Origin of the sequence: Leptospira licerasiae serovar Varillal str. VAR 010 (assembly GCF_000244755.1) — a bacterium.
Lineage (GTDB): Bacteria > Spirochaetota > Leptospiria > Leptospirales > Leptospiraceae > Leptospira_B > Leptospira_B licerasiae.
On sequence record NZ_AHOO02000009.1, the window covers coordinates 1 to 56323 of the forward strand.

64 protein-coding genes (1 of these 64 cut by a window edge) are annotated in these 56323 nt (G+C 39.8%); 44 read left to right on the forward strand and 20 right to left on the reverse strand.

Going from position 1 to position 56323, the window contains the following annotated elements; translation table 11 throughout:
• From LEP1GSC185_RS10940 to LEP1GSC185_RS11045, 23 genes are all read left to right on the forward strand, one after another.
• Positions 1-234, forward strand: a 234-nt coding sequence (locus tag LEP1GSC185_RS10940) for a type II toxin-antitoxin system PemK/MazF family toxin (protein WP_036027806.1), incomplete at its 5' end; no start/stop codon positions are given.
• A gap of 262 nt (positions 235-496) precedes the next feature.
• The gene (locus LEP1GSC185_RS10945; RefSeq protein ID WP_010514836.1) at positions 497-757 is read left to right on the forward strand and encodes a ribbon-helix-helix protein, CopG family; all 261 of its coding nucleotides are present in this window, start codon (positions 497-499) and stop codon (positions 755-757) included.
• A complete protein-coding gene (locus tag LEP1GSC185_RS10950) occupies positions 735-1151 on the forward strand; it encodes a type II toxin-antitoxin system VapC family toxin (protein ID WP_008589200.1) in 417 nt (138 codons plus the stop codon). The genes LEP1GSC185_RS10945 and LEP1GSC185_RS10950 overlap by 23 nt, the downstream gene beginning before the upstream one ends.
• A gap of 241 nt (positions 1152-1392) precedes the next feature.
• A complete protein-coding gene (locus LEP1GSC185_RS10955; protein WP_008588701.1) occupies positions 1393-1638 on the forward strand; it encodes a CopG family ribbon-helix-helix protein in 246 nt (81 codons plus the stop codon).
• Entirely contained in the window at positions 1638-2063 is a 426-nt protein-coding gene (locus LEP1GSC185_RS10960) for a putative toxin-antitoxin system toxin component, PIN family (RefSeq protein ID WP_008589133.1), read from the forward strand. Before LEP1GSC185_RS10955 ends, LEP1GSC185_RS10960 begins: the two co-directional genes overlap by 1 nt.
• 241 nt (positions 2064-2304) lie before the next feature.
• Positions 2305-2511 carry an AbrB/MazE/SpoVT family DNA-binding domain-containing protein gene (locus LEP1GSC185_RS10965; protein WP_008596793.1) on the forward strand — a complete coding sequence of 69 codons (207 nt, stop codon included), beginning with the start codon at positions 2305-2307 and terminating at the stop codon, positions 2509-2511.
• Positions 2508-2882, forward strand: a complete 375-nt coding sequence (locus LEP1GSC185_RS10970) for a type II toxin-antitoxin system VapC family toxin (protein WP_008596790.1) — start codon at positions 2508-2510, stop codon at positions 2880-2882. The genes LEP1GSC185_RS10965 and LEP1GSC185_RS10970 overlap by 4 nt, the downstream gene beginning before the upstream one ends.
• 332 nt (positions 2883-3214) lie before the next feature.
• Positions 3215-3493, forward strand: coding sequence for a DUF4258 domain-containing protein (locus LEP1GSC185_RS10975; RefSeq protein WP_008589198.1), 279 nt, complete (start codon positions 3215-3217; stop codon positions 3491-3493).
• On the forward strand, positions 3490-3762 hold the full coding sequence (locus LEP1GSC185_RS10980) for an antitoxin (RefSeq protein WP_008588733.1): 273 nt from the start codon (positions 3490-3492) through the stop codon (positions 3760-3762). The genes LEP1GSC185_RS10975 and LEP1GSC185_RS10980 overlap by 4 nt, the downstream gene beginning before the upstream one ends.
• A gap of 313 nt (positions 3763-4075) precedes the next feature.
• Positions 4076-4363 carry a BrnT family toxin gene (locus LEP1GSC185_RS10985; RefSeq protein WP_008589085.1) on the forward strand — a complete coding sequence of 96 codons (288 nt, stop codon included), beginning with the start codon at positions 4076-4078 and terminating at the stop codon, positions 4361-4363.
• A complete protein-coding gene (locus tag LEP1GSC185_RS10990; protein ID WP_008589098.1) occupies positions 4360-4668 on the forward strand; it encodes an antitoxin in 309 nt (102 codons plus the stop codon). Before LEP1GSC185_RS10985 ends, LEP1GSC185_RS10990 begins: the two co-directional genes overlap by 4 nt.
• Positions 4669-4977: 309 nt before the next feature.
• Positions 4978-5193 (forward strand): DUF2191 domain-containing protein, encoded by a 216-nt coding sequence (locus LEP1GSC185_RS10995; RefSeq protein WP_024864045.1) that lies wholly within the window; start codon positions 4978-4980, stop codon positions 5191-5193.
• Positions 5190-5585: a PIN domain-containing protein gene (locus tag LEP1GSC185_RS11000; protein WP_008588739.1), complete on the forward strand. Its 396-nt coding sequence runs from the start codon at positions 5190-5192 to the stop codon at positions 5583-5585. The genes LEP1GSC185_RS10995 and LEP1GSC185_RS11000 overlap by 4 nt, the downstream gene beginning before the upstream one ends.
• A 197-nt stretch (positions 5586-5782) precedes the next feature.
• Positions 5783-6271 carry a hypothetical protein gene (locus LEP1GSC185_RS11005; protein ID WP_008596841.1) on the forward strand — a complete coding sequence of 163 codons (489 nt, stop codon included), beginning with the start codon at positions 5783-5785 and terminating at the stop codon, positions 6269-6271.
• Positions 6272-6454: 183 nt separating this feature from the next.
• Positions 6455-6964, forward strand: coding sequence for a hypothetical protein (locus tag LEP1GSC185_RS11010; RefSeq protein WP_008588727.1), 510 nt, complete (start codon positions 6455-6457; stop codon positions 6962-6964).
• 314 nt (positions 6965-7278) lie between these two features.
• Positions 7279-7524 (forward strand): DUF4160 domain-containing protein, encoded by a 246-nt coding sequence (locus LEP1GSC185_RS11015; RefSeq protein WP_008588995.1) that lies wholly within the window; start codon positions 7279-7281, stop codon positions 7522-7524.
• Positions 7505-7771 (forward strand): DUF2442 domain-containing protein, encoded by a 267-nt coding sequence (locus tag LEP1GSC185_RS11020; protein ID WP_008588873.1) that lies wholly within the window; start codon positions 7505-7507, stop codon positions 7769-7771. The genes LEP1GSC185_RS11015 and LEP1GSC185_RS11020 overlap by 20 nt, the downstream gene beginning before the upstream one ends.
• A 301-nt stretch (positions 7772-8072) precedes the next feature.
• On the forward strand, positions 8073-8558 hold the full coding sequence (locus tag LEP1GSC185_RS11025) for a VOC family protein (protein ID WP_008596767.1): 486 nt from the start codon (positions 8073-8075) through the stop codon (positions 8556-8558).
• A 152-nt stretch (positions 8559-8710) separates the two neighbouring features.
• Complete coding sequence (locus LEP1GSC185_RS11030; protein WP_008589164.1) at positions 8711-9277, forward strand: dihydrofolate reductase family protein; 567 nt, start codon at positions 8711-8713, stop codon at positions 9275-9277.
• 289 nt (positions 9278-9566) lie between these two features.
• Complete coding sequence (locus LEP1GSC185_RS11035; protein ID WP_010514419.1) at positions 9567-9869, forward strand: RNA recognition motif domain-containing protein; 303 nt, start codon at positions 9567-9569, stop codon at positions 9867-9869.
• Between the two features lie 238 nt (positions 9870-10107).
• Positions 10108-10257: a hypothetical protein gene (locus LEP1GSC185_RS20035; protein WP_008589048.1), complete on the forward strand. Its 150-nt coding sequence runs from the start codon at positions 10108-10110 to the stop codon at positions 10255-10257.
• Between the two features lie 253 nt (positions 10258-10510).
• On the forward strand, positions 10511-11326 hold the full coding sequence (locus tag LEP1GSC185_RS11040) for a CPBP family intramembrane glutamic endopeptidase (protein ID WP_008588919.1): 816 nt from the start codon (positions 10511-10513) through the stop codon (positions 11324-11326).
• Positions 11327-11532: 206 nt separating this feature from the next.
• Complete coding sequence (locus tag LEP1GSC185_RS11045) at positions 11533-12402, forward strand: alpha/beta hydrolase (RefSeq protein ID WP_008588950.1); 870 nt, start codon at positions 11533-11535, stop codon at positions 12400-12402.
• A gap of 82 nt (positions 12403-12484) precedes the next feature.
• Here the strand turns inward: LEP1GSC185_RS11045 and LEP1GSC185_RS11050 are convergent, their stop codons facing one another.
• Together LEP1GSC185_RS11050 and LEP1GSC185_RS11055 are read right to left on the reverse strand one after the other, a co-directional pair.
• Positions 12485-13249 carry a hypothetical protein gene (locus LEP1GSC185_RS11050; protein ID WP_008588754.1) on the reverse strand — a complete coding sequence of 255 codons (765 nt, stop codon included), beginning with the start codon at positions 13247-13249 and terminating at the stop codon, positions 12485-12487.
• Positions 13246-14049: a methyltransferase family protein gene (locus tag LEP1GSC185_RS11055; RefSeq protein WP_008589107.1), complete on the reverse strand. Its 804-nt coding sequence runs from the start codon at positions 14047-14049 to the stop codon at positions 13246-13248. The genes LEP1GSC185_RS11050 and LEP1GSC185_RS11055 overlap by 4 nt, the downstream gene beginning before the upstream one ends.
• 166 nt (positions 14050-14215) lie before the next feature.
• Between LEP1GSC185_RS11055 and LEP1GSC185_RS11060 the strand changes: the two genes are divergently transcribed.
• Entirely contained in the window at positions 14216-14632 is a 417-nt protein-coding gene (locus LEP1GSC185_RS11060; RefSeq protein WP_008589254.1) for a MarR family winged helix-turn-helix transcriptional regulator, read from the forward strand.
• Between the two features lie 48 nt (positions 14633-14680).
• Here LEP1GSC185_RS11060 and LEP1GSC185_RS11065 read toward each other — a convergent pair whose 3' ends face one another.
• Positions 14681-15277, reverse strand: a complete 597-nt coding sequence (locus LEP1GSC185_RS11065; protein WP_008588750.1) for a dihydrofolate reductase family protein — start codon at positions 15275-15277, stop codon at positions 14681-14683.
• 196 nt (positions 15278-15473) lie between these two features.
• On the opposite strand from LEP1GSC185_RS11065, the gene LEP1GSC185_RS11070 reads away from it, so the two are divergent.
• On the forward strand, positions 15474-15854 hold the full coding sequence (locus tag LEP1GSC185_RS11070; protein WP_008589081.1) for a VOC family protein: 381 nt from the start codon (positions 15474-15476) through the stop codon (positions 15852-15854).
• A gap of 87 nt (positions 15855-15941) precedes the next feature.
• Here LEP1GSC185_RS11070 and LEP1GSC185_RS11075 read toward each other — a convergent pair whose 3' ends face one another.
• Positions 15942-16358 carry an SRPBCC family protein gene (locus LEP1GSC185_RS11075; protein WP_008596850.1) on the reverse strand — a complete coding sequence of 139 codons (417 nt, stop codon included), beginning with the start codon at positions 16356-16358 and terminating at the stop codon, positions 15942-15944.
• Between the two features lie 117 nt (positions 16359-16475).
• On the opposite strand from LEP1GSC185_RS11075, the gene LEP1GSC185_RS11080 reads away from it, so the two are divergent.
• The gene (locus LEP1GSC185_RS11080; protein WP_008588766.1) at positions 16476-16838 is read left to right on the forward strand and encodes an MmcQ/YjbR family DNA-binding protein; all 363 of its coding nucleotides are present in this window, start codon (positions 16476-16478) and stop codon (positions 16836-16838) included.
• Between the two features lie 96 nt (positions 16839-16934).
• Entirely contained in the window at positions 16935-17129 is a 195-nt protein-coding gene (locus LEP1GSC185_RS20325) for a GNAT family N-acetyltransferase (protein WP_010514436.1), read from the forward strand.
• On the opposite strand, the gene LEP1GSC185_RS11090 is transcribed toward LEP1GSC185_RS20325, so the two are convergent.
• From LEP1GSC185_RS11090 to LEP1GSC185_RS11100, 3 genes are all read right to left on the reverse strand, one after another.
• Positions 17126-17593: an SRPBCC family protein gene (locus LEP1GSC185_RS11090; protein WP_008589027.1), complete on the reverse strand. Its 468-nt coding sequence runs from the start codon at positions 17591-17593 to the stop codon at positions 17126-17128. The two genes, LEP1GSC185_RS20325 and LEP1GSC185_RS11090, sit on opposite strands and share 4 nt — an antisense overlap.
• Positions 17594-17656: 63 nt before the next feature.
• Positions 17657-18118, reverse strand: coding sequence for an SRPBCC family protein (locus LEP1GSC185_RS11095; RefSeq protein WP_008589228.1), 462 nt, complete (start codon positions 18116-18118; stop codon positions 17657-17659).
• Positions 18081-18386, reverse strand: coding sequence for an ArsR/SmtB family transcription factor (locus LEP1GSC185_RS11100; protein WP_008588795.1), 306 nt, complete (start codon positions 18384-18386; stop codon positions 18081-18083). Before LEP1GSC185_RS11100 ends, LEP1GSC185_RS11095 begins: the two co-directional genes overlap by 38 nt.
• Before the next feature lie 240 nt (positions 18387-18626).
• On the opposite strand from LEP1GSC185_RS11100, the gene LEP1GSC185_RS11105 reads away from it, so the two are divergent.
• The 5 genes from LEP1GSC185_RS11105 to LEP1GSC185_RS11125 all read left to right on the forward strand — a co-directional run bounded on the left by LEP1GSC185_RS11105 (position 18627) and on the right by LEP1GSC185_RS11125 (position 21715).
• Complete coding sequence (locus LEP1GSC185_RS11105; protein WP_008589065.1) at positions 18627-18818, forward strand: hypothetical protein; 192 nt, start codon at positions 18627-18629, stop codon at positions 18816-18818.
• Between the two features lie 31 nt (positions 18819-18849).
• Complete coding sequence (locus LEP1GSC185_RS11110) at positions 18850-20004, forward strand: hypothetical protein (protein WP_008588929.1); 1155 nt, start codon at positions 18850-18852, stop codon at positions 20002-20004.
• Positions 20005-20024: 20 nt separating this feature from the next.
• On the forward strand, positions 20025-20411 hold the full coding sequence (locus tag LEP1GSC185_RS11115) for an iron chaperone (protein ID WP_008589089.1): 387 nt from the start codon (positions 20025-20027) through the stop codon (positions 20409-20411).
• A gap of 142 nt (positions 20412-20553) precedes the next feature.
• Positions 20554-20958 (forward strand): DoxX family protein, encoded by a 405-nt coding sequence (locus tag LEP1GSC185_RS11120; protein WP_008588844.1) that lies wholly within the window; start codon positions 20554-20556, stop codon positions 20956-20958.
• A 139-nt stretch (positions 20959-21097) separates the two neighbouring features.
• Positions 21098-21715, forward strand: coding sequence for a hypothetical protein (locus LEP1GSC185_RS11125; protein ID WP_232298391.1), 618 nt, complete (start codon positions 21098-21100; stop codon positions 21713-21715).
• 3 nt (positions 21716-21718) lie between these two features.
• Here LEP1GSC185_RS11125 and LEP1GSC185_RS11130 read toward each other — a convergent pair whose 3' ends face one another.
• Positions 21719-21949 carry a helix-turn-helix domain-containing protein gene (locus LEP1GSC185_RS11130; RefSeq protein WP_008589125.1) on the reverse strand — a complete coding sequence of 77 codons (231 nt, stop codon included), beginning with the start codon at positions 21947-21949 and terminating at the stop codon, positions 21719-21721.
• A gap of 195 nt (positions 21950-22144) precedes the next feature.
• Between LEP1GSC185_RS11130 and LEP1GSC185_RS11135 the strand changes: the two genes are divergently transcribed.
• Entirely contained in the window at positions 22145-23698 is a 1554-nt protein-coding gene (locus tag LEP1GSC185_RS11135) for an NAD(P)/FAD-dependent oxidoreductase (RefSeq protein ID WP_008588803.1), read from the forward strand.
• Between the two features lie 26 nt (positions 23699-23724).
• Here LEP1GSC185_RS11135 and LEP1GSC185_RS11140 read toward each other — a convergent pair whose 3' ends face one another.
• The 10 genes from LEP1GSC185_RS11140 to LEP1GSC185_RS11185 form a co-directional block, all read right to left on the reverse strand.
• Entirely contained in the window at positions 23725-24153 is a 429-nt protein-coding gene (locus tag LEP1GSC185_RS11140) for an acyl-CoA thioesterase (protein ID WP_008589017.1), read from the reverse strand.
• 21 nt (positions 24154-24174) lie between these two features.
• Positions 24175-24894, reverse strand: coding sequence for a hypothetical protein (locus LEP1GSC185_RS11145; protein WP_008589270.1), 720 nt, complete (start codon positions 24892-24894; stop codon positions 24175-24177).
• Between the two features lie 53 nt (positions 24895-24947).
• On the reverse strand, positions 24948-26516 hold the full coding sequence (locus LEP1GSC185_RS11150) for an FMN-binding glutamate synthase family protein (RefSeq protein ID WP_008588809.1): 1569 nt from the start codon (positions 26514-26516) through the stop codon (positions 24948-24950).
• Positions 26517-26610: 94 nt separating this feature from the next.
• A complete protein-coding gene (locus LEP1GSC185_RS11155) occupies positions 26611-27408 on the reverse strand; it encodes a UDP-2,3-diacylglucosamine diphosphatase (RefSeq protein WP_008588861.1) in 798 nt (265 codons plus the stop codon).
• Between the two features lie 138 nt (positions 27409-27546).
• The gene (locus LEP1GSC185_RS11160; RefSeq protein ID WP_008588920.1) at positions 27547-28809 is read right to left on the reverse strand and encodes a porin; all 1263 of its coding nucleotides are present in this window, start codon (positions 28807-28809) and stop codon (positions 27547-27549) included.
• A 92-nt stretch (positions 28810-28901) separates the two neighbouring features.
• Positions 28902-29294, reverse strand: coding sequence for a DoxX family protein (locus LEP1GSC185_RS11165; RefSeq protein WP_024864044.1), 393 nt, complete (start codon positions 29292-29294; stop codon positions 28902-28904).
• 58 nt (positions 29295-29352) lie between these two features.
• Positions 29353-31287, reverse strand: a complete 1935-nt coding sequence (locus LEP1GSC185_RS11170; protein WP_008589118.1) for an AMP-dependent synthetase/ligase — start codon at positions 31285-31287, stop codon at positions 29353-29355.
• A 101-nt stretch (positions 31288-31388) separates the two neighbouring features.
• On the reverse strand, positions 31389-33185 hold the full coding sequence (locus LEP1GSC185_RS11175) for a sensor domain-containing diguanylate cyclase (protein ID WP_008588980.1): 1797 nt from the start codon (positions 33183-33185) through the stop codon (positions 31389-31391).
• Positions 33186-33315: 130 nt separating this feature from the next.
• Positions 33316-34737 carry a polysaccharide deacetylase family protein gene (locus tag LEP1GSC185_RS11180; protein ID WP_008588841.1) on the reverse strand — a complete coding sequence of 474 codons (1422 nt, stop codon included), beginning with the start codon at positions 34735-34737 and terminating at the stop codon, positions 33316-33318.
• A gap of 181 nt (positions 34738-34918) precedes the next feature.
• Positions 34919-35431 (reverse strand): LB099 family protein, encoded by a 513-nt coding sequence (locus tag LEP1GSC185_RS11185; RefSeq protein ID WP_008589274.1) that lies wholly within the window; start codon positions 35429-35431, stop codon positions 34919-34921.
• Between the two features lie 495 nt (positions 35432-35926).
• Between LEP1GSC185_RS11185 and LEP1GSC185_RS11190 the strand changes: the two genes are divergently transcribed.
• The 4 genes from LEP1GSC185_RS11190 (at position 35927) to recD (ending at position 45556) form a co-directional block, all read left to right on the forward strand.
• The gene (locus LEP1GSC185_RS11190; protein ID WP_008588956.1) at positions 35927-36322 is read left to right on the forward strand and encodes a hypothetical protein; all 396 of its coding nucleotides are present in this window, start codon (positions 35927-35929) and stop codon (positions 36320-36322) included.
• Positions 36323-36724: 402 nt separating this feature from the next.
• Complete coding sequence (locus tag LEP1GSC185_RS11195) at positions 36725-40126, forward strand: exodeoxyribonuclease V subunit gamma (RefSeq protein WP_008596854.1); 3402 nt, start codon at positions 36725-36727, stop codon at positions 40124-40126.
• Positions 40113-43772 carry a UvrD-helicase domain-containing protein gene (locus tag LEP1GSC185_RS11200; protein WP_008588857.1) on the forward strand — a complete coding sequence of 1220 codons (3660 nt, stop codon included), beginning with the start codon at positions 40113-40115 and terminating at the stop codon, positions 43770-43772. The genes LEP1GSC185_RS11195 and LEP1GSC185_RS11200 overlap by 14 nt, the downstream gene beginning before the upstream one ends.
• On the forward strand, positions 43769-45556 hold the full coding sequence (recD, locus tag LEP1GSC185_RS11205; protein ID WP_008589020.1) for an exodeoxyribonuclease V subunit alpha: 1788 nt from the start codon (positions 43769-43771) through the stop codon (positions 45554-45556). Before LEP1GSC185_RS11200 ends, recD begins: the two co-directional genes overlap by 4 nt.
• 1 nt (position 45557) lies before the next feature.
• Here the strand turns inward: recD and LEP1GSC185_RS11210 are convergent, their stop codons facing one another.
• Entirely contained in the window at positions 45558-48398 is a 2841-nt protein-coding gene (locus tag LEP1GSC185_RS11210; protein ID WP_008589194.1) for an adenylate/guanylate cyclase domain-containing protein, read from the reverse strand.
• A 72-nt stretch (positions 48399-48470) separates the two neighbouring features.
• The gene (locus tag LEP1GSC185_RS11215; protein WP_008588927.1) at positions 48471-48947 is read right to left on the reverse strand and encodes an STAS domain-containing protein; all 477 of its coding nucleotides are present in this window, start codon (positions 48945-48947) and stop codon (positions 48471-48473) included.
• Between the two features lie 105 nt (positions 48948-49052).
• Here LEP1GSC185_RS11215 and LEP1GSC185_RS11220 point away from each other — a divergent pair, with 105 nt between their 5' ends.
• The 7 genes from LEP1GSC185_RS11220 to LEP1GSC185_RS11250 all read left to right on the forward strand — a co-directional run.
• Positions 49053-50939, forward strand: coding sequence for a polysaccharide biosynthesis protein (locus LEP1GSC185_RS11220; protein ID WP_008596802.1), 1887 nt, complete (start codon positions 49053-49055; stop codon positions 50937-50939).
• Positions 50932-51411, forward strand: a complete 480-nt coding sequence (locus tag LEP1GSC185_RS11225; RefSeq protein ID WP_008589083.1) for a ClpXP protease specificity-enhancing factor SspB — start codon at positions 50932-50934, stop codon at positions 51409-51411. Before LEP1GSC185_RS11220 ends, LEP1GSC185_RS11225 begins: the two co-directional genes overlap by 8 nt.
• Positions 51408-53015 (forward strand): permease, encoded by a 1608-nt coding sequence (locus tag LEP1GSC185_RS11230; protein WP_008588906.1) that lies wholly within the window; start codon positions 51408-51410, stop codon positions 53013-53015. The genes LEP1GSC185_RS11225 and LEP1GSC185_RS11230 overlap by 4 nt, the downstream gene beginning before the upstream one ends.
• 80 nt (positions 53016-53095) lie before the next feature.
• Positions 53096-54007 carry a protease HtpX gene (htpX, locus tag LEP1GSC185_RS11235; protein ID WP_008588985.1) on the forward strand — a complete coding sequence of 304 codons (912 nt, stop codon included), beginning with the start codon at positions 53096-53098 and terminating at the stop codon, positions 54005-54007.
• Positions 54008-54104: 97 nt separating this feature from the next.
• Complete coding sequence (locus LEP1GSC185_RS11240; protein WP_010514444.1) at positions 54105-54638, forward strand: adenine phosphoribosyltransferase; 534 nt, start codon at positions 54105-54107, stop codon at positions 54636-54638.
• A gap of 7 nt (positions 54639-54645) precedes the next feature.
• Positions 54646-56106: a S1C family serine protease gene (locus LEP1GSC185_RS11245; RefSeq protein ID WP_008589276.1), complete on the forward strand. Its 1461-nt coding sequence runs from the start codon at positions 54646-54648 to the stop codon at positions 56104-56106.
• 3 nt (positions 56107-56109) lie between these two features.
• Positions 56110-56323, forward strand: the 5' portion of a protein-coding gene (locus LEP1GSC185_RS11250) for a S1C family serine protease (protein ID WP_008588716.1). 1313 nt of this gene lie beyond the right edge of the window; only the first 214 of its 1527 coding nucleotides appear in the window; its start codon is at positions 56110-56112; the stop codon falls past the right edge of the window.

Below are 56323 nucleotides of genomic sequence, written 5' to 3' on the forward strand. Positions count from 1 at the left end.
AACATTAATACAGTAATTGTAGTTTCAATTACATCAAATTTGAATTTAGCAGAAGCTCCTGGGAATGTAATTCTATCTAAAAAAGATTCTAATCTTTCAAAAGACTCAGTTGTAAATGTTTCTCAATTAGTAACTTTAGATAAGGAACGATTTCTTGATAAAGTTGGTAAATTGAAAGCAGGCAAGATGGCTGATGTTGAAGAAGGGTTGCGGTTAATTATTGGCCTAAATTAACGGGCACTGCGTATAACTAACAGCTTGCCACTACGCTTCGGGCTTGCTTCGCAACCCTCGCTTGGCCTTCGGCACATTGGCTTCTGTCACTCGTCTTGCAGGGCAAGTCTCGTGCCAGTCTCTAACGCCTCCTTCGGAGGCTCAGAGTCGCCAACGTCGGCAAGCATTGAACGTTATACGCAAGGCTGGCAAAAATTGATTTTTTAAGGAATATTTATATAAAAATTCTTGATGTAATACCAAAACGTGATACATTAAATTTGTGATAAGTTTAAGAATACCGCCTGAGTTAGAGAGAAAACTAGATTCGTTTGCGAAATCTAAAGGAAAAAGCCGTTCCGAGATTGTAAAAGAGTCAATTCTTGAATATATCAAGAATCATAGCTTGAGTAAAACACCTTTTGAATTGGGTGAAGATCTATTTGGTAAATATTCTGCAGATAATAAGCAGTTGTCTCAAGATCGAAAAAGTGTATTAAAAGAGATCTTAAAGGACAAGAATGAAAAACGTCGCTCTCGTTGATTCTGGTCCCATTATTGCTTTATTCAACTCTTCAGATAATTATCATAAATCAGTATTTAAGTTCTTAAAAAGTTTTAAAGGCTCATTGTTTACTACTTGGCCTGTAGTTACTGAGGTAATCTATTTACTTTCCTTTTCTATTGATGCTCAATCTGATTTTTTAGAATGGATAGAGCGGGGAAGTTTGCAGATTTTAGATATAACCTTAGATGATTTAAAATATATAAAGAGTAGAATGCAAAAGTATTCAGACTTACCAATGGATTTGGCAGATGCATCTTTAATGTGTATTGCTGAACGGGAAGGCATTTATAATATTATTAGTATAGATTCAGACTTTTCGATCTATAAGACTCTTAAAGGTAAATATCTTACAAATTTATATAAGAATTAAGCCAGCCCAGCGTATAACTGTCGGTGCTTCCGCTCCGCTCGCGGATCGCTTACGCGACCACTCGCTCGGGCTACGCCACATTTTGCTTTGTCACTCGTCTTGCAGTTGCAAGCCTCGCGCCAAGTGCTTCGCACGCGCAAAACGTCGGAACACCTTGGTCGTTATACGCAAGACGCCCAAATATTGCATTTTATAGAAGAATTCATTTGACTTATATACAAAGATTGTATATACTAAAGAAATGAACCAGACTGTTAATATTTCCTTTGAAAAGGGGCTTTTAAAAGAAATAGATAAAATTGCCAAAAGAGAACATAGATCAAGGTCAGAATTGATTCGTGAAGCGGCGAGAGCCTATATAGAAAAGAAATTTAAATGGGAAAAAATTTTCGAAATTGGCTCAGCAATTTCTAAGACAGCAAATATTACTGAGGAATCCATTATAGATGAGATAAAACTAATTAGGAAGCAGAAGAAAACTCCCTGATGCTTAAAGTTCTTATAGATACCAATGTTTACATATCAGCAATTCTATTTGGTGGCAAACCTAAAGTTATTTTAGAAGAGCTAATATCGGGAAAGATAATTGGCTACATTTCTGATTCCATCTTAAAAGAAATTGAAGAGACATTAAAAAAGCCAAAATTTAAGTTAAGTGAAGAATTTATCTCAATAGTTTTATCTGAAATTGAATCACTCACAGAGAAAATAGTAAATATATCTCTAAAAGACTATGCGGGTCTTCGAGACAGAGATGATTATCACATACTTGAGAGTGCGATTTCAGCAAAGGTCGATTATTTAATTACTGGCGATCAAGATTTACTGGTTTTAAAGAATTTGAAATCTCTCAAGATTATTTCTCCTGAACAATATTTAAGTTTGGATAGTAGTGGGGCGTCCAGCGTATAACTTTCGGTGCTTCCGCTACGCTTCGGGATTGCTAACGCAACCCTTGCTTGGCCTTCGGCACATTTCGCTTTGTCACTCGTCTTGCAGGGCAAGTCTCGCGCCAAGTGCTTGCACACTCGCGAAACGTCGGAACACCTTGGTCGTTAGGCGCAATATGGGCTAAAATTTCGCTTTAATAAAAAATGCTAAAAAGCAGGGAAATATCGATCGACAATTTGTCTTACGACATTAATATCGATGTATGAGCAGAGTTATTATTTCACCTAAATTTCAAGTAGTTATTCCTAAGGAAATACGTGAGAAAACAGGGATTAAGATCGGTAGCCATTTAGAGGTAATTTCTTATGGTAATAGAATAGAATTAATTCCAATTGAGCCAATTAAGAAGCTTAAAGGCTTTCTCAGCGGTATGGATACTAAAATTGAAAGAGAGAAGGACCGACTTTGAATATTGTCGATTCTTCAGGTTGGCTTGAGTATTTTGCTGGCACAAAACGTTCTGCTTTATTTTCAGAAGCAATTGAAAAGACGGACAAACTCTTTGTTCCTACTATATCGCTGTATGAAGTATTTAAAAAAATCTACCTAGAAAGAGATGAAGACAGTGCCTTGAGAGCGATTGCTCATATGCAACAAGGAACTGTAATAGACTTGGATGCTTCCATTTCAATATTTGCAGCGAAACTAAGCAAGGATCATAAAATACCAATGGCAGATAGTATTATTTTAGCAACGGCTCGTAAATATAATGCAATACTATGGACTCAAGACGATGATTTTATTGGTTTAGATGGGGTTAAATATTTCCCCAAGAAATAAGTTAGGATATTTCTGATCAAGTAGCCCATACTGCGCCTAACTAAAAAATTGTCGCTGCGCCGCGGGATTGCTTCGCAACCCTTGCTTGGGCTCCGCCACATTCCGCTTTGTCACTCGCCTTGCAGAGCAAGCCTCGTGCCAAGTCCTTCGGACTCGCGGAACGTCGACAATCATTGGTCGTTAAGCGAAATGCGGGGGTAAAATTATCCTCTTTTCAGGAATTTCTATTTGCAACGTTGGCTTTAATTTTAGAACTATTTTGGCAAAACTGTAGAATATTTTGATCAAAATCTTTGTATTGACATTAGGCACACGTCTAATATTGTAGATGTGTGATCTTCGATTGGGATAATGATAAGAACGAAACTTTAAAGGCTGAGCGAAATATTAGCTTTGAAAGGATAGTTGTTGAAATTGAATCTGGATCAGTTTTAGATATTTTAAAGCATCCGAATATGAGAAAATATCCGAATCAAATTTTGATACTTGTGGAAATCGATAATTATGTTTGGGTAGTTCCAACAATTGAGAATAAGAATACTTTCTTCTTTAAGACAGCTTATCCATCAAGGAAATACACTAGTGCTTATCTGCCGGAGGCAAATTTATGAAATATAAACTTAGCCAAGAAGAGAAAGATTTAGAATCTTCTATCGAACGAAATGAATGGAATCCGGTTGATAATAAAGCTCAGTATTTGAAGAAATTCAAATCTGCTGCCAAGAACACCCTATTAAAAGATAAGAGAATGAATATTAGAATTGCTGGGAAAGATATTCAATTGCTAAAAACTAAAGCATTGGAGATTGGAATACCTTATCAGACTTTGGTTTCAAGTATATTACATCAATATGTAACTGGTAAATTAATAGAACGGTAGACTAGGCCGAACCCCACACTTCGCTTAACTAACAACTCTGGCGCAGCGCTTCGGGATTGCTTTCGCAACTCTCGCTTGGGCTTCGCCACATTCCGCTTTGTCACTCGTCTTGCATTGGCAAGTCTCGCGCCAAGTCCTTACGGACTCGCGGAACGTCGCCAAGCGTTGGACGTTATACGCAATCGTGTTAAGGATCATACTTTAATAGAAATGGAGTTCTTTTTATATCTCATAGAAATTTGATTAAAAGCATAGAATTTGGTGAATTTAACTAGTTGACACAAGGCATACATTGTCATCAGAATTGATCTGAGTGAAAGAATATGCTTGGGATTCAGATAAGAATGAATGGCTTAGAGAGGAAAGAGGTATCTCTTTCGAGGACATCTTATTTCAAATTGAAAAAGGATTTCTCTTGGACATCTATGATCATCCAAATTCAAAGAAATATCCAGAACAGAAAATCTTTGTAATTGAACTTGATGGTTACGCGTATTTGGTTCCATTTGTTGAATCAAAGAGTGAAATATTTCTTAAAACAATAATCCCAAGTAGAAAAGCCACGAGAGATTATATTAAAGATAGAGTAGGTGAAGAATGAAAAAAAGGATGACCAATACTATTACTAAATCTCCCTCTATGTCCAAAGAAGAGCAGGACATACTTAATTCTTTCGAAGCAGGTGAGTGGGTCCCTATCTCATCTTCAGATAAAAAGAAGAAATTGGATTTATATCGTAAAGCTTCTTCCAAGACTTTGAGCAAGAATAAAAGAATTAATATAAGATTAAATCAAATTGATTTAGATTCTATTCAAAGAAAGGCGTTTGAAGAAGGCCTTCCTTATCAGACGTTAATATCTAGTTTAATCCATAAGTTTGTTACTGGTAAGCTGGTTGAAAAATAATTTAATCTAATCAGATACACGACTGCGTATAACTGTCGGCTCTGACGCTTCGCTTCGGGCTTGCTTACGCAACCCTCGCTCGGCCTCCGGCACATTGGCTCAGTCACTCGAATTGCAGAGCAATTCTCGTGCCTGTCTTCACTTCGTTCTGCTCGCCAACGTCGTCAAGCCTTGGTCGTTAGCCGAACATGCTTGCCCGAGAATTGCTTTATTATGAGGAATTAAGTAATAGGGAAGTGCGGATTCATTATTTTGAAAATTTTATATTAAAAGCTTGAAAATACGAATTTATATCGTATGTTGTATCGTATGAAAGTGACCGCGATACTACCAGATGATCTCATTGCAGAGGTTCAAAAGTATTCTGGAGGTAAAAACATAACTGATTCTCTCCAGAAAGCTCTCTCAGAGTGGCTAAAACAGGCCAAAATAAGGAATTTAAACGCGAAGCTACATAAATCCCCACTTTCGTTCCAGGAAGGCTTCTCTGGGGAAAATATCCGCAACTTGAATCGGAACAGATGATTCTTGTAGATACATCTGTTTGGATAGAGTTTTTCAGAGGAAATGATCCTCATTTCGGTGAGCTAAAAGAATTAATTGAATCATCGGAAGTAATAGTTCATGAAGTTGTCTTTGGAGAATTACTCCAAGGATGTAAGAATAAGACCGAAGTATCTTTTATCCTAGAATACTGGGAGAATTTAAATACTCTAACTTCAGATGGAAGTTTCTTATTAGCAGGTAAACTTTCTTTTGAGAATAAGCATATTGATAAAGGAATTGGATTGATTGATTCAGTTCTTATTAATGAAGTTAGAAGTAAGAAGCTTCAACTTTGGACATTAGATAAAAAGATCCTTAAAGTTTTAGATAAAAAAGAAATCTATTCAAGTAGGGGCAAGCACGTCGGCTAACTATCGGTGCCTCCGCTACGTTCGTGGATCGCTAACGCGACCACTCACTCGGGCTTCGCCACATTCGCTTCCGTCACTTCGTTTGCAGAGCAAACTCGCGCCGTTGCGAACGTCGGAGCACCTTGGTCGTTAGCCGCCATATGCAATAAATCTAATGAAATATATTGAAATTGGTCTGTGAAGATTAGGCAAAATTAGTGGCGAATTTTAAGTATCATTGGGACCAATTTCTGAGGCATCCGGAATGGATACAGTTTGTATTAGATTCAAAAGCTGTATTTAGGAATTTATTTAAACTTTTTTCTTTGCTATCTTTCTTGTTAGTAATAATACCGTCTCTGATTACTTCGATATTTTGGGTCGATTTTAGCAATTCTGGTTCCTCAGGTGATAAACCACTATTTGAGCTTATTATAACTTTGGTTATATATATTGGCTATGTTGCCTATGCTCATGTTGCGATTGTTTCTATTTTCAGATTTCGTAAATGGGCTATTACTATTCTAATCGGTTATAATTCATTTATTGCTGTTACCTATTTACTGCAGAAAATCGTTTCGCGTGGTTCCTTTGGATTGGATATTTTTTTTGATGGGTTAGTGTTTGGAATTACGCTTTCAAATATTCTGATTGCAGTGGTTTATTATAAAATATTTGAAAAGAGTATAAAAACCAACAACGATTGAATTGCCTACGGCGGCTAACTAACAGCTCTGGCGCAGCGCTTCGAGATTGCTTTCGCAACCCTCGCTTGGGCTTCGCCACATTCCGCTTTGTCACTCGTCTTGCATACGCAAGTCTCGTGCCAAGTCTTTCGGACTCGCGGAACGTCGCCAAGCGTTGGTCGTTGTGCGCCATAAACATATTAAATGAAAAAACCTATAGTACGACCATCTCACAAAGAATTTGTAGATCTTGCGGAGACAGAATTTCTATTCTTAGAAGTAGAATATAGTTTTAGAAAAGAATGGGATTCTGTGGATGCATTTCATGTAACTTATTCAAATTCTTATTTAAAGATCCATATTAGAGGTTGGAGTTATGGGGAATATGCGTATGTAACAATATTTTTTGGGGAAGAGGAGCTTCCATATCACGAATATATAACTTCATTTAGCAAAAAACTGACACCTACGACAGGAAAAAATCAATTGGACGATTTGAAAGAATATGCATATAGATTAAAGTTTGAATGCCGAGAAATATTAGAAGGTAATTTCACTTGCTTAATACCGTACAGACCTTTCCCGAATGCCGAAAAGGTTTGGCGCAAAAGAGACTATTCAGAAATTGTAAGACAACTGCAGAATGTTAGTTTACCACTTAGTGAAGCATGGAGCAACCGACTTGAACATGCAAAGAAAAATGTAAAGCACTGATCATTGTAAGTTTACGGCGCACAACTATCGGTGCCTCCGCTTTGCTCAAGGCTGCTTCGCACCTCTCGCTCGGGCTACGCCACATTCGCGTCCGTCACTTCGTTTGCATGAGCAAACTCGTGCCGTTGCGAAACGTCGGAACACCTTGGTCGTTTAGGCGCAATGAAGCGCTAAAATTTTCTTATAAACGAAATTCTAAAAAAGCTGCTCATATCATTAACCCACTATGTTTCTGCTATCGGACGACATCGATACTATACGTATAAATAGTTTATTTATTGATAGAAATAGTATATAATTTCATCATTGGTTGAATGCCAAAAATTTTTGAAAGAAACGGCTATAAGTTCTTTTTCTTTGCGAACGAAGGAAATCCTCGAGAACCAGTTCACATTCATGTGAGAAGAGGAGAAAAATTAGCAAAATTCTGGCTAAAGCCAAGTGTAAAGTTGGAAGATAATTATGGATTTAACTCTAAAGAGTTAAATTGGATTGAAGAAGAGATTGAGAATAATTTAAATCTCATAGAAGGTAAATGGAATGATTTCTTCGGTATCTGAAGCAAAAGCTCAAAGAATTTGGTTCGATGATGATAATCTTTGGTTATCTTTGTATGATGGTAGAACTTTATCGGTTCCGCTCGCTTATTTTCCTCGATTAAGAAGAGCGAACAAAGATCAACTTGAAAGATATGAAATTAGTGGAGGTGGGATAGGTCTTCATTGGGATGATCTAGATGAAGATATTAGTGTTCCTGGCCTCTTGCTAGGAAATGGCGATCTTACCTCGCATAAGAAAAAATTATAATCCTCCTTGTATTAAGCGCTTCACTGCGCCTAACTGTCGGTGCTTCCGCTCCGCTCGCGGATCGCTTACGCGACCACTCGCTCGGGCTACGCCACATTTTGCTTTGTCACTCGTCTTGCAGTTGCAAGCCTCGCGCCAAGTGCTTCGCACGCGCAAAACGTCGGAACACCTGGGTTGTTAGGCGTAATTTACCTGCTGGGGAATCAAACACAATAATCAAGAAAACAATGAAAAATTGATTTCTTGTTTTTTGATCTTCGTTTTAAATCAAAGAACGAATGAAATAAGGCATGGCAAAGACATGATAGAACAAAAAATCACCCCTTGTTTGTGGGTAGAAAGAGACGCAAAAGCAGTAGCTGAATATTACCTATCAATCTTTAAGGATGGTAAATTAAAGGACTATCGCTTATTTACAAAAATGCCGAAAGATGGCAACCCTGATACTGATGATCTATCCGGCGAACTTGAAACAGCTGTAATGGAATTAGCAGGTGTTGAATTTAGTATATTAGCAGCAGGGCCATTATTTAAATTTAATGAAGCAATATCTCTTGTCATTAATTGTAAAGACCAAACAGAAGTTGATTACTATTGGGATGCATTAACTGCTAATGGCGGCGAGGAGGGACCGTGTGGCTGGTGTAAAGACAAGTATGGGTTATCTTGGCAAGTGGTTCCGACTGAGTATTTTGACCTCATTCATAATAGCGATCCAGCAATAAGTAGAAAAGCATTAATGAATACCTTCAAACAAAAGAAACTAATAATTTCAGAGTTAAAGTAAAATAAAAGAATATTCGACAGCTAAAAACTGCGTATAACTAACAGCTTGCCACTTCGCTTCGAGCTTGCTTTCGCAACCCTCGCTTGTGCAACGCTTTGGGAAAGATTGTAAAAAACGAAGAGAAAGCTATAGACGATAATATAAGGAACCATATGAGAAAGTTAATTGCAGCAATCAATATGACGATTGATGGGTTTTGTGACCATACCTCAGGTATCCCTGACGAAGAAATACATCAGCATTACGCTGACCTGTTGAGAAGTGCTGATGTAGCTTTATATGGTAGGATAACCTACCAGCTAATGGAATTTTGGCGAACCGTACTGGAAAATCCTACAGGCGATAAAGCAATGGACGACTTTGCAGTCGCAATTGACAACACCCGGAAGATTGTTTTTTCCCGCACACTGAAAGATGTAGATTGGAAAAGTGCGAAATTAGCAAGCCAAGATCTTGAGAAAGAAGTTTTGGAACTCAAGCAACAATCAGGTAAAGACGTTTTTGTGTGCAGTCCGAGCTTGATTGTAGCTTTGACGAAACTCAATTTAATAGACGAATATCAACTTTGTGTTCACCCTGTTATCGCAGGAAGTGGCTTGCCGTTATTTAAAAATATCAGCGAAAAAATAACGTTTAAACTTATAAAGACCAAAACGTTTAGTAGTGGTGCAGTCATTCTCTATTATGAACCGACAAACGAAAGAGGAACGAACCACTAATAGGTATTAGCCCTTGAATTGGAGTTTGTGCTCGAAGTTAGCGCACCCTAGGCCATGAGTCTTTTCTCGAAAGTGTAGCGAGTTACGCAAACTCGTACATAGTGTTTCGAGATAGAGATCTATTTTTTTTTGCGTTTAAACTAAATGTTCTTGTAGGATATTGATTCTAAGAATTTAATGGCATTCAGGTTCTTTACTCGTTCTGTTTTTATTGCATAGCCCGTACTGATCTAAATTAAATTATCATACGGACTATTTATAACATCTGTATGGAACGAGGATAAAATCCATGTCATCCAAATTATTTGTAGGTGGCCTTAGCTGGTCAACCACCGACCTAACTTTACGTCAAGTGTTTGAAACTCATGGCGCTATTCAAGAGGCAAACATAGTAGTAGATCGTGAAACCGGAAGATCGAGAGGATTCGGTTTCGTTACCTTTGTTGATCAATCTTCTGCGAATGCAGCAGTTTCGGAGCTCAACGGTAAGGATTTAGACGGACGTAATATCGTTGTCTCCGTTGCCGAAGATAAATCAAGATCTGACCGTAACAGGAATACAAATAGAAAGTTTCAGCGCGATCGCTGGTAAGCAATCTACATTCGTAATTTAAATAGATAGTCTTCTTGCCCTATCGTATTTCGCATACGATTCAATATACTTGAAGTAAAGCGGCAAGAGGATTATTCGTCCGAAAAAGTCTGGCTTCTTTTTCTGCTAAGGCGATTACTTTTCTAAGTAAGTTTTCATAACCTTTATATTTTCTTCTTTAAAGCCCTATACAAAATCCTAAAGCAAAATTTGAATACGTATTCAATAGGAGAGCTATATGGCCAAAAAAGGTAACTTGTCCTTTGTAAAAAGGCAACGTGAAATAAAAAAGAAGGAAATTAGGCAGGAAAAACTGGAAAAGCGAAAGATACGCAATGAAGAAAAAAAAAGTCATAAAGAGGAAGCTCCACCGGAAAAAGAACAATAAGCCTAAGATTCACTAAGTTCTTTCTTTATCCTTCCAGCCGCTAAACCAGTAACTTCAAGGACTTTTTTCAGTCTTTGAATCACCGATCTATTTTCTATTCCTACTACGTCTAATTATCTGTGCTTCTTGCAGCGCTTTGCAACCCTTGCTTGGCCTTTGGTACATTCCACTTTATCGCCCGTCTTGCAAGGCTTGACCGTTATGCGAAATTCTATTCGACCTCATTCTCCACCATTTATATTTAAATCCTCGTATGAAAGATTATATTAAATCGTTATTTTTGTACTTTTCCCTAAGTTATTTAATCTCCTGGGTGATCTGGCTTCCGCTATATTTGCCAAAATTTGGGATCAATTCTTTACCCGTCTTGCCATTTCATCATGCATTTGGTGCAATTGGACCGGCCTCTGCCGCACTGATTGTTAGTAGAATTGATCAAGGAACTCCAGGTGTAAAAAGTCTATTCGCAAAGATGTTCCGATGGAACTTCAATTTTATCTGGTATATTATTGCTCTCTTCAGCCCATTTATTCTTCTCGCATTGTCTGTTCTTGCAAAGTATTTTATCTCATCCGAGATAAGTCTAATAGGCATCGGTGTAAGCAAAGAGTTCCCGAATTTTAGCTTCGCTTTATTCTTTTTTTATAATATTTTTACCTTTGGTTTCGGAGAAGAAATCGGTTGGAGAGGATTTGCGTTACCGAAATTACAGAAACATTTTCAAGCAATTACTTCAACTATGATTTTGACCTTAGGTTGGGCTGCTTGGCATATTCCTCTTTTTTTCTATCGACCTGGTTATGTTGAAATGGGATTCTTTGGTATCGTTGGCTGGGTAATGTCTTTGTTTACAGGTGCAATTCTTTTGACATGGCTTTTTAATTCTACGCGGGGAAGTATACTCATTGTTGCCATCTTCCACGGTACTATAGACATTGTTTTCACTTCTGACATTGTCGATGCAAGCATTATGAATATTACCGGCTTCTTGATAGTTTTATTTGCCATCGGGGTTCTTCTGTTCTACGGCGGAAAAAATTTGTCCAAAGTGGATCGGCATATAAACTAAGCGGATTCAAGGAGAGGCTCGATAATTTGCGTTATGCTTCACTAAAATCTATGTAGTCGATAAAGAGGTATTTTCAAAATGATGGAATAGTGGCCAAATGTTTCCACGTCAATGCGGGGGATTTCGTTTTCCGGGCCCACTGGCGCCGACGCAAACGTCGGCAAAGCTTGGTCTTTAGGCGAAAGATATTTGGAATCGTTATAAATATGATAAATAAGCCTAATAAAAATAAATTTCTTATCTTAACATTGTTGTTTGGTCTAATCAGCTTCTTTATAGTCGCCCATCTATTAGTTGTAATCACTCTTGCTCCTGCTCGCGTAACTATAGGTAATCCACCACCTGGATATGAAAAAATCGAATTTAAATCTAAATCTGGAGGGATTATCAGAGGTTGGTTCAATAATTCGTCAGGCAAAAAAGGAACTATAATTCTTTTACACGGTATCAGAGCAAATCGTTCAGCAATGTTAGAAAGATCGAACTTCTTTGTAGAGCATGGATATTCGACACTTTTGATCGATTTTCAAGCTCACGGTGAAAGCGACGGTGATTTGATTACAGTAGGAGTAAAAGAAAGTGAGGATGTAAAAGGCGCTATTCATTTTGTTAAAGAAAAGCGTGGCCAATCGAAAATAGGCATAATCGGCAGCTCGTTAGGCGGCGCTTCCGCACTTTTAGCTGATATTTCGAAGACGATCGATATCATAATTATTGAATCGGTTTTCTCTACAATTGATTTAGCTATTCGGAATCGAGTGGCTGTTAGTATGGCAAAACCTATAGCATTTTTAACGCCTATTGCATATTATATTCTTAAATACGAGATCAATATTCCGGAATCTGGATTAAATCCGATAGATCATATACACGAAATAAAATGTCCCATCTTTGTAATTTCCGGAAAAGAAGACTTATATACATTTGAATATGAATCACTAAATATGTATCAGAAGGCGCCGACTCCTAAAGAACTTTGGATAATAGATAAAGCAGCTCATATCGATTTATACTCATTTGCCAAAATGGAATACGAAAATCGGGTTCTTTCTTTTGTAGAAAGACATATGAATTAGGCGCGTCTACCTTTTCGCTTCCTATCTCTTATTCTCCGGACTTTCGTATATTCTCCACTTCCAAAGCTTGATTTGCAATCGACTACCACTCTTGATTTGTGATATCCCAATTCCGAGGTGCTAACCAAAGTGATTCTGCGATCGCGAACAATTCTTTTGTGTCCGATCTGAAAATGGCCGTCATAACTTTGAAAGCTCTCGACATCTTCTGCAATCGCCAACTCATTACTGTGTAGTCATCTCCGATTTTTGCAGGCTTTATGATCTTGCCGCGTATTTTGCTTAATACGATAAGCTGAGGCTTATCTAAAACAGCCGAAAATCCGCCGGGACAATCCAGAGCTCCCCAAATTGCCGCATCTCTAACGGTATCATCGTTTGATACGACTGTTTCATCCGGTAACCAATGTCCGACCATAAGATTCTCAAATCCAATTTGTTTGGGAGCTGCGCCGACGAATATTCTCATCCCGTCGTTTAGCTCTCGCTTCGGTCCACAAACAAAACATGTAGGAAAAGGATGAGTCGTAAATCCTGGATAAAAGGCTGAGATCTTTTTTGTTTCATCCAAATCAGGAACTATAGGTAATTTATATTCTGGAAAATCTTCGTCTGAGATCGATTGTAATGTCGCGAGAACTTTTTTTGAGTCGTCATAAATGCTTCCCTTCTGTCCCTTTTCCGATTCTATAACAATGGATGTTTCGACGGGAGTCGGACTTAGTAAACGTATTTCGGCTGCACTGGCTCCCACTGCCTCTGCTAAAATACCCGCCGTAAAACCACCATTGCCTGTTTTGGGTGGACCACAAAATCTCTGTGATAATATCGTATTATCAATTTTCATACTTTTTTCTCCGATTTGATTTTTTGCTCCAGCTTAAAGAAAGGTAGAAGCATAGGAATTGTAAGTTTGTATTGCTGATACTTTTCGCCAAAAACTCGTACTAAATCTCTTTCTTCATATAACGTTCCTATGATGATGTAAATGGTCATTCCTACGGATAGAATGAGATGGTCTGCGCTCATTAATGGAATGCTCCATAACGCTAAGAGCATTCCAAGCATCATTGGATGACGTACTAATTTATAAAGTGAAGGTGTAGCGAATTCTGAAGTTCTCGAATCGTTTTTCATTAGAAAATTCCAAGCTTGGCTTAGCCCGAAAAGTTCAAAGTGGTCTATTAAGAAGCTAGAGACGACGGCTAAGAGAAGCCCCATTAAAAAAAACGAATATGTTATATAAACCCAAAGACTATTTTTGATGTTCCAGATCTCAAAATGGATCGGTTGCCATAGACATGAAAGTGTGATCAACGTAAGACTGGCTATAAAAACGTAAAAGCTCCTCTCGATCGGTAATGGTATTATTTTGCGACAATACTTTTTGAAATTGGGCCTGGCCATGAAACTATGGGGAAGCCCAAAAATAACTACTAACGTAATATCCAAACAAATTGACCCTATTAATCCGATATGAAATTCGGGTGCGATCGGTTTGAGGAATTGTGTGGCATCGAGTAATCGGAGAACAAAGAGTATCGTAGAAAAAAGGTAGATCATATAAGAAATCAAAGCGAAAATTAAATAACTGATCCGAGTAAGAGTATTGTATGTAGGCAAATTCAGCTCCCGAATACTTGGCATTCAAAGCATTCTAAAAAATCTCAACTCAGCTAGAGGACGGACAATCGTTGTTGTAAATAATAAATCATAAAAATTCTCTCTTTGGTTAGGAATATTGCTTGGTATTCAAAGTAATTTTTGATATATAAAACTGTTCAGCAAGGGAGGGGAAGGAGGATAGGAAAGTATGAAGCAGGACAGACTCTTAGTCTTAATTACGGTTTTACGAGATCAAATTTTGGATGAAGTAAAGAAGGATTATTTACGTTTCGGACTGACGAATATTACTCCCGCGATGGGGGCTGTTCTTTGTGCTCTCAAAAACGATCGTCCTCAATCTATGAAAGAGATAGCAAAGCAGATTTTTAGGGATCAATCTAGTGTTACTCCACTAGTGCAAAAGTTGGTCGATTTAAATCTTGCGATCCAGGAGCGCTCATCTCTTGATGCGAGAGAATCCCAAGTCCGATTAACGACTTCCGGAAAAAATACACGTTTAAAGATAATACGGGCAGGTAGAAAAATGAATGCACGTTTGTATCGAGGTATGTCAGCCGTCGATAGAAAAAATCTTATCTCATTATTGGCTCAATTAAAAAAGTAAGTAATCATCCAGTATCTTGTTATTACTTTAAAATGACTTAATATTTCTTCAGAAACTTCCAGTTTGAACTTTTCCTGCACGCTTATAGTTTGCGATTATAACTCCATTTGGGGAGATTTGGCTTTCAGTTACCTGGAACATTGCCGGAATTGTGCCATCTACAAATAATCGTTTTCCGCTGCCTAACGTTACAGGATAGATCTTTAACCAAAACTCATCTACCAAATCATGTTTCATAAGAGTTTGAACTAGATTCGCACTTCCGTAAACGTGTAGATTTGGTCCTTCTTCTTGTTTGAGTTTAAGGATCCTTTCTACGATGTCTCCGCTTAAGAATACGGAAGGTTGCCATTCGCTAGATGTTAAGGTGTTCGAAGCGACATATTTGGTTACTTTCATCACAGCAGGCCAGAAGTCGGAATGTTTGGGCCAATATGGTGCCCAAATATCAAAGGTTTTGCGTCCTAATAACAGATCGAATGGTAAGTTCATTTGCTTCTGCATAACTGTTCCCATAAGATCGTCAAAAATCGGAGCTTGCCATCCGCCATATATAAAGCCGTCACTAGTGTCTTCTTCCGGACCGCCCGGACCTTGTATGACTCCATCTAGAGTTAGAAATTCGAGTACGATAATTTTTCTCATGATCGAGTTCCTTATATATAAAGTGCGAAGCAATTTTAGAGAAAAATTCTTACACGTCAATAGTATTTAATTGATAATTACGGATCTTCCTTCGGCGTCTTCGTCATAAATATCTTACCGATCGTAACAAAAATTTTGTTATGCGTATGGACCTAGTATATGTAGGATCGGCAAAGCTTAGCGTCGGAGGTCGTCTATGAAACGAGTCACAGGTATTGGCGGGATCTTCTTCAGTGCCAAAGATCCTGCTAAACTAGGTTCTTGGTACAAAACTCATTTGGGTATTGATGTTCAGTCTTGGGGTGGGGCAGCCTTTCGCTGGGTTGATGCTTCCGGTAATCCTACAAACGGTACTACTGCATGGTCGGTCGGAGACGGCTCCTATTTTTCGCCGAGTAATTCTACATTCATGGTTAACTATCGAGTAGAGGATCTTCATGGACTCTTGAAAATTCTTAGAGAAGAAGGCTGTCAGGTATTGGATAAAGTAGAAGAATCGGAGTATGGAATATTTGGTTGGGTTATGGATCCGGAGGGAAACAAAGTCGAACTTTGGCAGCCACCGGCAGGTCAATAGATATACTTTAAAGTGGCAGCAAACATCCGATCTGATTGCTGCCTTATAAGAGTTTAGAGCTATTTGGATAGGCCCAAACTCTTCGAGTTAATTGGCCTCTGTATATTTTTTGAAGTTATCAAGTATCGCCTGCCAACCACCTCTTTGCATTTCAATCGGGTTTTCCGATTCGGGATCAAAACTTACCGTTACAAGTGTTTTGTTGTCTTTATTCTCAAAATTTACTGTAGCCTTTCTGCCATCTCCCATCGTATAACTAAAGTTTTTCAGATCGACTACTGTGTCGTAAATCGCTTCAAACTCGAAGCCGAAACTTCCATCCTTAGCTTCCATTCTCGCGCTGTACTTACCGCCAGGCCTCATATCGTTCTTTGCCCAAGGACATTGCCAATCGTCGGTTGCGAAATTCCATTTGATAATATGCTGTGGATTGGTGTAGTAGTCCCAGACTTTCTTTGTATCCGCCGCAATAGTTGATTGAATAGTGATTTGTTTGGAGTCCATGTTAGGGAATCTAACAGATTTTATTCTATATAGGAAAGCATTTTCGGTATCATTTAATATCGTTTTGTCGAAAAATAGAATGAAAATCGAATATAGATTTATAAGTGGACCATCCTAATGATATCCTTAGACAAAGTAAGAAAACTTGCATTAGCTCTTCCGGAAGCAAAAGAAGAACCTCATTTTGAAAAAATTTCATTCAGAGTGAGTAAAAAGATTTTTGCGACTGTCGATCAGGAAAATAAAAAGATCGTTCTAAAATTCGATCAGAACGACCAGGACTTTTTTTCCGCTGCCTCTAAGGGGTCCGTTTATCCTATAGACAATAAGTGGGGTCAGCAAGGTTGGACTTGTGTCGAAATGAAATCTACCGATCCTGCTTTATTCAAAGATATGTTAGTAGTTTCATATTGCGGAGTTGCTCCGAAACGACTTGTAGCCGAAGTCCAACAAAATCCAAAATCTCGTAAGAAACTATGAACTCAACTTCTAAGAATTATACGAGTATAGAAGTTATTTCAAAGAAAAATCTGGACGAAGTCCTTCCATTGATTCGGAAATACCAAGCTTTTCACTTTGGTTGAATTTAGGAAGAAGGGGATTGCCCGCGCACTTATTGATCATCGCACGAAATATGTAAGATCTCAAGGAGCTTCAAGATTCCAATGGGTGACCACTCCAGAAAATTTAACTGCTCAGGCCTTATACAATAAGATAGGGGCAAAACAAAGTACTTGGGAATTTTTTACATATAACTTAGCCCACTTTTAATTAAAGTCATCGATCTTCATATCATCCGGTGCAGGTTTTCCAATGCCGGTTTCAAGCAAATCTTTTAAGCTGAGTAAGAAAACCGCCCATTTCATACTGCAATGTGCAGTAAAATCGCTTTCTGTTTTCCAATCCTGATGCCTAAAATAAATAAGAGTCAATCCTGCTCCGTCAGGTGCAGTTCCTGGATCCAATTTAAAATCGATATGAGAACCGATCCAATCTTCAGGTCCCGATGTACATTCCCAAAGAACATGCTGTGATGAAAGTTCTTGGACTTTCATGTCGATCCCTGCTATTCCGAAATCAAAATGGATAGGTTCTCCTACACCAGAAGTTCCACCGGTAAACGGTCCGCTTACTTGTCTAGTCCACCATCCTGAAAGTCCCGCCTTAGTTGTCAGTGACTTGATAACGTCTGCAGCTCCTGCACGAACGCCTATCTTATGATAGATTCCATTCATCTTATTCTCCTTACGTTGTTTGTTTCTTTTTCTTTCCGGCTTATCGCCGATAAAAGTACTGTATTATTCTTTTTCGATCTGCCATTTTTCGAGGCTATCAAGGATATGGGTCCATCCTGCTTTATGCGATGTGGCGCCTTCTTCTCCTATTAAACGTTCGTGAGTTAACGTTATGAGCGTTTGGGGCTTCTTGTTTGAATTTGAAGACCCCTCTTCCAATAGGTCGAAAGTAACGGTGACTAATGTATCCAAACCGCCGGTTGCATGCGATCTCCAAGTGAATACTAACTTTTTTGGCTCTTCTATGATCTGGTATTCCCCTTCATGAGGTAACACTTTGCCTTCATGTAACATATTGATCTTAAATTTACCGCCAGGGCGTGGATCTAATACGGCCGATTCGATCCCGATCGAATTCCCAGGCAAAAACCAGCTGGAAAATTCTTCAGCTTTTAACCAGGCTCGAAACAATCTAATTGGTTCCGCGTTAATTCTTTTTTCTATTTTTACGACCTGATCTATCATGGTCTTGCTCCTCTATAAAGGATTCGAGTCTATCAAGTTTGTTGGTCCAGAATTCCTGATGATATGCAAGCCAAGCGGACGCTTCCAAAATCGATTCGTTTTGTAACTCAAGTCGAAAGCTACGACCATCTTCCTGATCCCGCACTTTACGAACTAAGCCAGCCGATGTAAGCACATCTATATGTTTCGCAACTCCTGCAAAGGACATGGAAAAAGGTTCCGCCAATTCCGAAATAGTGAGAGGTCTTTTCCGTAATTTTGCGAGCATTTGCCTTCTTGAGCTATCCGCAAGCGCGGCGAATACCCGATCCAACCTTTGTTCATTTTTCTGAAATCCAACCATTTAGTTGAATAAATTTGCGAACTGGTTCGAAATGTCAAATATTAAACTTATTAGTTGAATAAATTTTCAAAGGTTTAGGAACGGCCTGAGATCTAATTTTAAACTTGCATTGTTCAGAAAAGTTCCTTAAATCATTCATTTCTTGAATGAACGGGGGCAATAAGCATGAATCCTTACTTTAAAAATACCTTATCCGTGATCGCAGGACTTCTTCTCGGCAGCATAGTGAATATGGGAATTATCGCAAGTAGCGGGAACATTATTCCTTCTACTGCATGGTTTAAGGTGTTGGATTTGGTCGGAGCTTATATTCCTACAAGTTATCTTGCGGGTATATTGGTCGTTAAGAACAAGTAAATTAACAATATACTAATACACCGGATATTTTATGAAAATCTCATTAAAAGACATAGATGATATATTTTTAGCTTTGATGGAACTGGATTCCGATAAGCAAGATTATCATCTTTCGATGAAAGAATATATGGCTTGTTCCGATAAAGAGCAGTTAATGTATACCTTGATCGGCAAGAAGAGTGAAAGTTGGCAGTCCTTCAAATCGGATTTAGTGTCTTATCTTTCCAAATTGGGTTTTGAATGGAAACCTTCTCAGGGTCAAGGAGGCCCCATGAGACTCACTAAGGTTTATTTGCCGAGTGCGATTGGGACTCTATTAGCAAAGAGAATATTCGATACAATAAGCGAAGGAGAACTTACGGAGGCGTTATCGACGATATTGCCGAATATGGTCCAATATCTAAAGAACGATCCTTCTATATTGAATTTATCCGGTGTACGCGATGGATTTAAGGATTTTGTCTACAATAATAGTACTTATAAATTTAAAAGAGGAAAGGGGAATTATTTTTATAAAACCAAGAATGAATTCGTTTATTATGGCCCGGATGGCAAGCAAGATGAATTAGGTCTCGGCAATCTGATCCTCGAAAAATTGGAAAAATGCCTTTCTATCCAGATCAGACATTCACAATTCGAGAGAGGAGGAGGTAAACTCCAAAATTATGATTTTGTCGGATATAAGATCCTGTCGGACATTAATTTCGATAACTTAGAAATATATACATTCGAATTAAAAGCTTCTAATACTATCGATTCGATTACGAAAGCGATAAGCCAAGCGATCAACTATAAGGCGTTTTCGAATTACGCTTATATCGTTATCCCGATGTTCGATTATGAATTGTTCCATGATAAGGATAGATTTGAGACTTTCAAACAGCTCTGTCATGAGAATGAAATAGGGATCATTACGATAGAATTCAATGAGAACAATCAGATAAAAGAGGTTTATGAAGTCACTTCCATCGCCAAACGAGAACTTTACGAAAAGGCGATCATTTTTGAGATTCTTGAGAACGAAAATTTAGAGGCTTGCCCTCTTTGTAAACGTATTGTCTCTAGAAAGGATAGGGGAAATTGTTCCTGGTTATTGAATATTAATAACGACAGCAAATGTATGAAGGATCTAATAGATAATTCGGTTTCTAAAATAACTTTAAATACGTTGGGGATTTTGCAATAATAAACCCTTTGGATACAACCATGGACAAAACAAAAAACACATTCCAATCGATTGATGAGTATATTAAAACTTTTCCCAAAGAGGTCCAGTCCATTCTTCAGGAACTCCGAAAAGTAATCCGAGAGACCGCTCCGGAAGCAAGTGAGAAGATCAGCTACCAAATTCCCACATTCTATCTGAATGGGAATCTAGTACATTTCGCCGCGTATAAAAATCATATCGGCTTTTATCCGGGAGCGAGTGGTATCGCTAAATTTAAGAAAGAAATTGATAACTATAAAAACGCAAAAGGTTCCGTTCAATTCCCGATCGATCAACCTTTACCTTTCGATCTGGTCCGTAAGATCGTAAAATTCAGAGTCGGAGAATTTGAGAAGAAGACTCCTAAAAAGACAAAAAAGAAATAATTGCCAAAGTTTCATCTGTGAGTGGTCGTCTTTGCGACAAACATATGATTGTTGCAGGATTGAATTTAAAATTCCTTTAATAGTTCTTGAACTTTTCGGTGGAAGATCCAAAAATTGCCCTCTATTTGGAGGAAATATAAAAATGGGATCTGAAAACGTTTCGAAAGGCCAGCTTTGGACCGGTCGAGTGCTCAGCGGATTAGTTACACTATTTCTACTTTTTGACGGAATATTAAAATTTTTCTTAGATAAAATGCCACCGGAAGCTCAGGCGGAAGGAGCTAAGCTCGGTTATCCGCCCGAAGTAATGCCTTACTTGGGAACCGTCTTGATCGTCAGTACCTTGTTATATGCTTTTCCTAAGACCGCAGTGTTAGGAGCAACCTTACTCACTGGTTATTTGGGAGGAGCCGTTGCCACTCATGTTCGTGTTTTAAACCCGCTTGGTTCTCATATTTTATTTCCCATATATTTGGGAATTATTCTATGGGCAGGCTTATATCTCAGATTTCCTAAACTAAGAGAGATTACTCCGTTGCAGAAATAAAGTAGTTGGTCGCGATGCAGATGATCTTAGGCTAAGGAAAAATTTGCATCGTGACTGTTCTTCCGATATTTATGATATATTGATTAGTTCTATTCTTCTTCTAAATTGTGAAATAGCGGAGAAAGAAGACCGAGGAAAGTTGAAGTATAAATCCTTAATATTTTATCTTACTTTCTTATTTGTCGGTTGCGGTACTACGATCCAAGTTGTCCAAGATCCTTTTAGGGATATTACTGTAGTCAAAATGGATATGGACCATGAGGCTAAGGTAGACAACCCGAACAAAAGTGTTTATTCTTACGGTGGCCAATATGCAAAGGAAATTAAGAATGGAGTGGTTTCCCAAATTACTCTTATCATCCGGCTCCAGGGCTCCGAAACTCTCGCCGCTCTTGGCCCGGAAGCTTATATAAAAATCGATCGTAAATCCACAAAATTACTTGTATCCGATTCCAATTATTCTGCAAATCAAGTAACTGTTCGCACTCAAGTTCCCGCTAATATGGGACCAGGAATCGGTTTTGGATACGGCTACAGCGCTGTGCCTGCGACTACTACACGGACTTCTACATTAACTTCTAATATTCTTTCAGGTAAAGTGACTTTTACAAAGGAAATGGAGAATGATATTCTTTCTGCGAAATTACTACAGTATAGATTTTATAGCGCGAATGACGCAATCGACCTATTCGTTTCCGATTCCCAATTGGAAATTATCCAAAAGTTTATAAAGAATCGAGGGGAAGTCCAAAAATAGTTTTCATTTTTTGGAGAATGGAGAGAAAAAATACACTGCAGGTTTATCGTATAATTGGTACAACTTTAAGAATATTTCCACTTCCAAAGATATTCTTCCGGATTCTACTTTAGAAATAAAACTTTGGCTGGTGCCGATTTGTTCGGCCACTTGGATTTGTGTGAATCCTGCTTCGATCCTTGCCTGTTTCAGGGACTTTAAGAAATTTTTCTTTTGTCGGTCTGTTACTTTCAAAGATCTGCCTGGTTTACCAACATAGCGATAATTCTAGGATTCTTGCGATTCTAATTTTGATCTTCCCCCGGAATCTTCATTTTCGTTCAACTGCCTTCCGATTTATTCCCTACCTTATTTAAAATTCCTTGCCTCAATCCTCCTTTCTTTTTTAACTCCATTCCATACAAATCCTAAAACTTTTGGTCCAGAACTATGACCCAAGAATTAGAACTTAGGCTTTTGCCTGAGATCGCCGAACAACCGGATCGGCTTACAGAATATATTTCCAAATCTAAAAAGATCTCTATGTCGGATATAACGCATATCGAGGTCTTAAATCATTCCATTGATGCCAGACAAAAAACTGTATTCGTTAATCTCAAAGTCCGGGTCTATATCAAAGAAGAATTCATCGCAGAAAAGATCAATTTACCTGATTATCCTGATGTCAAAAATTCTAAGGAAGTGATCGTGATTGGTGCGGGGCCTGCGGGCTTATTTTCCGCATTGGAATTGATCCAATCCGGTTTGAGACCGATCGTCCTGGAACGAGGAAAGGACGTTAAATCCAGACCGAAAGATCTACAAAATATTAATGCTCATCATATAGTGGACGAGGACTCCAATTATTGTTTTGGAGAAGGCGGGGCAGGTACTTATTCCGACGGTAAACTTTATACAAGATCTAAAAAGAGAGGAAATGTCCGTCGTATTCTGGAGTTGCTCGTAGGTTTTGGAGCAAATCCTAATATTCTAATAGAGGCTCATCCTCATATAGGAACTAATAAACTTCCGAGTATTGTTCGTAGAATGAGAGAGACTATCCAAGAAAGAGGCGGAGAAGTTCATTTCAACCAAAGAGTGAACGATCTGATCTTGGATGGAAATTCCATCAAAGGCGTTATTACTAAGAATGGGGACCGTTTTCTCTCCGACAAAGTGATCCTCGCTACCGGTCATTCCGCTAGAGATATATTCGAATTATTGCATCAGAAAGGAATAGAGATCCAGTTAAAGCCTCTGGCAGTGGGTGTTAGAGTAGAACATAAACAATCCTTAATAGACTCTATCCAATATAGTTGTGAGGACAGAGGTCCTTTTCTTCCTCCTTCTCCTTATAGTATCGTAAAACAGATCGAGGGTAGGGGAGTTTATTCTTTTTGTATGTGTCCGGGAGGGGTGATCGCTGCCTGTGCAACAAAACCTGGAGAAGTTGTGACTAACGGTTGGTCTTCGTCCAGAAGAGCTAGGCCTACCGCAAATTCAGGGATCGTGGTGGAACTTCGACACGAGGATTTTTTTCCATTCCAAAAATTCGGACCCTTGGCTGCGATGGAATTCCAAAAAGATATAGAACGAAAGGCCTGGATTGCCGGAGGAAAAACCCAAACTGTTCCGGCTACTCGACTTGTGGATTTTGTAGAAGGAAAAATTTCCTCGGATCTTCCTAAAACTTCCTATCCGCCCGGTATTATATCTGCGGATCTTTCTTCCGTTCTTCCTAAATTTGTGATGAAGTCTCTACAAAACGGATTCAAAGAATTTAATAAATCCATGAAAGGATACCTGACCAACGAAGCTGTGGTTCATGCCCCTGAGACTAGAACCTCTTCTCCAGTTAGTATTCCAAGAGACCCTGAAACTTTGGAACATATTCGTATCAAAGGTCTGTATCCTTGCGGAGAAGGAGCCGGGTACGCCGGAGGGATTGTATCCGCAGCTATGGATGGTATAAGATGTGCGCAAGCCTGCGCGGCCAACGTTTAGAGTAATACTTCGTTGTAGATCGTTCTTCAGAACCAGGATCTAAAAACTTCCGGAATATTACCGACTGTTCGAGTGGAATAGTCCATGAATACTAAGCCTGTTTTTGCATTACATACGATCTTGCCGTTAATAGGTCCATCTGTATGGATCATTCTATAATATAGATCGCAACCTTTTGCGCTAAAATCTCCTGCACCGATCTCTACTCTGACCTGGTCCCCAAAAAACGCTTCAGCTTTGTATTCTACTACAAGGTCGGTGAGAATGATCCCGTATCCGTTTACGTCTAATTCGGAATATCCTTTCTCTTTGAATAATCTCGCTCTAGACTCATGTAAAAGGGAGACCACTTTATCGTGAGCTAAGTGTGCCGCAAAATTCGTATCATAAATCCTGATATTTAGACTGGTGGACCAAGCCAATTTTTCGGGCAGATCCAGTTGAACTCTTGCCATTATTTATCCTTTTTGAATATACTAATCGTTATAGCCCTTTTCTTTCCGGGCCTCTTCCAATTTTCGGATCACGTCTTCCGCTTCCTGAATTTTCTCTCTTTCCTCTTCCGGCGTCATTGTCTCAGGCTGGGAAGGGAGTGTAAGATTGTCCATTTGAGTATCATCTTTTAAGAAAAAGATCCCATATGAGATCAGTCCGATAATCAGACCGAAAATAATACTGATCCTTTGCCCTGCTCCTAACCCGTAAAACAGGGTCAGAGTGACTAAGAAGGAAAAGTATATAAAGAATATCAAATATACGATTGACCCAAAAATTCCGGTAAATCCGAAAAAGATCAAAATTCCTAAGATCAAAAACGAATAGGAAAGTTTGGAACTTAGTTCTAAGCCTCTATTTGTATTAAAAGGATAAGAGAAAATTTTGGAAATTCCCCAAAGGACTCCTATTCCGACAGATAGATAGATTGTGTTAAAGAGTAGTGCATACAAGGTCCCTAAAAATAAGTCCGGCAGGATCGCTCTGGTAAGCATATTCGGAATAGATCCGCCTAAGAAAACATACTGCAATCCTAACGTCTTAAAAGAAAGATGTGCGAAAAAATATCCGATCAGGATCGGGATAGAAGTTTTAACAAAGACGGTAGAGTATCCTGGGAAAGGCGCTTTTTTTTGAAGTTCTTCCTTAGGAGAACGGATAAAGTCCCATAGACTACGGAAAAAGGATGAGATCAATTTCATTCGGGTCCCGCAAATATTTACAGGGACCCGACCTAATGCAAGCGATTTAACGATTAACCGAGTGCAGTGATATTACTCGTATAATCCATCATAGTACTGAATTTTACGGGAACTCTTTCGTATTCCAAAACTTCGGTCAGGGTCCTGAATTTATTTTGACCCGCTCCGATCTCTATATCGTTCCCTGTGAATTGCAAAGGATGCTCGTATCCGCATGCGTGAGCCACGGATAATAATTCTTTTCTAAACCCTTTGATGTAATTTGCGGCGCGTTTTGCTTTTAGCTCCACGTCCAAGCCTCCTTGCAGCCATTTGTTTTGTGTGGCTACACCGGCCGGACAATGTCCGGTATGACATTTTTGTGCTTGGATACAACCTATAGACATCATAGTTTCCCTGGCCACATGGATCAGATCGCAACCCATGGCGAATGCAACTATGGCCCTATCAGGAAAACCTAATTTTCCGCTTCCGATCCAAACCACTCTGTCCGCAATTTCGTATTTTTGAAAGATCTTATATACCCTAGCAAATCCCACCTTAAAAGGAAGGGAAACATGATCGGTGAAAGTTAAAGGCGCCGCTCCAGTTCCACCTTCTCCCCCGTCTATAGTAATGAAATCAGGTCCTTGACCTGTTTCTTTCATTCGACCTGCAAGTTCCTCCCAAAATTTAGATTCTCCCACAGCACTTTTGATGCCCACCGGAAGTCCCGAAACGGAAGCCAATTTTTCTATAAATTCGATCAGACTTTTTACATCGTCGAATTCGGTATGAGCGTTAGGTGAAATACAATCCTGTCCGGGTTTGATCCCTCTGATCTCCGCGATCTCTTTGGTCACTTTTGCTCCGGGTAAGATCCCTCCCTTTCCAGGTTTTGCGCCCTGCGAAAGTTTGATCTCTATAGCCCTTACATTTGGATTCGCGTCCAGACGTTTTAGGAATTGATCTAAGGAGAATTTACCCTTTTCATCCCTCGCACCGAAATATCCCGTGCCTAATTGCCACACAACGTCGGCGCCGAAGTTATGATAAGGAGAAAGTCCGCCTTCCCCTGTATTATGATAACAACGTGCTATCTTTGCACCTTTGTTCAGAGAAGATACCGCTCTTTCCCCCAAAGAGCCGTAAGACATAGCGGAGATATTTACTACAGAGGCCGGTCTGTATAATTTTTTCCTGTTCCTGAATTCTCCCATTACCTTGAGAGAAGGGATCATAGAACTATCTCCTTCTATAAACTTTGCTTTGCTATCGGAGAAGGGGAAGGCTGCGTGTTTGATGATAGGATAACCTGCGTCGTATAATAACTCCGTGGTACCAAAACCGAAATTATTATTTTGCATCTTTGCCGTGGCATAAACCCAGGATCTTTCCGCTCTATTAAAAGGCATTTCCTCCTTATCGTTAGCCACCCAGTATTGCCTGAGTTCCGGGCCTATCATTTCGAATAGATATCTGATATGACCGACGATAGGAAAGTTATGTTTGATCGTATGTTTTTTCTGGAATATATCGTGAATAAAAACGCATAATAAAAAAAGAAAAGCGACTCCGGACCAAAAAAGCCAAGCGTGTTCATCTATCAAGTTTAGATATTCTATAAATAGTTCTTCAAACATGCGCCGAAGTATAGCCCACAGGCAAGAAATTGCAAATTAGTTTTTAAGAATTTAAATCGGAAGCTTTGATTGTTGCGACAATATCGGAAAACAATCAAACATGTAAGACGAATTCTTTTTTGAATTCTTTTCTTGCAGTCATACGAATTCCGGAGAATTTTTTGCCGTCTTGGATTACGAAACTATTACTCTTCACCCAGTCCCCGGTATTGATGATATTCATTTTAGGGATGCATAAAAAATCATGAGTATGACCTGAGATCAAGACCTTCCTGTCTTGGTGGGTGAGCTTGGAAAGTTTCTGGTAATAATGTAATGTTTCTTCGACAGTACTCGGGTCTTGTCTGTTCAGATGTTTATGATAGAAGTTTTCGGAAAATTTGAACAAAGCCGGAAATGCAGACGCAAATACATGAAGAATTCTTAAGACTAGGATGGAGCCCATCCAGGTAAATTTATTGTATTGGCCTTGGTGGCCATGGATTGCGATCAGGGTTTCATTTTCCGCCTTCTCGCAGATAATCCAACCTCTTTCGATCAAATATAATTCTACTTTAGGGGTTAACCTCATCAGATAGGACGTGGTGTCGTGATTCCCGACGATATAATATTTTTTACCGTTCCCGGAAGAAAGTCTGTCCAGGCGCTCAAAAAGTTTGTTAAATCTTTTTTTGCCTTTTACTCTTTGTAACCTTCTATCCGCGCTAAAAAACCAATTTTCGATAATATCTCCGACCAAGTACAGATTATCGAATCTGACCTCTTTTTTGTTCAGATGGTCCAGTAATTGGAAAAGTTCTTTGTGTTTATGGGATTTTATCTTCTTGTTCAGAAGATAATGGATGTCCGAAATGAAAAACGCGTCGTAAAGTCTTCCTTTTCGAAATTTCATTTAGTAGAACGATACCTTACTTCCATAAGACGAAATCCTGTAAGATTGTCAACGGATTCGAGGCTCGGATCGCCTTTCTAAAAACTTTCCGGGATGAAAAAACGATTACATTTTTTAGAAGGGCCTTGCCTAGAACTTTTATAAAAATACTTGGATCTGGGCCCGGATCCTATGAGAACCCAAACTGTCGACATATCCTCCTTCTAAATAAGCGTAATCTGCCTGTATTTTTAAATTATGATCCTTGAGATAATAGGAAACTGCGAGGCCTCTTTCTCTGGAATAAGTTAGTTTCGGGTCCGTTTTCCCCCATGGTCTGTATTCCGAATATCTAAGCGCAACTCCCAGGTTATTTTTGAAAAGATAACCTAATTGGAAAAATCCTCCCTTTACAGATCTGGAATACTCGGTTAGGGTTCGGTTTCCGATCTCTTTTTCCATAAAAGGGGAGTTTGCTTTTCTAGTCAGATATTCTCCGGAAGCTGAGAAACCTTTCCATTGGAATAAAAACTCTGCGCCAGTATTTGTGTAATCGAATCTTGCAAATTGATAAGTGTTCCCATGAGTAGAAAGATCACGATTCGTATTTTGATTATTTGCACCTGCTACGGAGATTGCAAGTTTAGGTTTTTCAGAATGTTCCAGATCCGGTTCACCATTATCCGAAAAAACTCCCAAAGGATAATAAGTAAGTTTTCCGCTAGTCAACACTCCGCTCGAATTGGAGCTCCTATTTCTTCCTTCTCCGCCGAATACACCTGCGGAATATCCTAAACAATTCCAGCCGAATAGATTGGCAGAAGAGACTAGAATCCCCACGTCTCTGTCAAGATTCAATTCCTCGTTGGAAACAGTCCTGTCCACGAATTCTTGGAGACCATCGGAGATAAATCTTTGGCGATTATAGGGCACTTTCATTTGCCCCAGTTTTATATTTGCATTCTTAAGACTTGTATAAGATAGAGAAACATCTCTTAAAGGAACGGGTCTATCTTCTTCCATATCTAAATTAGAAAAAGATAATTGAACGTAATATTGCCAGTTTTTTCCTAAAAAATTCCCCGAGAAAACAAGTCTTGCTCTTCTCGCTTGGAATTCTAAACCTTCGGTTTGTTTTTCTCCTTCTTCTTGCTCGATGGTTTCCACGGCTCTTTCCTGGAAACGAACTCTCATGTTCAGGAAATTTTGTTTATCGGAAGTTTCGAAAGAGAGCCCTTTCCCGAATCCCATACTAGTCAATATATGTTCTTGTAATTCTTGTTGCGGGTTCGGATTCGTTTCGGAACTTTCCGTTTGGCGTTGACGGACCTTCTTCTTTTTGACCGATTTGATAGATTCCGAATTTACGGATTGGGAAAATAGAAAGAAGATAAGCGTAAAGAGAGGATAATGGACTTTCATACTTTTCTTATCTTCAAAATTGGAACCTAGGTTTAGGGTGTCGTTCCTTTTTTAAAGATAAGAATTCGAAAGAATTTTCGGAAATTCCGGAACTAGGTGGGAGGTCGATGGTCCCATTCTAGATTTAGTATAATGATACAAGCGACAAGTACGCTAACCGCTAATGCGAATAATAAACCTCCATCGTCATCCACCACTATTCCTAAAAATAAAAGATGAGATAGTACCGCTCCTATCATCAGTCCGAAACCTACTAAGGCTCCTACAAATCTAGAAGCTGGGAAAATCAAAAGTGCCGCTACAATAAACTCGACCGAACCCGTTCCGATCCTTCCCCAAGGTTCTATTCCCAAGGTGGAAAAAATTTTTACGGATTCGTCCTGTCCGGTGAATTTAAAAAATAAGGTCTGCAAAAACACAAGAGCCGAAAAAACGGAAAGTATCGTGGACAATCGATTCTTTACTGTTTGGGTCAAAACCGGCATAAAATCTCCTTTATCTTGGATTCGATCTTTTCTCAGATTCGTTACGCCGAATTCGGATTTATCTGAATAATTCATCTATTTGGTTCTTGTATTTATCCGAGACAACGTTCCTTTTTACCTTCATAGTCATGGTCAACTCGTCCCCAGGTTCGAATTTTTTAGGAAGAAGGTAAAAATTAGATACTTTTTCGAAATTTTTAAAACCGTTTTTAGAGGAGACTCTCTCTTTAATTTCTTTTTTGAACAATTCTCTAACGTCCGGATCGGAATTCGGATCGGCGATCTCTTGTAATAATTTAGACTTCCAGTCGCGTAATTGTTTGTCTAACGCCTCCCAATCGGGAACTAAAAGGGCGCTTAACGTTTTTTGGTCGTGTCCGACTATCATTGCCTGTAAGATCAACTCGCTTTGAGTAAGAGCGAATTCGATCGGTTCCGGTTCCAAATTTTCTCCGCCTAAAAGTACGATCGTATCCTTTGCCCTTCCTGCGTATTTTAGTTCTCCTTGGGCGGTCCAAAGGAGAAGGTCCCCTGAATTTAACCATCCGTCCTTCATGGTCTCGGCGGTCTTTTCAGGATCTAAATAATAACCCTGCATGATATGACCGCCTTTATGCCAGGCGATCCCTTTGACTCCAGGTTCGTGTATCTCTTCTCCCTTTTCGTCTAAGATCTTGATCTCCACACCTGGGATACATTTTCCTAGGGTTCCTACAGTGATCCTATCAAGCCTTCTTCTGGTGGAAGCGCCGCTAGTCTCTGTCATTCCGTATCCTTCTAAGATAGGAATTCCGATAGAGTTGAAAAATCTATCGATGTATTCCGGAAGCGCCCCCGCTCCGGAGATGGCAAATTTCAGTCTTCCGCCCAAACTTTTTCGTATTTTAGAAAATAGTAATTGAGCCAGGATATTAGGTACGAACCAGAAGAATGTTCCGAATAGCCCGCTCATTCTATGGAAAAATTCGCCAAAGAAAGATCTTGGTTTTAATGAGAACTCCAAACCTAAAAGCCTACTTTTATATTTGTAATAAGAATTTGCGGCTGATTGAAAACTTTTGAAAATAAATTTAGCGACCGGAGAAGCGTCCTTCAGTTTATCTTGGACCTTATTATAAAAACTTTCCCAAACCCTTGGTACGGAAAGAAGGAAAGTGGGTTTTATATCCTGCAGATCCTGTCCTAAACTAGAAATAGAAGTAAATGCTTCCGAAGCTCCTGCTCGAACGCAGGCAGTCTCGATCAATCTTTCCGCAATATGCCAAGGAGGAAGATAGGCCATGGTCCTATCTTCCGGAGTGATACGAACATCGTCCAAAGACAAAGACATATTCACGTTAAACACTATGTTGCGATGAGAAAGCATAACTCCCTTAGGGCGTCCGGTGGTCCCGGAAGTATAAACGATAGTAGCAAGATCGGATTCTTGGATGGATTCTCCTCTAGAATGAAATTCTAATTCTCCTTTTTCTTGGATCCATCTGTCCCCTAGAGAGATTAGTTCGTCTAAATGCAAAAGTTTGAACGGATGTCTTTGTTCGGAATGATGAGAGGATTCGAACAATATGACTGTTTTTAAATGAGGGAATGACGCGGAAGAAGAACTAAGTTTACGGACCACTTCCGAATTTCCCGCAAAACAAACTTCTGCCTTTGAATGGTTTAGAATATAGATCAAATCTTCTAGTGTGGAATCGGTTCCTCTAGGCACATCTACACTTCCTATATTCGTAATTCCCATACTCGCCCAGATCCAACGATGTCCCGAATCGGCGATTAATCCTACATTCTCTCCTTTTTTTACTCCGATTGAGACCAAGCCTAAGCCGATCCTGGTCACTATATCTCCGAGTTCTTTAAAGCTTACGGATTTATACGTTTTGCCATCCGGTTTAAAGAATTGAGCAGGGTGCTCCTTAAAAGCATCCATAGAAGACTTTAAGGTCCAATATAAAGTTTGAGAATTTAGAAAAGGGAGTTTAAGAGGTTCCATGCGGGGACCGATTTTAATCCCGACTAGGCCGAGGGTCCAGGAAAAATTAAATTTTCATGATTTTCCCGAATGTCTTTCTCGAACGATTGTTTCGGAAAGGATCAATGACGTATATGATTTCGACCGAATGCCTTGGAATCATATAGGTTTTTATCCGCTAATCCTAACAATTCTTGGTAAGAATGGATATCACGATCTGTATTACTGGAAACACCTATTGAAACAGTGACTCTTGTAAAGGTGCTCTCTTCATGAGGTATCCCCATATCTTCGACCGTTTGTAACATGTTCAAGGCAACTACTATGGCGCCTTCTACAGGGGTATCGGGAAGAATAACGGAGAATTCTTCTCCTCCGTATCTTGCGATCATATCGGAAGAACGATTTAAACATTCTTTTAATGCTTGGGCCACCTGGCAAAGCACTTGGTCGCCTTTTAAATGACCATAGGTATCGTTATACGCCTTGAAGAAGTCCACATCTATCATTAAAAGAGAAAGTGGTCTTTCCGTCCTTACGGATCTGTTCCATTCTCTCTCCAATTCCTGATCGAAAAATCTCCTGTTAGCCACTCCGGTCAAAGGGTCCATTAGAGAAAGTTCAAATAGTTTATCCGCTCTTTCCTTATATTCCTCTTTTTCCTTTTGGAATGTATTGATCCGATCCACAAGCCCTAAGGAAAGAAGAATAACGTTACTTAAAACGCCGATTTTTAACATTCCGGAAGCGAACTCTTCAGAGTCAAAAAGTCCTAATCTATTCAGGGAGAATATGAATACTCCAGCCAAACTGAAAATCCAGGCGCTTAAAAAAATCCTAGCCTTTCTATCTTTTCGGACACTCTGGATTAGAGAGACGATCATCAATATTAAGATCTCCAAAATAGGAAGGATCGCAGTAAAAGGCATCAGATATCTTAAAGATACAAATACGGGTAGAATGGTTAGAATGGACCAAACAATTGTTAATCCTCTGATAAATATATGTAGGATCGGGTAGGTGTCCCTGGTCTGCAGATATTCTTCGGCGAATAGTCCCAAAAATATCATTGCGATGCAGGTAGCTATGATAAAGGAAGAATTCACAAAATTAGGAGAATTAGGCACCAGGAACCAGAAACCGTATCCGGAACTCATGACCAAAAAGTAGGTCACTGCAAAAATTAAAATTACATAATATATGTAAGTTTTTTCTCGGATCCCTAAAAACAGGAAGAAGTTATAGAATACCATTACTCCTAGGGCGCCGAAATAGATCCCGTCTATGAGTAAAGAGATCCTGGAGGAACGTTCCAGATTGGACTTAGTTACCAAATGAAGAGGGAGTGTAAGGGAACCTTCCGATTTAACTCGGATGAATACTTCTATTTTTCCTTTGTCTTCTAATGTTAAAGGAAATACAAAATATCTCTCTGCGATCGGTCTTTCCTTAAAGGGAAGCATGTCTCCGGTATGGAATTCTCCCTCTCTACCTTTCGAGTCTTTCCAGTATACATCTACATAATCTATATGAGGATATTCTAAGGTAAGAAACCGTTCTTCCGAAAGGGATTCTTCCGCTTCTACGGAGAACTTAAGCCAATAAGGAGAAGGATCATAACCGAAATTCGGCATTCTATCCGTATTCTTTTTGAATTCAACTTCGGAATCTGCAGCGGATATATCTTCCCAGGTGAGAGTTCCTTCTGTGTCTTTAAAGTAGGAGATCTCTTCTCTAAGCGGGATTTTTCCTGCAGAATGGGAATCTAAACGAAGTACCGGACTCTGTCCTGCAATTGCATCTGCAAATAAAGAACAGGGGAGGGCGAGAGTGATCAATACCGCCCATAAAACAAGAGGAAGGCGATTCCGGATCCTGGATGTTTTAATTCTTTCGAATGTCTCGGAATCTTTTGGCATACCGAAAATATTCTTACCTACCTAGAGATGTCAAAAAACTTTCGCAGAAACGATAAGATTTTGACGATTCTTCTAGATAAAATATAACTTTAGAACTTCGGAAACCTAAAAATTTATCTGAAATAAACTTTTAATCGGGATCTTTTTTAAACTCTTTTCTATTTACGAATAAAAATTGAGTTTCACTTCTCTTGCCGGAAGGAGTTTTGCCCATCACCACCATCGCAGGATAAGTAGTCTTTTTGAATTCAGGAATTCTAATGATATATTCTGTGTTGGACTTCCTTTGAACGATACCTTCTTTGCCGCTGATCTTGATTACCACCGACTTAGGGTCTAGACCTTCTACTATAACAGGAAAACTATCTCCCGGTTTTACCCAAGAACCATCCAGGACACCTAGTTGGATCTTTACAGGTGGAGAAGCGCTTAGAATGGAATTGAACCTGGATTGAGACATTCCCCAAGTCACTAAGGATCTATGGATCGTATAAGCATAAGTACCTGGAACGTTTTTTCCAGGATTTACCGTAAAGGCCATTCTATAACCCGCTGCCTTGGCTTCTTCTATTACACGTACGTCGAATAATCCGAATGGATAAGCGAGATCTTGGATCTTTCTGCCCGTCTTAGCTTCCAATGTAGCTTTTGAATCTCTGAGCTGGCTTCTGATCTCCGCTCTAGACATTGCAGGCAATTTAGGATGATACACAGTATGCGATCCTATATCCAAAACTCCGCTGTCCAAAGCTTCTTTCAGTTGCGCCCAACTTAAGTAAAATTTGTATCTAGGGTTAGAGATTACAGTCGGATAAATAAAAACGGAAGCTCTCATTCCGTATTTTTTTAGCAAAGGAACTAGAACATCTTTATGAGTTATAGATCCATCATCAAATGTTAAAAGAACTGGACGAGCAGGGAAATCGGAACCTGCCTTTCCTTGCTGGTATTGATAGAATTGATCCAGACTGATTGTTTGATACCCAATGGATTTAAGATACTTGAACTGTTCTTCCAAGAGGCTAGGGTCTAAATTATATCCTCCCATCGGGTCTTGGTTCCCAACCAAATGATGATAACATAAAACAGGGATACCCTTTCCATGACCTAATTCAGCATTTCCGTTTTGGTTTTTTGTATCGTATTCGGTCTTAGGGGGAAGTTCCGAAACTCCAGGAAGAGAATTTTCATATTTTTTAGAAGCAGTCTCTTTCTCTTTAATTTCCTGCTTTTCCTTTTTGGAAACCTTGGTTTTCCCCTTTTTTCTACGTTGTACTCGTTTTGATTTATGAGAAGAGGCTTCCGCAGAAGCCACGGATTCTTCTTTTTCCTTTATCACCTTAGCTTCTATCTTAGGAGAAGGTGAAGAAGTCTTTTCCGATCTATGAGTTTCTTTTTTAGGAGTAGAAGGTTTAGGATCTTCTTCCTGTTCATTCGTTTTAGATTTACCGTCGGAACTTAAAAATTCGCGAACCGGTCCCGCGGAAAGTGCGGAAGAAGTGAGAATACTTAGAAAGAGTAGAATGGAAAAGCGGCTGATTAGTTTGTACATGGAATTGATCAGTTCCAAGATTCTCTCTGGCAGATGACGCGCAACTTTTTACTAACATAGAAGTAGAGCAAAAGGTTATAAAAATGAGAGAGAATTTGTCTTGAGGAAGGACTTTTAGGAGATTCTCTTCTGAAATTTATTGACAAAGCCCGTCTTTCGGAGGGGATCGACGGGCGAAATATTATTTTTTGCCTTTTTCCTTGATCAATCGTTTCAGAACGGACTCTGAATGATTGCTGAGTTTGATAATTGCAGCCTTGTTAGGTTTCTTTTTTTCCAGTTCTAACAGGATAGTAGAAAAACGGAACTTTCTGCGAATATGGTTCACAGCCGGAATGGAGGTTTTGAAAAGTCTAGCCAACTCGTGATCCGCATTTCCTTCCTGGTTTAGGTCGTAAAACTTGGAAAGTTTGGCATCGTCCCAAACGATTTTCTCGTCTGTCTTATAGTAATTATGGTATTCTAAACGACGACTGTTTCTTTCGTAAGAGCCTTTGTTTCTTTTCTCTCTCCAAAAAGGATGCCTATTCCTTGCATATTTTATGTCATCTATTGTATAACCGGATTTATTTAACCATTCTGTGGTAATACTTGACTTCTTGGGTCCTTCTAGTTTTGATTTTATGGAAAATTCAATGTACTGCTCTGGTGTTTTCGCAGAGAGAAGTTTCTTTTTTTCCTTTTCGTAATCCATATCCTTGCCTTGCGATTTCTAATGCACCGTTAGGTGTTATTTTATTTTTTTAGTCGATGGATAGTGTTCCTTACCTGGACCATTACCGAAACTCTTTTTCAAATTATGGCAGGAAAAAACAAAAAACTCCTTCGTCCGGTCTAGGCTATGCAAAAGAGATTCGCAAAACCTCCTTTAAAGTATACTAAGCAACTTCGAGACTCAGATGCTCTTCCAAAGTTTGTCCCTCTAAGGACTACAGGAAGCAGTTAGCATGACCTCGTTCTCATACGAAAATATCACATGATAGAAAGTTTGTGTACGATTCATTATTATTAATCGAAGTATGGAACAATTCCATTTTTCTGTCTCAGTTCCGGCGAATAACAACGTCTACCGTTCTTCTTCTTTCTAACAATTATTAGACTTTGGTTTTTCGCTTCAGAAGTAATTCTAACTTTTCGAAAAAAAGAAACCAGCAAAAATGACTTAGGGTCTTACTCAAGGTTAGTCAGCATGTTATTCAGAACTTCAAATAAAGGCAGAATTAGAGTAGTTACGGCTTATTTGTGCCTTTTTTTCTTATTCAATTTTTCCGTTAGCGCTCATGAAGAAGGACCGAATCACTCACATGCAGATCAATGTAGTGCAGACAAAGAAAAATACTGTAAGGAAAGTCCCAAAGGAAATATTCTCTCTTGCCTGAAGAAGTACGAGGAAAATCTTTCCGAGGACTGTAAAGAATTGTTACAAGAAGTCAGGGAAAAAGCAAAACAAAGACAGGAAGCCTGCAAAGAGGATAAGGAGAAATTCTGTTCCAATCGAGGAACAGCTGTTATCCGTTGTCTCCAGGAGAACAGAAATCTTTTGGGAGAAAAATGTAAATCAGCATTATTCTCCAATTCTAAGTAGGAAGTTCGAAATCTCGGCTCACTTTTCTGAGTTTGTATACAAAGGGAATTAAGTATACGGACTTTTTATGTAGGCACTTCGACAAGTCTAGTAAAGAGAGTTCTTTGTATACTGCGAGATCGTATTGTATACAACTGTAGTAACTTCTACGAACCTTTCAATTTCCTTTGTATACACAGATAGATAAGTCCTGTATACAAAAGAGAAATGCTTCTTGGGAGCAAATTTACTGAAAACTCAAAACTTATCCACACTTCCCTAACTTCCGATAATCAGCATTATGTCGCATTAGATAAAATCCTTTAGATTGGCGATTTAATAGCCTCTAAGAGCTCCCCTCTCGGACCAAAACTTTGTTTTACCGGTCCGTAATTTCAGAATTTCTGGTAGAACCGATCTAAGATGAGCATACGAGTCCATAGTTCCGACGACCTTGCGGATTTGTCCGAAGCATTATCAACATCCTTGAGAGAAGAGATCTCTAGGCAGGAAGGACTGTATTCTCCGACGGTAATCATTCCGAATAAGAGTATGGAGACCTGGTTGAACCTGGATCTGGTCCAAAGATTCGGCGTAGTGTTCAATATCAGATTTTTGTTCTTGGAGAAGTTTTTGGAAGAACTGCTTCTCGAAAAGTTTTCACCAGAAATCGATCCAAAATCCAGGCCGTTTCTGCAGGGAGAGTCTCGAAAATTCCAGATCTACGAAACCTTGCTCAGAGATCAGGAATTTTTGCAAAAGTATCCTATCCTCAAAAATTATCTTTTGCCTTCCGGAAGAAAGACTCCGGATCCGGTTAGGCTTTTGGATCTTTCGGGACGTTTAGCGAAATATTTCAAAGACTATGAGCTGCATAGACAAGACTGGATTCGAAACTGGTTAGGAGAAAAATACTCACTTCTGCGATTACCTGGAGAAGATATCTGGGAAGAAGTCGCCACCCAGTCTGAAATTTTTTTCTTTCAGAAGGAACTCTATTCGTATCTTACAAATTCCGATCCATCCAAAGAAACTTTGATCCAATATTCTATGCGAAATCTTGGTTCGGAGCCAAAGGCAAAAAAACATTCCGCGAAGAATGTGTATCTATTCGCATTGTCCCAACTATCGAGTACATATATTTCCATTTTTCAAAATCTTCTTCCCGAGATCCGTTTAGAAGTTTTTCAATTCGGAGTACCTGACGGAGAGCAAGTCACCGGGACGGAAAGAGATCAGATCTGCAGAAACTGGGCGAACTCATTTCGCTCCTTAAAAAAATCCTGGGAGATCTCTGGAGCGGAATTTTCGCATTCAGTTAAAAAAGAAAAACGTACAAAGACGGTTTTATCCGAGTTCAAAGAATATCTTGGGCGATCGGAATATAAAGCCTCCTCTAGACTTATGCCGGACGAGAGCTTACAAATTTTAGAAGCCCCCGGAAAAGTCAGAGAAGTAGAAGCTGTATTTCATCATATTCTTTCCATCTTATCCGAATCTAAAGAAACTAAATTAACCGATTTTGGGATATTCTGTTCCGACCTTTCAGAATATAGAGCTGCCTTAGAATTTGTATTCGAAGGTGGAATACAGGCAAAACTTACGGAGAAGTCAGGCGGTTCTGTAAAAACATTACCTTATAGCATAAGAGATGTTCTCGCTTCGGAAACAAGCGCTTATATCGGCGGGATACTTTCCTTATTCCCACTACTCTCAAAAGAAAGATCCAGAGCGGATATTTTTAAACTACTTAGAAACACATGTTTTCAATCTAAATGGGAAATAGAACCGTCATGGGTAGAAGAATGGGCGGAAATTTCCGAAGATCTGGAATTATACCAAGACGATTCTTTGACAGAAGGCCAACCTCTTGCATTCTCTTTCCAAAAAGGTTTCGTACGTTTAGCAGCGGGGAATATATTATCCGCAGAAGAAGAGGAAAATCTTCCTGTCTCCCCTTTTGATCCAGGATCAGGTTCTACCGTATCTACATGGATAGGAATATGGAGACGTGTATCTTTTTTATTGGAAGAATTTTCGGTTCTGATTTCAGATCCTAAAATCTCAGGAGAAAAAATTTTAGATTCACTTTCGGATCTACTAATTGAGCTATTTTCCTCCTCTTCTTCCAGTCCGATCGAGGCGGAATTAGAGAAAAATATTATAGATTCATTATATGAATTAAGATCCGTGGATTGGGATCCAAAAAGTCCCAAGGATAGACTTAAATTTTTAGAGGCGTTCTTTAAACAGACAGGAGGAGAGATCCAAGTTCGAAAAGGACAATACCTAACCGGAGGAATTACGGTGTCTTCTCTGCAACCGATGCGCCCCATTCCTTTCCTACATGTATACATTTTAGGGTTGGGAGAAGGTTTATTCCCCGGAACGGATGATACCTCCGCGTTTAATTTAAGGCATTTAGCTCCCAGAGAAGGAGATATAAACGTAAGAGGTCTGAACCAGTCCTTATTATATGAAACGATCCTCTCCGCAAAACAAAGTTTGGTATTATCGTTCGTAGCGGAAGATATTACGAAAGATGAAAGTATTGCTCCTTCTTCATCCTTACTTTTACTTGAACAAGCCTTAAAGGAAAACGTGCTCCTTCCTGATACCTCCGTTCGGATCAAGATCCCTTTAAATAAACACAGCAAAGAATACTTTATACAAAAAGAAACCCCTTCTGCAAAATTTGCGGATAAGTTTCGTAAAAGTTTCGATCTTTCCTCTTCTCTACTTTATGGAAAAGAAGAAGATAAAGAAAATTACCGTAAAACAGTGCTCAAAAATTTCCAGTCCGGTTCATCCGTAAAAAAAGAAGTTCCGAATCCGGAGACTATAGACTGGAACGATCTCGTCCGGTTTGCAAAATCTCCGCTTTCTTATCATTTACAGAGAAGGTTCGGATTGTACTCGGAAGAAATTTCAGAATCGGAAAATGCAACCCAGGAGCCTTTCCGCATTTCGGATAATTTTAAATTTATAAAAGAGTTATGGTCTTATTCTATGAAGAAGACCGAAAAAGAACTCCAAAATTCCTTGAGTGGATTATTCTCAATTTGGGAGAAAAGAGGAAATATCCCGAGAGGAATTTACGGAGACGCCGAGTTTTTAACCAAATCGGAAAAGGTGGGTAAAATTTCAGAGGTAGTTTCCGAAATACTTTCAGAAGCGCAAATTTTGTCGGGACTAACTTTCGGAGAATCTACTAAAAAAGGGAATTTGTTGTCCCTGCCTACGATTCCATTAGAAATTTCGAATGGGATTAAGATCAAAATTAACGGTTTAAAAGAAGATGTCTTCCTAAAAAATGAGATCGACGGATCTTCTACGCTTGTCCTAGTATATCCGAACTCCAAGAAAAAGTTTAAGAACTTAATCGAACCGTTTTTGATCCAATCCTTGTTGGATTCGATCCCTTCTAAAGATACTCCTAGATCGGTAGTTGCAATTTTTGGGTATGGAGACAAGCCTACCATCATCGGTATGAATCGAGAAGGAGGAGAAGTATACCGTAAAAAATTCCTCTCAGATCTTGTGCATGAATTTTTAAAACAGACTATCTCATTAGTCTCTCCCGGCATCTGGGAAGATTTTCCGGATAGATCGGATATTGATCTAAACGATCCCAAAAGTCTAACTTTACTCTCACAAGAGTATAAAATCTGGGCCCAAGAATCCGTTCAGTACGATCCGGAAATATATTTGGATGATATCATCCGGCTTCTGCCCTATCCTCAAAATTATATAAGTGAAAATGATTTTTATCTCTGCTTAAAACTATACCATCCATTGGAGAAAGTTTTTTATGCAGAAAAGTAAAACTGAACAAGGGACAAATTCTTTCGCGGACCAGATCGATATTACTAAAAACGGTTTTATCGGCGCTTCTGCAGGTACAGGAAAAACACATACGATCGTATTTTTGGTCCTGAAAATATTGAAGGATTCATTTAAAAATTCTTTGGTTTCGGATAAAACTCCGTTCGGCGTGGAATCTATATTAGTACTTACTTATACGGATAAGGCGGCGTCCGAATTAAAAGGTAGAATACGTGCGGAATTAAAAAATACGATTCTCAGACTGGAAAAAATAGGATCCCCTAGCGAAGAAGAATCCAAAGAACTGGAATATTTTTTGAACCAAGCGTCTCGCTTAGACCAAGCTTATATTTCCACCATTCATGGATTTGCTCATAAAATCTTAAAAGAATATTCGTTGGAATCAGGTAGCTCCGAAAATTCTGAACTTATCGAAGAGTTTTCCGCAGTATCCAAGGCTTTATATAGAAGAATGCGTAATGAGTTCGGCGGAAAATACCCGAAAGAACTTTTACCTTTCATACTTTCTCAAGCAAATCGTTTTTATAATGACGGATTCCAAGGAACAACTTGGGAGAACTTCGTGTCCGGCCTTGCAGTAAAGAAGGTTTCTTCTCCTGATTCTATTCAACTTCTTCCCCGCCCTCAAAAATTTCCTGAGATCGTTTCTATCCGAAATGTATTTTTAGAAATCCAATCCATTCTCCCTAAATTTTTAGAATTTCAGGATTCATTTAAGAAGAAGATCAACGCGAATAAGTACAAGGCTCTTTTAGCTCGACAGGTCGAGTTTCAAGATTCTTTGAAAAAGCTCATCGATTCTTCAGAACCGTTCTCTCCCTTTCCGTTCACGCTTGCTCTCAAAAAGATCCTGGAGCTAAAAAGAGGAGAAAGTTCCGGTATAGAATCCATTCTCCTTTCGGATGAGGAACTAAAAACTGCGACTTCCGAATCTGGATATCTTTCTTATGCGTTAGAAAGGGAGAAGATCCGCAAACTTTCTTTAAGCTTACATGCTTTGGGGTCCTCTCTTTCTTCTTTTTTAGTTTCTCTTGCGGAAGATATCGCAGAAGACTCGATCAAGATCAAGGAGGAAGAGAATTCGATCACTTACGGAGATATGATCTTAGGGCTTTCCAATTCCTTGGAGAAAAACCCCGAGCTGGTTTCGGAATTAAAAAAACGTTTTCGTTTCGGGATCATAGACGAATTCCAGGATACCGACCCCGATCAATATAATATTTTTAGAATATTATTCCTAGAAAAATCTTCCGCTATCCAAACTGAAGGTAGACTTTTTCTGATCGGAGATGCAAAACAATCCATTTACGGTTTCAGGGGAGCGGACTTAGGCACTTACCTGACCGCCAAAAGAGAATTCGATACGGGGGGAAAATTTGCGGATTCCTCTATCGTTTATCCGGAATTGGACACAAATCGTAGATCTTTGCCGGAGCTAATTTCTTCCTACAACGCAATTTTCGGGAGTGAAAAGGGCGAATGGTTCCCCATAGGAGAAACAGGATTTTTACCGATAGAATACGTGAACGTAAAATCTCCGGATATTCCGGGAAAGGCGATTTTATATTCGGATAAAAGTAATCGTGCCTCTCTAAATGCCTTTTCTCTTTCCAAAGAAAGTAATGCGGATCGATTAAAAGACCAATATTCAAGATTTTTAGCGGAAGAGATCATCCATTTAGTTTCCGAAAAGTCGGAAATCTATATTAAAAAAGAAGGATACTCATCTCCTGAAAAACTGAGCTGGTCGGATATTGCGGTTTTAGTCCGAGGAGAAAACGATTCGGAATTCCTAAAAAGGCAATTTAAGGCAAGAGGTATCCCTTATACTTATCCCAAACAATCCGGATTATTCGGTTCACCCGAAACGATCCGAGTTAGAGAGATCCTACAATGTTTAAATGAGGAAGGAAGTAGGGACTCATTTTACAAATTATTAATATCCGATCTATTCTGTGTTCGCCCGGAAGATCTGAAAAACTATGAAGAATATCCGATAGAGTCCGGAGAAAAGAGACTTTTAGAGACTTGGCGGAAATTTTCCCGCAAAAAAGATTATCCGGGACTATTCGGATCGATTCTGACGGAAAGCAGATTAGCTTCTCCGCTTCCGCAGGAGACCAGACAGGATTGGGAAAGAAAGATCACAAATTTCAAACAGATATTCTTCTTCTTAACCGAAAAGGCTTCAAAATCGGATCAGACCTTAGGAGAACTAATTACTTATCTGGAATCTAAGATGATATCCAAAGAGGATGAAAAAGACTATCTGGAAAAAGATTCGGAAGAAGATCGAGTCAAAATTTTTACGATCCATTCCTGTAAAGGTTTAGAATTTCCGATCGTGTTTTTATTCGGCGGATTTTCAGGCTGGGGAACACAAAGAAAAAAATTCTCCGAATATAGAGAAGGCGAAAAACGTATTATAGATCTGGAAAATAATAAGGAAGAGGACGCAGTCGTTAATACGATCAACGAAGACAAAAGATTATACTACGTTGCTTTGACTAGGGCAATGTACAAATTTTATTTTCCATTACTTGCGGAGCCGGACCCTAAACGTCCTTTGGAATTATTCAGAAAATCTTTTCATGCGTCGATGTCCGAATTCCCGACCTTATCTTCGGTGGCCAGATTTTGGGAAAATGAAGAAGGAAAATACGAACAGGAATGGATCAGAGATCATAAAACAATCTCCGGACTAACTACCAATCCGATAAAAGAAGAAGGTCCTGAAATTTTACGTTCCGTTGAAATTTGGCCGGACAAAGCGGAAAAACGAAAGATCATCCTAGAAAGTTATTCTTCTTTGGACTCGTTTTTTACTTCGGAAGGTTTCGGATTTCAAGTTTCCGAAACAAAATCGTTCAAAACGGATGAGACATCCGAGGAATCCAAAGAGGAAGAACTCCCATCTTCCAATAAAATGGGGAATCTACTTCATCAGCTTTTAGAAACCGAAGATTTTAACGTTTATAAAAATGCAAAATCTGCGAAACAAATCCCGGAGATCGTCTTAAGATCGTATAAGAATATTCTAAAGTCTTACGGATACGGAAATACCTCGGAACAATTGGGATCATTCGCAAATAGAATTTCAGAACTATTTTGGAACACTCTTAAAACTCCCCTATCACATTCGGAAAAAAATATTTCTCTTTCGGAAATTTCTTCTTCGGAGAGAAAACATGAGGTAGATTTCTTTCTGAAAATCCCTGAACAAACCGGAGTTTCAGATTTATTAAAGGGAACTTTGGATCTAATATTCCTTTCGGAGGGAAAATATTGGATCTTAGATTGGAAGTCCAACCTTCTCTCTTCTAATTTCGGAGAAGATCCTTATTCGGAAACTCATCTGAAAGAAAAAATACGGGAATCCTATTCTTTGCAGTTAGCAATTTATTCCGTGGTTTTGGACGATTGGCTCAAATTCAAATACGGAAAAGAATATGATCCTATACTTTTAGGCGGAATGTATTTCGTATTCCTCCGAGGAACGGATCCAAATCGACCGGGAAGAGGTATTTTTTACCAAAACATAGATACAGAATTCGTAAAAGTTTCTAAAGAAAAAATACAGGAAACCTTGGATCTAAAAAACAGAATTTCGGCGGAAAAAGAATGAAAGAAGAATCCCTCGAAAACATTTTAGACCAAGAATACGCTAGTTTTTTGACTAAGGAATTTTTAACGTACGCAAAAGGAACTCAGTACGAAGTTCTATTTTCCTGGAATCTTTCTTTGATCCAAGCGTCTAAAACAGGAAATCTTGCAATTCCATTCTCCGAAAAAGGCCCGATCTCGGATATTTTATTCAAAAGAAGGGACAATCTATTATATTTTTCTAAAGTTTTCTCTCAGCTAACCACAGTGGAAAATGGTTTCGGGAATTTACTTAAAACCGGCACGGCAACTAAACCTGAAAAAATACAGGAAGTCCTAAAAGAACTCATCTCCACCAATCCCCTTTCTATTAAAAAAGGAGGTAAAGAATACGTACTTTGCGGAGAAGGAGAACAAAAAGATGCCTTAGAAAAAGCTCTAAGTCATCCGTTCTTTGTTCTTACTGGCGGACCGGGGACCGGAAAAACGACTGTAGTTGCAAATGTGATCCGGGGACTTTTGCGTTTAGGTTACGATCTAAAACAGATCGGACTTGCGGCCCCCACAGGAAGAGCGGCGCAAAGATTAAAAGAATCTCTAGAGAATACGATCTCGAACCTCCGTACAAAAAACAAATTGGATGATTCCATTTCAGAGATCCCGACTTCCACATTGCATAGGCTTTTGGAATACAATCCTAGAAAGAGAAAGTATAAATACGGTAAAAATTTCCCTCTCCCCTATAGAGTGATCATCTTGGACGAGGTGTCTATGGTGGATCTGCACATGATGTATAGATTGATGGAAGCATTACCATTGGGCTTGGAAAATTTCAGATTTATACTTTTAGGAGATCCGAACCAGTTGCCTAGTGTGGAAGCTGGAGCGATCCTTTCGGATCTAGTCATATCCTTAAAAAAACTAAATTCTGAAAACCTAATAGAATTAAAAACAAGTCATAGACAAGAGGAAGAATTTTCTTCTATCTCCAAAGCGGCTGAAATTTGTGTAAAAGATAATATCTCTTTGTCGGAATTCCAGAAAAATCTCCCGAAATCCCTGCACATAGACTCCGTTTTCCTAGGTCCATCAAAAGAAGATCTAAAAGGTTTTTATCAGATTAGATTGGATTACAAAAAAGAATGGAAAGAATTCTTAAAAAGGACCGCGGAAGAAAAGATCCTGCCCATATTTTCCAAACTTCCCAATCCAAATTCTCCCAAAGAATTAAAAGAATACCTAAACAAAGATCTAAATCGATTTAAAATACTTACAATTTTACGAAATGGGATTTTCGGAAGCGAGTTCATCAACAAAGAACTGACTGAATTGATCCTTCATCATAAAAAAGGAAATCTAGTACAGATCGGGACTAAAACGTATTTTTCAGGATTACCTATACTTATCACAAAAAACGATAGAGTGAGAGGTGTTTATAACGGAGATACAGGTCTCGTTTTAGAAGTCCAAACTCCGAACGGCGGAAGTGAATTAAGAGCATTATTCTTTATAGAAGGAGAGATCCGAGACTTTGCGTTGGATACTCTTCCTCCTCATGAACCTGCATTTGCGATCACGGTGCATAAGTCCCAAGGCTCGGAATATGATTCTGTTTTTATAATATATCCTCCGGATCCGGTCGAACCGGACACTGCAGAAGTCTCCTTGGAATTGTTCAAAAAGGAAATTTTATATACTGCGATCACTAGAGCAAAACGATCTGCGTTTTTGGTTTCGGAAGAAAAACTTTTAGAATATTCTCTCCGAAACCGTTTTGAACGATTGACCGGTTTTAAACTAGGCTAATCTACTTATGATCTCTGGTATATACTCCGTCCCAAGATGTCGGAGGCGGTGTTTTTTTATATTCATTGCATCTTTCTACAAGTAAATGCACCGCCTTATCTTCCTTACCTTTCGCTTTCTCGGATTCTTTGAATTTTTTAACGGCGGCGTCCCATTTGCGGTCCAAATACAACGCTAAACCTTCTTCATATAGACCGACGATCTCTTTTTTGGCGGAAGCGACACCTTTCAATTCTGAGATAGCCTCATATAAGATTACAGGCTCATTCTTACCTTTCACTCGGACTAAATCCAATTTTCTTGTAAAAATAGAATCCTTAATCTCGGAATGGACCGAATCCGAAACTAAAATGGAAACTCCATAATCTTTACCCGCAGCTTCCAAACGAGCCGCAAGATTTACCGTGTCCCCCATCATAGTATATGACGCGAGTGCGTCGGTCCCCATAAATCCGACTTTTGCAAGTCCGGTATTCAGACCGATCCGGATCTGCATGTCCCTTGCATCCGGAATATATTTTTGACCCTTCTTCCAACCGGATCGTAACTCTTCTAGTTTCTCCAACATTTTGATGGAGGCACGAGTCGCTTTCAAACAATGACCTTCCACATCTACAGGCGCGTTAAAAATTCCCACGATTGCATCCCCGATGTACTTATCCAAAACTCCATCGTGTTCTTTTAAGATCAGAGTCATTGCGGAAAGATACTCGTTCAGAAGTTCGGACAATTCTACGGAACTTAACTTTTCACTAATATTAGAAAACCCTGCTACATCTGAGAAAAATGCAGTTACTCTTTTTTCGGTACCTCTTTTGAGAGCTGCAAGATCCTTCATAGCCTCGCCGATCACGACAGGGTCGATCATACTTCCTAGGATACCTTTGATCTTTTCCCTTTCTCGAAGCCCTGTCACCATTTGGTTGAGAGCGACGGAAAGATTCCCGAATTCGTCGCTTCCACCTTGCTCGAATTCTACGTTCAGATTTCCCTTTCCTACTTGTTCCGCATTTCGAATGAGACGTTTGATCTTTTGGACCACAAAGCCCGAGATGAACACAGCTAAGAAAATGGAAAATCCGCAGATACCCAATGCGGAAAGTACCGCTCTGTCCCTGTTGCGGCGAATGGATTCCAAACCTTCCGTTCTATCCACTACGGTTCGGATCACTCCGGAAAAATTAGAAGCTAATACAACTGTAGGAAGATCATCCGACGTTTCTGAAATTAAAGGTGTCGCATCTAATTTCCAAAGGATCTGTTCTGCTTCCGTTCTACTGTTCCCGATAATCCCATCCGGAAAGAGAGCCTTTAATTTTGCAGTAGGGGTTTCACTTTCCCCTGAATAGATCCATTCTCTGATTGCATTCCAACGCTTTTGGAAAATTTCCTTTCCTTCTTCCGATTGCACCGATCTACCGTAGTCTGAACCGTCCGGTCTGAACCTAAGTAAGATTTGATCTTCCAATGCGGAATCCCTGATAGAACCGAAAGATTCTACTTCTAGTTCTTCCTCTTCTTTAGGAGGATTGTTCCTTAAATATGTAGCGTATAATAAATTTCTCTTACGAACAAGAGCGGCGTATTGTGTATATTGGGTTTTAAAATCTTTGTCCTTAAAAGGAGGAACGGGAGGCTTTTTCTCTTTTAGAGCTTTCAACCTTGCTTCTAAAATAGGAGTGATTTTAGAAAGTTCCGATAAGATTTCCTGTTCTTCTCTTAAATAATTGGTCCAAGGACCTAGAGTGTTTCTCCTAGATTCCAAAAGTTTAGCTCTTTCGGTAGATGCAGGATTTCTAAAATGGGGAGAATACAAAGCCTGTAATTCTAAACCGTTTTGTTGGAAAGAAGTAGGACGGATCTCTCCTAAAACTCCTGCTCCTTCTAAAAGGGAACTGAGTGCGGATTTTAAACCTTCTTCCAAGTTCTCCTCCATAGGAGCCTGGTTGAGAGAAGATTCGGAATCGAAAATTTTAGTATCTAATGTCGGCTCGGAAGCTTCTCCCGGAATGATCCCTGAAACAGGAAATGTTTGGATCCTGAATCTGCCTGTATCTAATCCTAATTCTTTGATCTTTCTCTTTTTGGAATCCGCAAGAATAGCGACTATACTCTCATCCAGATCGGATCTGAGTTTTCTAGCTAAAAGAGATTTTTTGCGAAGTTCTTCTTCTGCTGCGGAAATCTCGGTTTGGTCCGGTTTTTCCTGATTTTCTTTTAATTCGCCTAGACGTTTTCTGATTTGGTTCGCTTCTCTATCCGCAAATACGAATTTTTTAGCCATTGCCTGGAGGCGCGCAAATTCTTTGTCGCTAACTACCCCATCACCACCGTGTTGGAGCTGGGTTCGGATGTTTTTTTCTAGAACCTGTATATCATCTTTGGAAAGATAAGCGGAATAATACGTATCCAAAGTTTTTCGGACCGTATTCTTTCCCAAGGCTCCGAACAAGCTGGTCTTGATCCCGAAAAAGGAAACTTTCTTTTCCTGAACTACCGTCTTAGTCGTTTTATATTTTTTTAATGCTTCTGTCTGCTTACTTACCCGGTCCCGAAATTCCTCGATCCGGATCAAACTTTGGGAGATATTGTCCAATTCTAGAACGAGAGAAGAGATATATTTTCTAGAAATCGCGGCTTCTCTGTCGTAACTGTCGGTAAGGATCTCGGTTTGTTGCCTTACATAAATGAAGGAAAGGATTAAAATAGTGAGAACGATCAGACTTCCGGTAAACCAGGCGAGTTTTGCTCGAATTCCTGAATAAAATAGTCTCGGAAGAACTAGAGTAAGATCTAAGATTTTTTGCCCGAAACTCTGATTGTGCGAAGTCTGTGTACCCATATAATAGTAACAGCGCCAGTCGGAATTTTTTCTGGCAAGCCTATAAAATTTGGAAATTTATTTCGGAATGGGTTAGAATAATTTTTCGTAACTTGCTGTTCTATAGTCTGCGGTCAGGTAGAAGGTATGGGAACAAGACGGACATCGATAGTTTCCTTTCCCCTGCACTCTCAATATCTGAAGACAAGCCGGACAAGTCGTAGTACTTTCGTTAGGTTCGAAGCTCGGATCTGCATTTTGCCCGGAGACTAGATAATATTTCGCTTCTTCTCTGGTTTTGAAATATGGGATTTTTTCTCGGAGCCCCAGGCGATTCCAATCTCCCATCAGACTTTCCGACAATCCGCAGGCTGCATATTTGGAATTCAAATGAGTGAGAGAAGAATTTTTGAGAGAAAGCAAACCGCTCTCTTCCCAGACTTGGAGGTCTCTGGCATCCAGTAGAATTCTGTGGGGCTCGCTTCGAAGTAAAGGATCCGTTTTTTCTCGGAAAGTGTTCCCGAGTATCGAATCCAGTTTGCCTTGTAAATTGACGATCAATTCTTTCACTAGAATAAAAGCCCTTTAAAGTTTCGAATCAGATCGGGTTTTTAAGCAACCTAAAAAACTCAAAAAGATTGGACTTTTCCTCACCTGCGACATTTTTTTTACTTAATGGGTCAATGGAATCGTCGAAGCCTTCTTTTCCCTTTGGATTTAAGCTTCATGATCCTCTCCTATTTTTTAGCCCACCTGATCCGTTTCGAATCCACTGCATTTCTGCAGGAGCCTAACGACTTTTTTATTCCTCTACTCATCGTAGTAGCTTGTCGTTCTTTTGTATTTCTATTTTCGAATATTTACAGATCGATTTGGGCCTACGCTTCCATACACGATCTGGTGGAAATTATTAAAACCACTATTCTTTCGTCGCTGATCTCGAATACCGCACTACTATTCTATAACGGATTCGAACATCTTTCCAGAATGATCCCTGTGATAGATACACTTCTTCTTTTGGGATTTTTGTGCATACGTAGTCTATCCTGGAGATTAGTGAGAGACCAGTACATTCTACGCAAAAAACAAGGGGATGGAATTCCAACACTCATTCTAGGCGCCGGAAAAACGGGTGCAACTCTTCTCACAGAGTTGCGAAGGCATAATGATCTGAACCTTCTTCCTTTAGGCCTTCTGGACGATGACGAATCCAAACTAGGCGCTCATATCCAGGGTGTGCCGGTCCTCGGAAAAATTGACCAGGCAGAATCGCTGATCCGCTCTTTAGAGATCAAAAAAGTATTGATTGCGTTTAGCAATCCGGACGGAAAGCAGATCGGCAAACTCATCAAAAGTTTTGAATCGGAGAATGTGGATTTTAAGATCCTTCCCTCCTTAGGTTCTTTATTTTTTGATCCGCCCAAAGTACAACAATTAAGAGAAATCCGGGTAGAAGACGTACTTGGTCGTCCGGTTGTAGACTTAGAAATAGAATCCATTCGTTCTTATATTGCAGGTAAAACTGTGCTCATCACCGGAGCCGGCGGTTCTATCGGTAGTGAATTATGCAGGCAGGTCGCGGTATTTAATCCTGCAAAAATGATCCTACTTGATTCTGCAGAAACTCCTCTTTATGAGATAGATTACGAACTCAGGAAAGTTTTCAAAGACAGCGGGATCCAATTCAGAGCGGTGATCGCAGATATTAAAAATCCGTTGAGGATAAGCTCAGTTTTTGAAACGGATCGTCCGCAAGTAGTATTCCATTCTGCTGCTTACAAACACGTACCTATGATGGAGATCAATCCATCCGAAGCGGTCTTAAATAATGTACTCGGGACTAAGAACTTAGCTGATATTTCTAGACATTACGGAACAGAACGTTTTGTTTTAATTTCCACAGATAAGGCAGTCAATCCTGTAAACATTATGGGAGCTTCTAAGAGAGTTGCAGAGTTGTATCTGCAGGCGATCTCTCAAGGCACCAAAACAAAGTTTATCACTGTAAGATTCGGTAATGTGTTAGGTTCCAGCGGTTCGGTCATTCCTAGATTCAGAGAGCAGATCAGCAATGGTGGTCCTGTAACCGTTACCCATCCGGATATTATCCGCTATTTTATGACAATCCCAGAGGCGACACAATTGGTTTTGCAAGCGGCTGCTATGGGAGAGAAGGAAGAAATTTTTCTCTTAGATATGGGAGAACCGATCCGGATCTTAAATCTTGCGGAAGATATGATCCGACTTTCCGGTTTCAGGCCTTACACTGATATTCCAATCGTATTCACAGGTTTAAGACCCGGAGAAAAACTTTTCGAAGAACTGCTGTTAGATCTAGAAGGGATCAAAAAAACGCACCATCCTAAAATCAGGATTGCAGCCCCCTTAGAGGAAGGAGATCCTAGCAGCTTCCAGGCTAGATTTAACGCGTTATTAGAAGCGGCAAAATCGGATCGAGAAGAAGAGATTTTCTCTTCTTTTAAGGCGCTCGTGCCTGAATACAAAATGCACAAAGAATATATCAGCGAGGAGACCTCGCGTAAGTTGAAAAACGATGGATAGTCCGAATTTAGAAGACATACAGGCACTTCGAGAATTCAAAAAACAACTCTTCTCAGTTTACTGGGAAAGGTTCGGCACCTTCTACGTGCACGTCATGCCTCACCCCGATCTAAAGATCGGAAAAAGAGGACTCGTAGGAGATGAGCCAGAGTCAGGTATCATCCTAGTCATTGGGCCCCGCGCCGCAAGAGACATCAGAATAGAAGAAGAATGGGTCTACGCAGAACTACAGTTCGGCTATACCTGGGAAGAAGTCTTCTTACCCTGGGACGGAATTTTCAGATATTTCGACAAGTCCCAGCAAACAGTCACTCAAATGAGAATTTATTTAGGTAAACCGGACATCCCTCCTAAAAAAGAGGAAACTTCTTCAGCGGATACCAAGGAAGAAGTTTCCGATCTAGGATCCGGATCTTCAAAACGAAAAGATAATGTAATCCAAGTAGACTTCGGGAGTAAGACAAAGAAATGAGCAAATACAAATGGTTTGTTGCCGGGGACCTGGATGGATTCTTCGGCCTGATGATCGATAACCTGATCCAAATTTTGGTTTTGGTAGCTTTGTGTATTGGCTTTTGCGGAATGCCTCAGGATTTCGTATTTAGAGTAGTGATCCCAGGAGCTGCGATCTCTCTTTTGGTCGGAAATCTTTTCTATGCTTGGCAAGCAAGACAACTTGCACTTGCCGAAAACAGAAGTGATGTCACCGCATTACCTTATGGGATCAATACCGTTTCCTTATTCGCATTCGTCTTTTTCGTAATGTTCCCGGTGTATCAAAAAACGAATAGTTATAAAGCAGCTTGGTCTATCGGACTTCTTGCAAGTTTTGTATCCGGTTTGATCGAATTTTTCGGAGCATTCGTTGCGGAGAAGATCCGTAAGGCAACTCCAAGAGCAGCGCTTCTTTCTGCGTTAGCCGGGATTGCTCTTACATTCATCTCCATGGACTTTTTGGTCCGTACATTCTTAAATCCTCTTGTCGCTTTCGTTCCGTTCGGAATTATTCTTTTGCAATATTTCGGAAGAGTGGTTTTTCCATTTAAGATCCCAGGTGGGCTCATCTCAGTCATCGTAGGGACATTGCTCGCATGGTATCTTCCCCATATCACCGGAAAACAAATGATGGATGGAGCTGCGTTACACTCCTCGATCGACTTTGGATTTAATTTCCCGGTTTGGAGCGGCGGAGATCTATTCGAAGCCTGGAGCCAGATCGGGATCAGAGAATATCTGTCAGTGATCTTACCGATGGGAATATTTAACGTAATCGGTTCCTTGCAGAACATAGAATCAGCGGAAGCTGCGGGAGATAAATATAACACCAGAAATTCTCTTATGATGAACGGTGTAGGAACAATCGTAGGCTCTTTGTTTGGATCCCCTTTCCCGACCACAATTTATATCGGGCATCCAGGTTGGAAATCTCTCGGAGCTAGATCCGGTTATTCCAGCTTGAACGGTATCTTTATGACTTTGATCGCGTTCTTCGGTTTGGTCAGTTTTGTATGCGCTCTCATCCCTGTGGAAGCCGGCATGGCAATCGTACTTTGGATCGGTATCGTGATCGGTGCACAAGCATTCGAAGCTACACCTACTAGACACGCACCTGCGGTCGTACTTGGACTTCTTCCCGCTCTTGCCGGTTGGGGAGTTTTGATGATCCAAAGCGCATTCAATTATGCGGCTCCCATTCTTTCAAAAGCGATAGAAGGAACCGAGGCTGCTTCTAAAACCCAAAACATCTGGCTTTCTTCCGTGCCGTTAGATCAGCCTATTTTCCCGTATTCTTTAGGCGGACTTTTGAGTCTATCTCAGGGATTTTTACTTTCTTCTATGGTTTGGGCCGCGATCGCAACATTTGTGATCGATAGAGATTTTAAAAAGGCGATCATTGCTAGTTTGATCGGTGCATTTCTTGCTGGGACAGGGTTTATACATTCTTATTCCTTGGCCGGAAACGCAATTTTGAACTCTTTTCAGCTAAATTTGGGTCCATTCGTATGGGCATATTTGTTTCTTGCAGGACTTTTTCTTCTCGCTTCTTTCTTAAAGAAGGAACCAAGAGCGGTCTAATTAGTACCGGAATTTAGAAGACCGGCGGGCACGGAGTTACCGAGGCCTAAAAAACTTCTAAAAAGGAGAACTGTTCGCCTATGGCGCTTTTTCGCAGATTTGGATTATTCGCACTTACTAATATCGCGGTAATCTTCACGATCGGATTGATACTCAGACTTACCGGGCTAGATGTATATTTAGCTAAATCCGGAGTACCTTACGCTACTACCCTTCTATTCGCTGCAATCTGGGGTATGGGAGGCGCATTCATTTCATTGCTGCTTTCCAAGTTTATGGTAAAGGCCTCTATGGGAGTCCAGATAGTCGATCCTAGAAACGCTTCCGGATGGCAAAGAGATCTTTTAACTAGAGTGCAAAGATTGGCTTCCGCTGCAGGACTTCCTATGCCGGAAGTCGGATACTACGAATCTCCTGAGATCAACGCATTCGCAACAGGTCCTAGCAGAAATAGCGCATTAGTCGCCGTATCTACCGGACTTTTGAACGGAATGGATAGCGAAGAGTTGGATGGAGTTTTAGGACACGAGCTTTCCCACGTAGCCAATGGAGATATGGTAACCATGACATTGGTACAGGGAGTGATCAACTCATTCGTGATCTTCTTTTCTTGGATCGTAAGTAAAGTGATCGTTTCTCAATTGAATCGTAACGATGACAGAGGATCTAGCGGCGGATTCTTTATGGAGTTCATGATCAGACAACTTCTTATGGTAGTTTTCGGACTCTTGGGTTCCATAGTAGTTGCCTATGTTTCCAGAGCCAGAGAGTTCCGCGCCGATGCAGGCGGAGCAAAATTGGCGGGAAGATCTAGCATGATTGCCGCTTTGGAAAGATTGAAAGTAGCTTTCACAAGAGATCCAATCGATCAGAGAGGAGAAACTATCGCCGCTCTGAAAATTTCCAATAGGGCTGGGGGACTCGCATCCTTATTTGCAACCCACCCTCCTCTAGAAGAAAGAATTGCTGCTCTTAGAGCAAAAGCATACTAATCTAAATTAGCGGCCTCCTTTTCCTGAGGCCGCTCTATTCCTATTGAAAAAAGAATTGTTTGTTCCTTTCCCGAAAGTGGAATTGGACTTCGAGCCCATGTCCATAGTTAAAAGTAAAATTCGCACGATCCCGGATTATCCCCGCAAAGGAATCCTATTCAGAGACATCACTTCCCTATTATTAGATCCGGAAGGATTAGCTCTTACCATAGGTACTTTTGTGGACCGGTACACAGGCAAAGGAATCACTAAAGTTGCCGGAATCGAAGCCAGAGGTTTTATCATTGGTGCGCCTCTTGCATTCCAACTAGGAGTCGGATTCATTCCGATCCGTAAAAAAGGAAAACTTCCTTCCGAAACAGTTTCCCAAGAATACGATCTAGAATATGGAAAAGATGTGATCGAAATACATAAAGATTCCGTATTTCCGGGAGATAGGATCCTGCTCATGGACGATCTGATCGCAACAGGCGGGACCATGATCGCAGCGGTTCAACTATTGCAAAAACTAGGCGCAGAAGTTCCCGAAGTGGGAGTCATCATAGACCTTCCGGATCTGGGCGGAGCTACTAAATTAAACAAAGACTTAGGTGTAAACGTATTCTCTATTTGTGAATTCGAAGGACATTAAGAATCTCATGCAGATCCTGAAATCCGGTCTGATTGTACTAGTATTTTCCCTTCAGTTACCTCTTTTTTCGGAAGAAAGAAGCGATTTCGATCATGTGCGAAAAGCAGTCGTACAGATCAAAGTATATTCCCAAGCATTCAGCGCCTTTACTCCTTGGGCAACAGACGGGGTTCGAGCGAGTTCCGGAACAGGATTTTTGATCGGGAACAAAAGAATATTAACAAATGCTCATGTGATCTCAAACGCAAAGTACATCCAAGTACAGAGATACAACCAAACGGAATGGTACAGAGTTAAGGTCCTACATGTGGCACACGACTGCGATCTAGCGGTATTAGAAGCTGAAGATCCTGAATTTTACAAGGATTCCACCGATCTAAACTTGGGAGAGATCCCGGAACTCAACTCTTCTCTCATCGTTGTAGGATATCCGATCGGAGGAAATAAGGTCTCCGTAACCAGAGGGATCGTTTCCAGAAAAGAACAATCCAAATACGAACATTCTTCCGTAGACAGCCACTTAGTTTTGCAAGTAGATGCTGCTATCAACCCTGGGAACTCGGGAGGACCGGCCATCCAAAATAATAAGGTGGTGGGAGTCGCTTTCCAAGTCGCTACCAAAGGGGAGAATATTGGCTATCTCATCCCTACAAAGGTAATCCGTCATTTTCTTAAGGATATAGAAGACGGAAGATATGACGGTTACGTAGAGCTCGGGATCGGAACATTCAATTCTTTTAATACTTCTCTCAGAAAGTCGAAAGGTATCCCCGACGGCTTGGAGGGAGTATTCGTTACCCGCATCCTTCCGAACGGTTCCGCAGACGGATATCTAAAAGAGGGAGATTATCTTACGGAGATAGACGGTCTTACAATCGGAAGGAACGGGACCATAACCTTGGACAAGGATGCCAGGGTAGATTTCACGGAAACCGTGGATGATAAATATTCCGGAGAACCGATCCGATTCAAAGTATTTCGTAACGGCAAATTGATCGATGTGGAATTCAAAGCCAAAAGGATGCCTGATTTCGATTTTATGAGAAACAGGTATGATACTCCTTTTGATTATTCCATGATAGGTGGATTATTGTTCCAAGAAATGTCCAGAGATCTTCTTGGAGCCTGGAGCAGAAGCGGGAACACTTCCGGCGGTAGCCAGTTCTTATACAGATACGATTATTTTATAGAAGATGGAATAGGCAGGACCAAAAAAGCAGATGTGGTCTTGTACAGAAAACTCGCACATCCGGTAAATTCTTCCTCCGACTATTTTCTAAATCTTGTTTTGGAATCTGTGAATGGAGAAGCCATTAATAGCCTTGCGGACCTGAAACGGATTATTTCAGGATCCAAGTCCAAATTCCTAAAATTAAAATTTTTGAATATAGACCTTCCATTGATCTTGGACAGGGACGAGGCTCAAAAAGCGGATTCCCAGATCAGAAGCACCTACGGTTTGGAGTAATAAGTGAAATCCAAGATCCTTCTCGTCATTATCAGTATTAGTGTTTTTACTTCCGGAGTATCCGCCAAAAAACCGAAACCTTCTCCTAAAACGGTTTCGAACGGTATAGCCTCCCAAGCAAAAGCGGAAGAAGAATATAAAAAGAGTATAGTACAAGTAAAGATCTCCTACCAAGAACCTGATTATTTCAATCCTTGGAAAAAGAAAAACCCGAAGG

Bases quoted from the DNA above. Each gene is read 5' to 3' on its own strand.
- LEP1GSC185_RS10950 (WP_008589200.1), top strand. From the start codon at position 735: ATGAAAAACGTCGCTCTCGTTGATTCTGGTCCCATTATTGCTTTATTC.
- LEP1GSC185_RS10955 (WP_008588701.1), top strand. From the start codon at position 1,393: ATGAACCAGACTGTTAATATTTCCTTTGAAAAGGGGCTTTTAAAAGAA.
- LEP1GSC185_RS10960 (WP_008589133.1), top strand. From the start codon at position 1,638: ATGCTTAAAGTTCTTATAGATACCAATGTTTACATATCAGCAATTCTA.
- LEP1GSC185_RS10965 (WP_008596793.1), top strand. From the start codon at position 2,305: ATGAGCAGAGTTATTATTTCACCTAAATTTCAAGTAGTTATTCCTAAG.
- LEP1GSC185_RS10980 (WP_008588733.1), top strand. From the start codon at position 3,490: ATGAAATATAAACTTAGCCAAGAAGAGAAAGATTTAGAATCTTCTATC.
- LEP1GSC185_RS10990 (WP_008589098.1), top strand. From the start codon at position 4,360: ATGAAAAAAAGGATGACCAATACTATTACTAAATCTCCCTCTATGTCC.
- LEP1GSC185_RS10995 (WP_024864045.1), top strand. From the start codon at position 4,978: ATGAAAGTGACCGCGATACTACCAGATGATCTCATTGCAGAGGTTCAA.
- LEP1GSC185_RS11000 (WP_008588739.1), top strand. From the start codon at position 5,190: ATGATTCTTGTAGATACATCTGTTTGGATAGAGTTTTTCAGAGGAAAT.
- LEP1GSC185_RS11010 (WP_008588727.1), top strand. From the start codon at position 6,455: ATGAAAAAACCTATAGTACGACCATCTCACAAAGAATTTGTAGATCTT.
- LEP1GSC185_RS11015 (WP_008588995.1), top strand. From the start codon at position 7,279: ATGCCAAAAATTTTTGAAAGAAACGGCTATAAGTTCTTTTTCTTTGCG.
- LEP1GSC185_RS11020 (WP_008588873.1), top strand. From the start codon at position 7,505: ATGATTTCTTCGGTATCTGAAGCAAAAGCTCAAAGAATTTGGTTCGAT.
- LEP1GSC185_RS11025 (WP_008596767.1), top strand. From the start codon at position 8,073: ATGATAGAACAAAAAATCACCCCTTGTTTGTGGGTAGAAAGAGACGCA.
- LEP1GSC185_RS11030 (WP_008589164.1), top strand. From the start codon at position 8,711: ATGAGAAAGTTAATTGCAGCAATCAATATGACGATTGATGGGTTTTGT.
- LEP1GSC185_RS11035 (WP_010514419.1), top strand. From the start codon at position 9,567: ATGTCATCCAAATTATTTGTAGGTGGCCTTAGCTGGTCAACCACCGAC.
- LEP1GSC185_RS20035 (WP_008589048.1), top strand. From the start codon at position 10,108: ATGGCCAAAAAAGGTAACTTGTCCTTTGTAAAAAGGCAACGTGAAATA.
- LEP1GSC185_RS11040 (WP_008588919.1), top strand. From the start codon at position 10,511: ATGAAAGATTATATTAAATCGTTATTTTTGTACTTTTCCCTAAGTTAT.
- LEP1GSC185_RS11045 (WP_008588950.1), top strand. From the start codon at position 11,533: ATGATAAATAAGCCTAATAAAAATAAATTTCTTATCTTAACATTGTTG.
- LEP1GSC185_RS11050 (WP_008588754.1), bottom strand. From the start codon at position 13,249: ATGAAAATTGATAATACGATATTATCACAGAGATTTTGTGGTCCACCC.
- LEP1GSC185_RS11055 (WP_008589107.1), bottom strand. From the start codon at position 14,049: ATGCCAAGTATTCGGGAGCTGAATTTGCCTACATACAATACTCTTACT.
- LEP1GSC185_RS11060 (WP_008589254.1), top strand. From the start codon at position 14,216: ATGAAGCAGGACAGACTCTTAGTCTTAATTACGGTTTTACGAGATCAA.
- LEP1GSC185_RS11065 (WP_008588750.1), bottom strand. From the start codon at position 15,277: ATGAGAAAAATTATCGTACTCGAATTTCTAACTCTAGATGGAGTCATA.
- LEP1GSC185_RS11070 (WP_008589081.1), top strand. From the start codon at position 15,474: ATGAAACGAGTCACAGGTATTGGCGGGATCTTCTTCAGTGCCAAAGAT.
- LEP1GSC185_RS11075 (WP_008596850.1), bottom strand. From the start codon at position 16,358: ATGGACTCCAAACAAATCACTATTCAATCAACTATTGCGGCGGATACA.
- LEP1GSC185_RS11080 (WP_008588766.1), top strand. From the start codon at position 16,476: ATGATATCCTTAGACAAAGTAAGAAAACTTGCATTAGCTCTTCCGGAA.
- LEP1GSC185_RS11090 (WP_008589027.1), bottom strand. From the start codon at position 17,593: ATGAATGGAATCTATCATAAGATAGGCGTTCGTGCAGGAGCTGCAGAC.
- LEP1GSC185_RS11095 (WP_008589228.1), bottom strand. From the start codon at position 18,118: ATGATAGATCAGGTCGTAAAAATAGAAAAAAGAATTAACGCGGAACCA.
- LEP1GSC185_RS11100 (WP_008588795.1), bottom strand. From the start codon at position 18,386: ATGCTCGCAAAATTACGGAAAAGACCTCTCACTATTTCGGAATTGGCG.
- LEP1GSC185_RS11105 (WP_008589065.1), top strand. From the start codon at position 18,627: ATGAATCCTTACTTTAAAAATACCTTATCCGTGATCGCAGGACTTCTT.
- LEP1GSC185_RS11110 (WP_008588929.1), top strand. From the start codon at position 18,850: ATGAAAATCTCATTAAAAGACATAGATGATATATTTTTAGCTTTGATG.
- LEP1GSC185_RS11115 (WP_008589089.1), top strand. From the start codon at position 20,025: ATGGACAAAACAAAAAACACATTCCAATCGATTGATGAGTATATTAAA.
- LEP1GSC185_RS11120 (WP_008588844.1), top strand. From the start codon at position 20,554: ATGGGATCTGAAAACGTTTCGAAAGGCCAGCTTTGGACCGGTCGAGTG.
- LEP1GSC185_RS11135 (WP_008588803.1), top strand. From the start codon at position 22,145: ATGACCCAAGAATTAGAACTTAGGCTTTTGCCTGAGATCGCCGAACAA.
- LEP1GSC185_RS11140 (WP_008589017.1), bottom strand. From the start codon at position 24,153: ATGGCAAGAGTTCAACTGGATCTGCCCGAAAAATTGGCTTGGTCCACC.
- LEP1GSC185_RS11145 (WP_008589270.1), bottom strand. From the start codon at position 24,894: ATGAAATTGATCTCATCCTTTTTCCGTAGTCTATGGGACTTTATCCGT.
- LEP1GSC185_RS11150 (WP_008588809.1), bottom strand. From the start codon at position 26,516: ATGTTTGAAGAACTATTTATAGAATATCTAAACTTGATAGATGAACAC.
- LEP1GSC185_RS11155 (WP_008588861.1), bottom strand. From the start codon at position 27,408: ATGAAATTTCGAAAAGGAAGACTTTACGACGCGTTTTTCATTTCGGAC.
- LEP1GSC185_RS11160 (WP_008588920.1), bottom strand. From the start codon at position 28,809: ATGAAAGTCCATTATCCTCTCTTTACGCTTATCTTCTTTCTATTTTCC.
- LEP1GSC185_RS11165 (WP_024864044.1), bottom strand. From the start codon at position 29,294: ATGCCGGTTTTGACCCAAACAGTAAAGAATCGATTGTCCACGATACTT.
- LEP1GSC185_RS11170 (WP_008589118.1), bottom strand. From the start codon at position 31,287: ATGGAACCTCTTAAACTCCCTTTTCTAAATTCTCAAACTTTATATTGG.
- LEP1GSC185_RS11175 (WP_008588980.1), bottom strand. From the start codon at position 33,185: ATGCCAAAAGATTCCGAGACATTCGAAAGAATTAAAACATCCAGGATC.
- LEP1GSC185_RS11180 (WP_008588841.1), bottom strand. From the start codon at position 34,737: ATGTACAAACTAATCAGCCGCTTTTCCATTCTACTCTTTCTAAGTATT.
- LEP1GSC185_RS11185 (WP_008589274.1), bottom strand. From the start codon at position 35,431: ATGGATTACGAAAAGGAAAAAAAGAAACTTCTCTCTGCGAAAACACCA.
- LEP1GSC185_RS11190 (WP_008588956.1), top strand. From the start codon at position 35,927: ATGTTATTCAGAACTTCAAATAAAGGCAGAATTAGAGTAGTTACGGCT.
- LEP1GSC185_RS11195 (WP_008596854.1), top strand. From the start codon at position 36,725: ATGAGCATACGAGTCCATAGTTCCGACGACCTTGCGGATTTGTCCGAA.
- LEP1GSC185_RS11200 (WP_008588857.1), top strand. From the start codon at position 40,113: ATGCAGAAAAGTAAAACTGAACAAGGGACAAATTCTTTCGCGGACCAG.
- recD (WP_008589020.1), top strand. From the start codon at position 43,769: ATGAAAGAAGAATCCCTCGAAAACATTTTAGACCAAGAATACGCTAGT.
- LEP1GSC185_RS11210 (WP_008589194.1), bottom strand. From the start codon at position 48,398: ATGGGTACACAGACTTCGCACAATCAGAGTTTCGGGCAAAAAATCTTA.
- LEP1GSC185_RS11220 (WP_008596802.1), top strand. From the start codon at position 49,053: ATGGGTCAATGGAATCGTCGAAGCCTTCTTTTCCCTTTGGATTTAAGC.
- LEP1GSC185_RS11225 (WP_008589083.1), top strand. From the start codon at position 50,932: ATGGATAGTCCGAATTTAGAAGACATACAGGCACTTCGAGAATTCAAA.
- LEP1GSC185_RS11230 (WP_008588906.1), top strand. From the start codon at position 51,408: ATGAGCAAATACAAATGGTTTGTTGCCGGGGACCTGGATGGATTCTTC.
- htpX (WP_008588985.1), top strand. From the start codon at position 53,096: ATGGCGCTTTTTCGCAGATTTGGATTATTCGCACTTACTAATATCGCG.
- LEP1GSC185_RS11240 (WP_010514444.1), top strand. From the start codon at position 54,105: ATGTCCATAGTTAAAAGTAAAATTCGCACGATCCCGGATTATCCCCGC.
- LEP1GSC185_RS11245 (WP_008589276.1), top strand. From the start codon at position 54,646: ATGCAGATCCTGAAATCCGGTCTGATTGTACTAGTATTTTCCCTTCAG.